The 57,671-nt window shown below is 38.7% G+C and carries 48 protein-coding genes, 1 pseudogene and 1 riboswitch (1 of these 50 running past the window's edge); of the genes and pseudogenes, 40 read left to right on the forward strand and 9 right to left on the reverse strand.

The window, feature by feature from the left end; translation table 11 throughout:
• The first annotated feature begins 547 nt into the window (after positions 1–547).
• The 4 genes from rpiA (at position 548) to JOD18_RS19250 (ending at position 4,461) form a co-directional block, all read left to right on the forward strand.
• A complete protein-coding gene (gene rpiA / locus JOD18_RS19235) occupies positions 548–1,219 on the forward strand; it encodes a ribose-5-phosphate isomerase RpiA (protein WP_204670744.1) in 672 nt (223 codons plus the stop codon).
• A 204-nt stretch (positions 1,220–1,423) separates the two neighbouring features.
• Positions 1,424–2,272, forward strand: a complete 849-nt coding sequence (locus JOD18_RS19240; protein WP_204670745.1) for a patatin-like phospholipase family protein — start codon at positions 1,424–1,426, stop codon at positions 2,270–2,272.
• A gap of 46 nt (positions 2,273–2,318) precedes the next feature.
• The gene (locus tag JOD18_RS19245) at positions 2,319–3,032 is read left to right on the forward strand and encodes an HAD family hydrolase (RefSeq protein WP_204670746.1); all 714 of its coding nucleotides are present in this window, start codon (positions 2,319–2,321) and stop codon (positions 3,030–3,032) included.
• 85 nt (positions 3,033–3,117) lie between these two features.
• On the forward strand, positions 3,118–4,461 hold the full coding sequence (locus tag JOD18_RS19250; RefSeq protein ID WP_204670747.1) for an FAD-dependent oxidoreductase: 1,344 nt from the start codon (positions 3,118–3,120) through the stop codon (positions 4,459–4,461).
• Between the two features lie 13 nt (positions 4,462–4,474).
• Here JOD18_RS19250 and JOD18_RS19255 read toward each other — a convergent pair whose 3' ends face one another.
• Positions 4,475–5,512 (reverse strand): DUF2515 family protein, encoded by a 1,038-nt coding sequence (locus tag JOD18_RS19255; protein ID WP_204670748.1) that lies wholly within the window; start codon positions 5,510–5,512, stop codon positions 4,475–4,477.
• 368 nt (positions 5,513–5,880) lie between these two features.
• Positions 5,881–5,971, forward strand: a riboswitch (SAM riboswitch).
• Between the two features lie 87 nt (positions 5,972–6,058).
• Here JOD18_RS19255 and JOD18_RS19260 point away from each other — a divergent pair.
• Entirely contained in the window at positions 6,059–7,165 is a 1,107-nt protein-coding gene (locus JOD18_RS19260; protein ID WP_204670749.1) for a 5-methyltetrahydropteroyltriglutamate--homocysteine S-methyltransferase, read from the forward strand.
• Between the two features lie 80 nt (positions 7,166–7,245).
• Here JOD18_RS19260 and JOD18_RS19265 read toward each other — a convergent pair whose 3' ends face one another.
• Positions 7,246–8,115: an oxidoreductase gene (locus JOD18_RS19265; RefSeq protein ID WP_204670750.1), complete on the reverse strand. Its 870-nt coding sequence runs from the start codon at positions 8,113–8,115 to the stop codon at positions 7,246–7,248.
• A gap of 158 nt (positions 8,116–8,273) precedes the next feature.
• Here JOD18_RS19265 and JOD18_RS19270 point away from each other — a divergent pair, with 158 nt between their 5' ends.
• The 3 genes from JOD18_RS19270 (at position 8,274) to JOD18_RS19280 (ending at position 11,193) form a co-directional block, all read left to right on the forward strand.
• Positions 8,274–8,834 (forward strand): thioredoxin family protein, encoded by a 561-nt coding sequence (locus JOD18_RS19270; protein ID WP_204670751.1) that lies wholly within the window; start codon positions 8,274–8,276, stop codon positions 8,832–8,834.
• Positions 8,835–9,230: 396 nt separating this feature from the next.
• On the forward strand, positions 9,231–10,448 hold the full coding sequence (locus JOD18_RS19275; RefSeq protein ID WP_204670752.1) for a mechanosensitive ion channel: 1,218 nt from the start codon (positions 9,231–9,233) through the stop codon (positions 10,446–10,448).
• 565 nt (positions 10,449–11,013) lie between these two features.
• Entirely contained in the window at positions 11,014–11,193 is a 180-nt protein-coding gene (locus JOD18_RS19280; protein WP_204670753.1) for a hypothetical protein, read from the forward strand.
• 158 nt (positions 11,194–11,351) lie between these two features.
• Here JOD18_RS19280 and comER read toward each other — a convergent pair whose 3' ends face one another.
• The gene (gene comER / locus JOD18_RS19285) at positions 11,352–12,179 is read right to left on the reverse strand and encodes a late competence protein ComER (RefSeq protein ID WP_239588240.1); all 828 of its coding nucleotides are present in this window, start codon (positions 12,177–12,179) and stop codon (positions 11,352–11,354) included.
• A gap of 74 nt (positions 12,180–12,253) precedes the next feature.
• Between comER and JOD18_RS19290 the strand changes: the two genes are divergently transcribed.
• The 3 genes and pseudogenes from JOD18_RS19290 to JOD18_RS19300 all read left to right on the forward strand — a co-directional run bounded on the left by JOD18_RS19290 (position 12,254) and on the right by JOD18_RS19300 (position 15,979).
• Entirely contained in the window at positions 12,254–12,859 is a 606-nt protein-coding gene (locus JOD18_RS19290) for a helix-hairpin-helix domain-containing protein (RefSeq protein WP_204670754.1), read from the forward strand.
• A gap of 364 nt (positions 12,860–13,223) precedes the next feature.
• Positions 13,224–13,679: pseudogene (locus tag JOD18_RS19295) on the forward strand (ComE operon protein 2); the annotation flags it as partial.
• A 32-nt stretch (positions 13,680–13,711) separates the two neighbouring features.
• Positions 13,712–15,979, forward strand: a complete 2,268-nt coding sequence (locus tag JOD18_RS19300; protein ID WP_204670756.1) for a DNA internalization-related competence protein ComEC/Rec2 — start codon at positions 13,712–13,714, stop codon at positions 15,977–15,979.
• 292 nt (positions 15,980–16,271) lie between these two features.
• Here JOD18_RS19300 and JOD18_RS19305 read toward each other — a convergent pair whose 3' ends face one another.
• On the reverse strand, positions 16,272–16,403 hold the full coding sequence (locus JOD18_RS19305) for a YqzM family protein (protein WP_204670757.1): 132 nt from the start codon (positions 16,401–16,403) through the stop codon (positions 16,272–16,274).
• Between the two features lie 597 nt (positions 16,404–17,000).
• Between JOD18_RS19305 and holA the strand changes: the two genes are divergently transcribed.
• Complete coding sequence (gene holA / locus JOD18_RS19310) at positions 17,001–18,038, forward strand: DNA polymerase III subunit delta (protein WP_204670758.1); 1,038 nt, start codon at positions 17,001–17,003, stop codon at positions 18,036–18,038.
• A gap of 67 nt (positions 18,039–18,105) precedes the next feature.
• On the opposite strand, the gene JOD18_RS25075 is transcribed toward holA, so the two are convergent.
• Positions 18,106–18,411 carry an IS3 family transposase gene (locus tag JOD18_RS25075; protein WP_204670759.1) on the reverse strand — a complete coding sequence of 102 codons (306 nt, stop codon included), beginning with the start codon at positions 18,409–18,411 and terminating at the stop codon, positions 18,106–18,108.
• A 76-nt stretch (positions 18,412–18,487) separates the two neighbouring features.
• Complete coding sequence (gene rpsT / locus JOD18_RS19320; RefSeq protein WP_204670760.1) at positions 18,488–18,754, reverse strand: 30S ribosomal protein S20; 267 nt, start codon at positions 18,752–18,754, stop codon at positions 18,488–18,490.
• A gap of 218 nt (positions 18,755–18,972) precedes the next feature.
• Between rpsT and gpr the strand changes: the two genes are divergently transcribed.
• The 14 genes from gpr (at position 18,973) to wrbA (ending at position 36,328) form a co-directional block, all read left to right on the forward strand.
• Complete coding sequence (gene gpr / locus JOD18_RS19325) at positions 18,973–20,067, forward strand: GPR endopeptidase (protein ID WP_204670761.1); 1,095 nt, start codon at positions 18,973–18,975, stop codon at positions 20,065–20,067.
• 66 nt (positions 20,068–20,133) lie between these two features.
• Positions 20,134–21,312: a stage II sporulation protein P gene (gene spoIIP, locus JOD18_RS19330; protein ID WP_338029575.1), complete on the forward strand. Its 1,179-nt coding sequence runs from the start codon at positions 20,134–20,136 to the stop codon at positions 21,310–21,312.
• Entirely contained in the window at positions 21,312–21,626 is a 315-nt protein-coding gene (locus JOD18_RS19335; protein ID WP_204670762.1) for a hypothetical protein, read from the forward strand. Before spoIIP ends, JOD18_RS19335 begins: the two co-directional genes overlap by 1 nt.
• Positions 21,627–21,970: 344 nt before the next feature.
• Positions 21,971–23,791, forward strand: coding sequence for a translation elongation factor 4 (gene lepA / locus JOD18_RS19340; RefSeq protein ID WP_204670763.1), 1,821 nt, complete (start codon positions 21,971–21,973; stop codon positions 23,789–23,791).
• A 937-nt stretch (positions 23,792–24,728) separates the two neighbouring features.
• Positions 24,729–25,088: a CotD family spore coat protein gene (locus JOD18_RS24680; RefSeq protein WP_204670764.1), complete on the forward strand. Its 360-nt coding sequence runs from the start codon at positions 24,729–24,731 to the stop codon at positions 25,086–25,088.
• A gap of 401 nt (positions 25,089–25,489) precedes the next feature.
• A complete protein-coding gene (locus JOD18_RS19350) occupies positions 25,490–26,341 on the forward strand; it encodes an N-acetylmuramoyl-L-alanine amidase (protein ID WP_204670765.1) in 852 nt (283 codons plus the stop codon).
• A 711-nt stretch (positions 26,342–27,052) separates the two neighbouring features.
• Complete coding sequence (gene hemW, locus JOD18_RS19355; protein WP_204670766.1) at positions 27,053–28,207, forward strand: radical SAM family heme chaperone HemW; 1,155 nt, start codon at positions 27,053–27,055, stop codon at positions 28,205–28,207.
• A gap of 157 nt (positions 28,208–28,364) precedes the next feature.
• A complete protein-coding gene (gene hrcA, locus JOD18_RS19360) occupies positions 28,365–29,387 on the forward strand; it encodes a heat-inducible transcriptional repressor HrcA (protein WP_204670767.1) in 1,023 nt (340 codons plus the stop codon).
• A gap of 308 nt (positions 29,388–29,695) precedes the next feature.
• On the forward strand, positions 29,696–30,301 hold the full coding sequence (grpE, locus tag JOD18_RS19365) for a nucleotide exchange factor GrpE (protein ID WP_204670768.1): 606 nt from the start codon (positions 29,696–29,698) through the stop codon (positions 30,299–30,301).
• A 33-nt stretch (positions 30,302–30,334) separates the two neighbouring features.
• Positions 30,335–32,170, forward strand: a complete 1,836-nt coding sequence (dnaK, locus tag JOD18_RS19370; protein WP_204670769.1) for a molecular chaperone DnaK — start codon at positions 30,335–30,337, stop codon at positions 32,168–32,170.
• Between the two features lie 184 nt (positions 32,171–32,354).
• Complete coding sequence (gene dnaJ / locus JOD18_RS19375) at positions 32,355–33,470, forward strand: molecular chaperone DnaJ (RefSeq protein ID WP_204670770.1); 1,116 nt, start codon at positions 32,355–32,357, stop codon at positions 33,468–33,470.
• Between the two features lie 92 nt (positions 33,471–33,562).
• Complete coding sequence (gene prmA / locus JOD18_RS19380; RefSeq protein ID WP_204670771.1) at positions 33,563–34,513, forward strand: 50S ribosomal protein L11 methyltransferase; 951 nt, start codon at positions 33,563–33,565, stop codon at positions 34,511–34,513.
• A gap of 4 nt (positions 34,514–34,517) precedes the next feature.
• Positions 34,518–35,273 carry a 16S rRNA (uracil(1498)-N(3))-methyltransferase gene (locus JOD18_RS19385; protein ID WP_204670772.1) on the forward strand — a complete coding sequence of 252 codons (756 nt, stop codon included), beginning with the start codon at positions 34,518–34,520 and terminating at the stop codon, positions 35,271–35,273.
• Positions 35,274–35,716: 443 nt separating this feature from the next.
• A complete protein-coding gene (gene wrbA / locus JOD18_RS19390; RefSeq protein ID WP_204670773.1) occupies positions 35,717–36,328 on the forward strand; it encodes an NAD(P)H:quinone oxidoreductase type IV in 612 nt (203 codons plus the stop codon).
• A 225-nt stretch (positions 36,329–36,553) separates the two neighbouring features.
• Here the strand turns inward: wrbA and JOD18_RS19395 are convergent, their stop codons facing one another.
• A complete protein-coding gene (locus JOD18_RS19395; protein WP_204670774.1) occupies positions 36,554–38,080 on the reverse strand; it encodes a hypothetical protein in 1,527 nt (508 codons plus the stop codon).
• A gap of 776 nt (positions 38,081–38,856) precedes the next feature.
• Here JOD18_RS19395 and JOD18_RS19400 point away from each other — a divergent pair.
• The 3 genes from JOD18_RS19400 (at position 38,857) to JOD18_RS19410 (ending at position 42,778) form a co-directional block, all read left to right on the forward strand.
• Positions 38,857–39,015 (forward strand): hypothetical protein, encoded by a 159-nt coding sequence (locus JOD18_RS19400; RefSeq protein WP_204670793.1) that lies wholly within the window; start codon positions 38,857–38,859, stop codon positions 39,013–39,015.
• On the forward strand, positions 38,990–39,277 hold the full coding sequence (locus JOD18_RS19405) for a GDYXXLXY domain-containing protein (protein WP_338029576.1): 288 nt from the start codon (positions 38,990–38,992) through the stop codon (positions 39,275–39,277). Before JOD18_RS19400 ends, JOD18_RS19405 begins: the two co-directional genes overlap by 26 nt.
• Positions 39,278–39,667: 390 nt before the next feature.
• Entirely contained in the window at positions 39,668–42,778 is a 3,111-nt protein-coding gene (locus JOD18_RS19410) for a DEAD/DEAH box helicase (protein WP_204670776.1), read from the forward strand.
• A 589-nt stretch (positions 42,779–43,367) separates the two neighbouring features.
• Here the strand turns inward: JOD18_RS19410 and JOD18_RS19415 are convergent.
• Positions 43,368–44,366 (reverse strand): inorganic phosphate transporter, encoded by a 999-nt coding sequence (locus JOD18_RS19415; RefSeq protein WP_204670777.1) that lies wholly within the window; start codon positions 44,364–44,366, stop codon positions 43,368–43,370.
• A 15-nt stretch (positions 44,367–44,381) separates the two neighbouring features.
• Positions 44,382–44,999 (reverse strand): DUF47 domain-containing protein, encoded by a 618-nt coding sequence (locus JOD18_RS19420; RefSeq protein WP_204670778.1) that lies wholly within the window; start codon positions 44,997–44,999, stop codon positions 44,382–44,384.
• 489 nt (positions 45,000–45,488) lie between these two features.
• On the opposite strand from JOD18_RS19420, the gene JOD18_RS19425 reads away from it, so the two are divergent.
• From JOD18_RS19425 to JOD18_RS19475, 11 genes are all read left to right on the forward strand, one after another.
• Entirely contained in the window at positions 45,489–46,016 is a 528-nt protein-coding gene (locus JOD18_RS19425) for a cupin domain-containing protein (RefSeq protein WP_204670779.1), read from the forward strand.
• 328 nt (positions 46,017–46,344) lie between these two features.
• Positions 46,345–47,643, forward strand: a complete 1,299-nt coding sequence (locus JOD18_RS19430) for a phytoene desaturase family protein (RefSeq protein WP_204670780.1) — start codon at positions 46,345–46,347, stop codon at positions 47,641–47,643.
• A gap of 5 nt (positions 47,644–47,648) precedes the next feature.
• A complete protein-coding gene (locus tag JOD18_RS19435) occupies positions 47,649–48,512 on the forward strand; it encodes an RNA polymerase sigma-70 factor (RefSeq protein WP_204670781.1) in 864 nt (287 codons plus the stop codon).
• Positions 48,513–49,209: 697 nt separating this feature from the next.
• Positions 49,210–50,622 (forward strand): catalase, encoded by a 1,413-nt coding sequence (locus tag JOD18_RS19440; RefSeq protein ID WP_204670782.1) that lies wholly within the window; start codon positions 49,210–49,212, stop codon positions 50,620–50,622.
• A gap of 238 nt (positions 50,623–50,860) precedes the next feature.
• Entirely contained in the window at positions 50,861–51,445 is a 585-nt protein-coding gene (locus JOD18_RS19445) for a DNA-directed RNA polymerase subunit alpha C-terminal domain-containing protein (protein ID WP_204670783.1), read from the forward strand.
• Between the two features lie 525 nt (positions 51,446–51,970).
• On the forward strand, positions 51,971–52,864 hold the full coding sequence (locus JOD18_RS19450) for a Vgb family protein (RefSeq protein WP_204670784.1): 894 nt from the start codon (positions 51,971–51,973) through the stop codon (positions 52,862–52,864).
• Between the two features lie 14 nt (positions 52,865–52,878).
• A complete protein-coding gene (locus tag JOD18_RS19455; protein ID WP_204670785.1) occupies positions 52,879–53,538 on the forward strand; it encodes a Vat family streptogramin A O-acetyltransferase in 660 nt (219 codons plus the stop codon).
• A 1,063-nt stretch (positions 53,539–54,601) separates the two neighbouring features.
• Positions 54,602–55,393, forward strand: coding sequence for a MerR family transcriptional regulator (locus JOD18_RS19460; RefSeq protein ID WP_204670786.1), 792 nt, complete (start codon positions 54,602–54,604; stop codon positions 55,391–55,393).
• Entirely contained in the window at positions 55,386–56,321 is a 936-nt protein-coding gene (locus tag JOD18_RS19465) for an ABC transporter ATP-binding protein (protein WP_204670787.1), read from the forward strand. The genes JOD18_RS19460 and JOD18_RS19465 overlap by 8 nt, the downstream gene beginning before the upstream one ends.
• Positions 56,318–57,088 carry a hypothetical protein gene (locus JOD18_RS19470; protein WP_204670788.1) on the forward strand — a complete coding sequence of 257 codons (771 nt, stop codon included), beginning with the start codon at positions 56,318–56,320 and terminating at the stop codon, positions 57,086–57,088. The genes JOD18_RS19465 and JOD18_RS19470 overlap by 4 nt, the downstream gene beginning before the upstream one ends.
• 79 nt (positions 57,089–57,167) lie before the next feature.
• Positions 57,168–57,671, forward strand: the beginning of a protein-coding gene (locus JOD18_RS19475) for a hypothetical protein (RefSeq protein WP_204670789.1). 576 nt of this gene lie beyond the right edge of the window; the window shows 504 of its 1,080 coding nt (coding positions 1–504); the start codon lies at positions 57,168–57,170; its stop codon lies beyond the right edge, outside the window.

Here is a 57,671-nt window from a genome sequence, read left to right on the forward strand (position 1 = left end):
ACTCTCTATACTACCAAGGGGGATTCTTTTCTGTAAAATTGATTCTACGCTCATTTCCCCTCATATTTCTTCATTACAGGAATGCTTTCTATTGGGACGACTCAGCTAACTAAAAAAGAAAACCGCTTTTTTAGTGGATCTTCAGCTCGTCCTGTTCCCATAAGAGTCTGCGTGGTTGGCCTACGCTAGGAAATAGTTCTACACTTCATGCAATAAATAGCATCATGTAGGTAGGCCACTTTGTATCAACTAACTGGTAACTGAGGATGTTCTAACCAAACACTGTAGGATCAAATCATAGCGAAACGGTCAGTCGCAGCGGTTGCCTTGCTCTCGATATCTGCCATGGTCGTAATAGCTTAACATGAAGTACGGTAGCCTAGTGAAACATGTGCCAAAATATTTCCTTTTGCATAAAGAGGTTGTTCAAAAAGTAAGGAATATCTTTTGTTGGCTGTACTGATGTCAACTTTAAAAGGGTTTACATAAGATACAAAAGGGGAATATGAAGATATACTAGTTTTTGAAGAAGAGAGAGGTGATTTCGGTGTTGGAGAAACAATTAGTAGGACAGAAGGCTGTAGAATATATAGAAGAAGGTATGATCGTCGGTTTGGGAACGGGATCGACTGTAAACATCGTACTTCGTGAATTAGGAAACAAGGTTAAGCAAGGACTCAAGATACACGGGGTAGCCACATCCAAATTTACGGAAGAACGTGCACTGGAACTCCACATTCCTCTTATAGATGTCGCTGATATTGATCATATCGATATAATGATCGATGGAGCGGATGAAGCCAATGATCAATTTAACTTGATTAAAGGAGCAAAAGGAGCTCTGTTACGCGAAAAGATGATTGCTACCAGCTCCACACATTTCGTTGTGGTGATTGGGGAACAAAAGTATGTACACAAGCTTGGCGCTTTTCCTCTGCCTGTTGAAATTGTTCCTTATGCATGGAAAGTTACCATCAGGCAAGTAGAAAGGCTTGGCTGTAGAGTCACCCTCAGAATGTCAGAAAGCGATATCCCTTTTATCACAGATAATGGTAATTATATTATCGATTGTCATTTTAACCATATTGAAGAACCAAGTGTGTTATCGACCCAAATTAATGCTATTCCTGGTGTTGTTGATAATGGTCTGTTTGTCGATATGGCCGATACGATGATTATTGGCAAGGCAGATGGGAAAATAGAAATTAAAGAGAAATAATGAATCACACGAATAAACCAAAAAAAGAAGGGCGGCCAAAGTGTTCCTGGGATGTTTGACAGGACGCGTTGGCGAACAGGTATTAAGATGTAAAAAGTATAAGCAAAATAATAGGTGACCCTTTCCAACATTCCTTATAATAGTGATAGACCTTCATAAGAAAAGGATGGTTATTACTAGAAAAAGGAAATTGGAGAGGGTTTTATGAATAATACTGGATTAGTACTAGAGGGTGGAGGAAGCCGTGGGGTCTATACGGCAGGTGTGTTGCGCTATTTAATGGAACATGAGATGTATTTCCCTTATGTGATCGGGGTTTCAGCCGGTGCATGTCATGGATCTTCCTATATATCCCGGCAAATTGATCGTAATAAAAAAGTAACGATTGATTATGTCGATCATCCTGATTATTTATCTTTACGAAATTGGCTGACTAAACGCCAGTTATTTGGCATGGATTTTATTTTTGATCGTTTGCCAAATGAACTAGTTCCCTTTGATTTTGCTTCTTTTAATAAGGCGCCCGAAGAGTTTGTGGTTGTTGCAACGGACTGCCGAAGTGGGGAACCTATATTCTACGATAAATCACATTACGCAGACGACATGCTGACACTACTGCGCGCCTCCAGCTCACTTCCATTTGTGGCACCTGTCGTTAACTATCAAGACCGAGCGCTAATGGACGGGGGAATAAGCTGCCCAATCCCTGTAAAAAAATCAGTAGAGGACGGAAACAAAAAGAACGTTGTCATATTGACGCGCAATCGAGGCTATTTCAAAAAGCCACAATCTTTTCAAGGTTTATTAGAAAAGAAATATGGTCAATATCCCGGCTTGATACAATCGATTAAGCAACGCCACACGGAATATAATCACACATTGCAATACTTATTGGAGGAAGAAAAGAAAGGCAATGTATTTATTATATCCCCAACGGAGAAGTTAAAAGTCGGCCGGGTAGAAAGAAATAAGACTAAATTAACGAATCTTTATCAGCAAGGTTATCATGATATGCAAGCACAAGCTAGCTCTTTACAGGCCTTCTTAGCATAGAACATTTGGAAGGATATATTAATCAGCAATGGAGTGGAACAATTGTATGAAGACTATTATTTTTGATGTAGATGATACATTATATGATCAAGCCCAATCTTTTCACCGGACGTTTCATCGTCATATTTCTGACAATTATAGTTACGAAGAAATTGATAAGGTCTATCGTGCCAGCAGAAAATATTCAGAACAATTATTTGACCAGAGTGAAGCAGGAGAAATAACTGTATACCAATGGCAGACAGAACGATTTCGCATGGCTTGTCATGATTTTGGCATGGAGATGAGTACACAACAAGCGGAGACATTTGATCGAGGGTATAAAGAAGAACAAAGTAATATTCAGCTGTTTCCTGAAGTTCGGCAATTATTAGATGAGCTGTTCCAACAAGGTAAGCAGCTAGCCATTTTAACCAATGGGGAAGAACAGCGGCAAATGTTGAAGATTAAACAACTCCAGCTTATGAAATGGATACCGGATGATCATATCTTTATTTCGGGTTCTTATGGGGTGGCTAAGCCAAACAAAGCTATTTTTGATATTGTCGCTGAAGGGTTGCAATGCAATCCAGAACAGACGATTTATGTTGGCGATTCGTATGAAAAGGATATGGTTGGTGCCAAACAGCTGAATTGGCACACGGTCTGGATGAACCACCGCCATCATCCGGCAACAAAATCTGTACATGAGAATGTGAATGTAGAAGTGCATCATGCCGATCAATTGTTAGACTATTTTCTTGCAAGGCAGCAAGCTTGATAATCTCAGCAAAAATAAACAATGTCTGCTGATCCTTTATTGGTCGGAAAAAGTTGCTGGATCAAAGGATAAGGAGGAGTGTGTAATGAAATATGTAATCATTGGAGGAGTAGCAGCTGGAATGAGTGCAGCGATGGAGATTGTTAGAACTGATCAAGCGGCTGACATCACGGTTCTCGAACGCGGGGATGTCTATTCCTATGGGCAGTGTGGTTTGCCCTATGTGATCAATGGATTAGTGCCTTCTGCAGCTGATGTGATCGCTCGTTCTGTATCCACATTCCGTGACGAATATGGCATTCAGGCTGAGGTTCATATAGATGTAATCGCGATCGATATCGACAAACAACAGGTAACGGCTAAACGAGTGTTATCTGATGAGTTGGTCATATTTGATTATGATCGCTTACTCGTTGCTACTGGAGCAGATCCGATCATCCCTGACTGGTCAGGTGTCCATCTGGAGGGGATTCACGTGCTAAAAACGATCCCTGATACCACTGGCATTATGGCTGACTTAGCGGAAACCATTCGTCATGTTACCATTATTGGCGGGGGGTATATCGGATTAGAGGCTGCAGACTCTTTTCGTTCTAAAGGCTTGTCTGTAACGATTGTTCAAAGAGGAAAACAGCTGGCAAAGATTTTTGATGCTGAAATGGCAGAGTGGATCACAGCAGAAGCAAATAAAAACGGTATAGAGGTGAGATTAGACGAAGAAGTGGTCCGTTTCACTGGAACACAGCGAGTAAAGGAAGTCGTGACCAATAAAGATACCATTGCAACGGACTTGGTACTCATTAGTGCCGGTATTAAGCCGAATACTGATTTTCTGAAGGACACTTCTATCCAGCGAACCAAGGCAGGAGCAATTATTGTAGATGCAAGTATGCAGACTTCGAGCCAATATATCTATGCAGCTGGCGACTGTGCCACCCACTATCACTTGATCAAGCAAACAAATGATTATGTCCCGCTTGGTACGACAGCCAATAAACAGGGCCGGATTGCAGGTGCCAATATGGCAGGAAACCGGCTGACATTTAAAGGGATAACAGGAACATCTATTATCAAATTCTTTGATTTGACTCTGAGTAGGACAGGTATCAGCGAGAAAGAAGCAAAACAGCTGAATATTCCCTATCAGGCAGAAACAAAAACTGCCAACAATCAAGCAGGCTATTATCCAGGTGGAGAGGAAATGCACATTAAATTACTTTATCATCGATATACGAACCACTTACTTGGTGTACAGATCATTGGTAAAAAAGGTGTCGACAAACGCATAGATGTGTTCGCAACGGCCTTGTATAATCAGATGACAATAGATCAGCTGCAAGATTTAGACTTGGCTTATGCACCGCCTTATAATAGTGTATGGGATCCACTGCAGAAAATATCACGACGATGGAATCGGGATAAAACATAGAGAAATACCCATTTTAGTTCTGGTCAAATAAAGACTGGACAGCCGCAGCTGTGTGTAATTGTTGAAGTGCTTCCACATAATCTTTTGCAATGGCACAGTGGATATTCTTTTTAATGGGACGAAAATATGTAAGCACCTTGTCATCATGAAACCATTCATCAAACAGGGCGGGCTGGTGCTTGATATTCTCCCAAGCCTGAGGCAGAGTCGGGCTGTAGATATAGTTGCCTGTAGAATGATGCGTGAACACATGTGGCCAATAATCGCTTCTGGAGCCGCTGTGCTTTATACTTTCCGCCCATTCTACCATTGCCTGATGATAAACAGGTTGGCTGATGATATGCAGCAGTTTTTTCCCTAATAGAATGCGCTGTTTGAGGGAATGAAAATGTTGAACTGGTAACCCGACTATTTGTGTCCCCTGTCGAGTCAGGTACGGGAGCAGGATATAGTTCCATTGAAACAGTTCTGGAAGGCGCATATCTATTTTCTCTTTTAGTGTCGGTTGATATTGCTTATTTTGAATCACTCTTTTTTCAATATAGTGTTGTTCGTTAATAATTAAGGCTGTATCAATCAAGTAGCTGTTTCTGTTATTAAAAAAGTGATTCCACAAAACTTGCATAAAGATGGAAACATGGAAATAAGGCAGCAAGTGTGTCAGATTGGTTTGCCGTTTCATGCTTTCTTGATAGAGCAAGAGCTGCGGATAGGCATCTTGAAAGATCAACCAGTTATTCCTTTCCAGAAAGGAGAAAAAATAGTGCTGCTGAGCCGGTGTCAACAACTGGGATTGAAGACTGCTCTTCAGGTCGGTCATATTCCAGCCGCCATTTCGCGAGACCATATGAGCTAAGAAAGGCCATTTTAATTCAGGGTATTGTTGATAGAAGTGAAAATAGGCGGCTGTCCTTGTCAAGTTGTTTAAATTAGCTTGTACTGTTTTGCTGTGAATCATTTGAATGATTTGTTGTTCTTCTTTAGAAAGAATTGGAACATTCGGTCTAGTTGTCTCTAAAGCCTGTTTTATCGATTTAACGGGATTAGGCATGGAAAGAAATCGCAGAAAAATGGTTACTCCTCCTTTCAAGTGCTCGGTATGTGTGAATGTTGTTCAGGGAAGAAACTATTTGAGGTTGTTCAAAAAGTCCTATAAAAATGACACAGCGAATATCGGAGTTGGCGGTAGAGGAACTTCTACTAAGATCACCCACATCGTGTGGGTAACACAGAAGTCAACACATCCTATGCAAGTCCGTTACTCAAAGCTACGCCGCCTTGAACTTCTTGATCCTTTTTATCGAACTTTTTGAACACGCACTATTTGGATATACAATAAAAAACATTTTTTGATAAAAGTATTGAAATGTATTTTTATCTATAGTATGATTATTTTCATACAAATTTATTACATAGTATTTCTTATCCAGAGAGGCGGAGGGATTTGGCCTGATGATGTCTCAGCAACCAGTCTATCTATAGACATGGTGCTAATTCCAATAGATAAGAAGATTGTTTTCTTAGTGTGTGTAAAACCTTCTTCTTATTGTGAAGAAGGTTTTTTTACTGGATAAGTAATCGAAAAGGAGAAGATACCATGACAACAAACAGTAAAGCAGCCCCATTTCGAGCCGACCATGTTGGTAGTTTATTAAGAACAGATAAATTATTGCAAGCAAGAAAAGATTTCCAAGCTGGCAATATTTCTTCACAACAGTTAAGAGAGGTAGAAAACCAAGAAATCAGTTATATTGTCGACAAGCAAATTGAGGTAGGGTTAGAATTAGTTTCTGATGGGGAGTTTCGTCGTCGTTTCTGGCACACTGACTTTTTAGAACATTTAAACGGGATCGAAGGGTATGTACCAGAAGTAGGCTACATTTTCCACGGAGAAGAAGAAACAGAGCGGTACAATGTTCGCAATATTGGAAAGGTCTCCTTTAATCCGGATCACCCTTTTCTGCAAGACTTTAAAGAACTTAATGAAATTGTAGCTGGCAGAGCTGTTGCCAAACAAACCATCCCAAGCCCGAACCAATTATTTAATGTCGGGATCCGTGATGAGAGTATTTATCCAGATATTGAAGCATATGCACAAGATATTATTCAAGCTTACCGCGATGCCTTGCAGGCTTTTTATGATTTAGGTTGTCGGTATTTACAGTTTGATGATGTCTATATTGCTGGATTATCTTCACCTGATATTCCATTTAATGATGGTGAACATGACCGTGATTATTTAATCGATTTAGCATTGCGTGTAGTTAATGGTGTATTGGAAGGTAAACCAGAAGATTTAGTGATCACGACTCATTTATGCCGTGGTAACTATCGTTCTAACTGGGCCTTTGAAGGAAGTTATGATTTAATAGCTCCTACGTTATTTGCCAAAGAGAAGGTAAATGGTTTCTTTTTGGAATATGATGATGAGCGTTCAGGAGGATTCAAGCCGCTTAATTATATTCCAAATGGCGGGGCAAAGGTTGTGTTAGGCCTCATTACCTCCAAGAACGGAGAGCTTGAGGATAAAGAAGCTATTAAAACTCGAGTGCAAGAGGCTTCTCAGTATGTTCCTTTGGATCAATTATGTCTTAGTCCGCAGTGTGGCTTTGCTTCTACACACCACGGAAATAATCTGACAGAAGAAGATCAATGGAATAAACTGAAATATATCGTAGAATTAGCCAAAGAAATTTGGAATTAACCTTTGAAAAAGATCCCTTATGGCAGCAGCTGTAAGGGATCTCTTATTTTTAATAATCTAGGTTTACCACTGGCCGTTAGTCAATCTTTTTCATTCTTTATCTCGCTCGCTACCAGTAAACTGTATACAGTATCTAAACAGGGTGTATCTAAGGAATGTGCTTGACTTCTTTGATATAAATAACCTTGTATATAGGTCGTTTCCAAGGGCTGCTGGTTCATGATGTCATAATACATACTGGTTCCCATATAAGGTGGATATCCATCATAAATCTGCATAATCTCTTCGATTATGTCTTCTTCAAAGTCAATTCCTTCGGCTGCTGCAATGGTAATTCCCTCATGAAGCAGTTTCCTGCACAATTGTCGTACTTTTGCTTCTTTGAGGATGATTGCCGTATTTCTGCTTAAGGCAGTTACCGAATTAATGGCTAGATTAACAAGTAATTTATACCATAGATCATATAGATACTGATCATGAAGTTGTAGATCAAGTTTGCTGTCCGCTATCGCTTGTTGCAACATGGTGGTAGCATCGTTTTTAGGAAGAATAAGCGTACGGTCTCGGAAATGAGTGACGACTTGTTCCTTTTTCTGGCCGCTAATATAAACAACGGCTTGGTATGTGTTCGGGAGTGTGAACCTCTCCAGTTGTCCATGACCATTCTGACATAAAATACAGATCGACTTTTTATCTGTGACTTGTGGAAGAAATGGTAGAATCCCTTCTAATTGTGTTCCTTTTACCGCGATAAATAGATAATCAAAAGCAGTTAAGGTTTGTGAAAGTGCCTTGACTGGAAGGATGGTAGAAGCTGATATTCCTGCTCGTTTAATTTGTACCTTTCCTGTCTTTCTTCCTAACAATGTGACATCATAACCGCTGTCTTGTAGCGTCTCGGCGATCACAGCACCTACTGCTCCAGGACCAATAATACCAAATGTATGCATAACTTGCGTTCCGCCTTTCTCCAGTAAATCTATATACGTTATTTTAATATAAGATTCAAAATAAATATAGCCTATATAGGACTGGAAGACTAACATCTGTACTTTTCCATAATTGTATGCTATTTTTTGAACAGATACCAATCAAGAGAGGTGTAGGAATGAAAACAGAACAACAGTATTTTCAAGAGGGAAGAACCATCCAAGATTATATGGAGCAGATGAGTAAATTAAAAGAGGAGAGTTTTTATGTATATGAAAATTTTCAACTTCCAGATGATGGTGAAGCAGAACAATTAAAAGACATGGATATTCATTTGTTAACGATTACGGAAGACTGGTGCGGCGATGCAATGATGATTAATCCGGTTATTCGAAAAATTGCAGAAGCCGCTGGCATTGAATCTCGTGTGGCGTTAAGAGACGAAGATACCGACTTAATTGATCGACATCTTACTAATGGCGGAAGGGCAATTCCTATTGTGTTGATACTTGATGGAGCAGGGCATCTAATAGGAAAATGGGGGCCAAGGGCGCCAGAAGTACAGCAATTAGTGGATCAGCTTAGAGATTCCTTACCAGCAAAAGACGCTCCTGATTTTGCAGAGAAGCAAAGTGAGGCATTCGCGGCATTAACAGAGAAATATCAATATGATAAAACCTTATGGCAGTATGTATATCATAGTTTTATGGAGAAATTAGTGTCACTTACAAAAGAATAGATTGGAAGAGAACTGTCAGGTTTCCGTTAAAAGGAATCTGACAGTTTGTTTTGCAACAGGAATTATATCCAATCTCAACCCTATTTCAAAACTATCCTCTGTAAAAAAATATGGAGAGCAACTTTTCGTAGCGGGAATCTACCTTGGCTAAATGGTAAAGGACTAAATGCTTTTCTTATTTTTTCTCTACCAGATTAGTTTTTGTTGATTGTCTGGAAATAGTCCTAAACACTTCTATCGACAAATATCCCTGTATTTCAACTTTTTATTTGAATATTAGTGATGAAAAAGTACCAAAAAGGGGCAATATTCATGAAATAGGTTTAATGCTGTCTTTTTAAAGGTAATTAACATTATGTATACCACAATATGACTTAATAAAAAAGGAGAGATAGTATGGATCAATTTGAGAATATGATGAATAACTTAATGCAGTCCGTTCCGAACGTCATCATTGCCATTCTGCTATTACTGCTAGCGTGGGCAGCGGCCTGGATTTGTAAATCTATTGTCGAAAAATTGTTTGTAAAAGTGAATGTGCACAAGAGTCTAGCTAAAATAAGAATTGCACGTGATGAAGAACAAGGAAAAAGTATTCTGTCATTTACAGCAAAGATTGTATACTTAATTGTATTTATCTTATTCTTGCCAGCTATTTTAGATGCATTAAACATGAATTCGGTAGCCAGTCCGATAAGTAACATGATGGACAAGTTACTAAACTTTATTCCAAATATCGTAGCGGCAGCAATTATCTTAATCATTGGATATGTGATTGCGAAGATTGTCAAAGAACTGGTTGAAAAATTATCATTGGCACTGAAATTAGACAGATGGTTTAATAAAATCAAGCCAACAGGCAGTCAGAATCAAGCAGAAGGTGTAGCACTTTCTTCTGTAATTGCCAATGTGGTATTTGTGATTATTCTTATTCCTATTATTACGATTGCTTTAGAGGCATTAGGAGTATACTCGATTGCAGCACCAATTACCTCTGTGTTGGATCAAGTGTTACAGATTATTCCTAATATTTTTGTGGCCATTGTCTTGATTATTGCTGGTTATTATTTAGCCAATTTCTTATCTGATTTGCTTACCAACGTGTTGCGGGGAACAGGTATCAATAATGTTTATTCCATGTTAAACCTTACTAAAGAGGACAACACGATTCCGTTTGACCTTGCAAAAGTGCTTGGTATGATTGTGAAAGTGGTAGTTGTACTGTTCTTTACGGTTGAAGCCCTAAATTTATTACAACTGCAAGTATTGAATGGTATTGGAGCAGCTGTGATTACCTATATCCCGTTCTTAGTTAGTGGTTTATTGATTCTAATTGGCGGCTTGTTATTAGGGCATTTCTTATCTACATTGGTACGCAACTATACCAATAGTATTGTATCAGCAACCATCGTAAAATATATTGTCATTGTCTTTGCTGTTTTTATGACATTAGATCAGCTTCAGTTTGCTACTTCTATTGTGAATTGGGCGTTTATCCTTATCTTAGGCGGCTTAATGATTGCTTTTGCTATTTCATTTGGTATCGGCGGCAGGGATTTTGCCAAACATCAATTGAATAAAGTCGAAAATAAAATGAACGATAAACAGCAATAATAAATACAAAAAAACTGTCCCATGCATTGGGGCAGTTTTTTTGTTCCACTATAGGAAAGTATAAAAGTTTATGGATTATGGTATAAGTAAAACAAAGGCTTTCGCCATAAAGACTAGGTGATAAGCCAAGTTTTTCTAATAAGTTCAGAAAGGATATAATTGTTCATGCGTTCATTCTTATTCAAGAATAGCCATGTCCAGCTCCAAGCGCCAAACTTTAGAGATTTTACGTCACGCCCTACGATAAGTCGACATCGACTTCTTCCGTCGTCGTGTTTCCTTTATCTCCGTTGTGACGCTCCAATCTCTACGTTTTTAAAAGGGCGCTTTTCGTTCAAAGGTAAGAAAGTATATCCAATGCCAGCCATTATTAGCTACTTCAGAAATAACCTTCGTAGAAGCCATGCCTGCGGAAAGGGCGACTTCTCGCAGCGGACATCTATCTTGGCTAAAAGGTAAAGGACAAAATGCTCTTCTTGTTTTTTCTAATGTGCATCCATATTTACTTTTCATTTTAGCAGTGGAGTGATACGATAGAACAAAATGAACAGAGGAGTCACTACTGATGGTTAAACGAATGGTGCTGATGGAATTAATTTATGCTGTCATCATAGGCATAATATTCGGTTTTGTCTTGAAAAGCTTCTGGCTGGGTATGTTAGCCGCTTTTATTATAGGTGCATGTATGATAGCCATTATGCTGTTTATCTTAAAGAGGCAGGAACGAAAAGCGAGTAGGGGATGAACTAAGGCCCCTTGATATATTTCACTTCTGAAGGTTTTGTAACATTAGTAGACTTTGATCAAGAGTCAGCTATGTTTTCTTTCATTTTAGAAAAAAGCATAAGATTCAGCAGGATAATTACTGGTTTATGTCGAATATATATTTTATCATCGCTGTAATTATGTTTCAGTATCTTCCTTTGCCAGCATTTCTTTGTCCTCGGAGAATTTATCATGTGTTGCTTCAATCACGTGCTCAAATAAATCATGATAATGCTCTTCAATAGCCGCTATCCCTATCCCGGTAATTCCACCTTTGACACATACCTTGTTGATTAATTCTGTCAGTGTAAAATGCTGCTCCGATAATAGTTTGCCATATCCGGATAACATTTTTTCCATTAAGGCAGTAGCTTGTTCTTCTGTGATAGAAGTAAGTTGGTGAGAAGCATGAATATATTTTTGCGCCAGAAATGAAAAAAAGGCAGGACCACATGACACCAGATCAGAAGCGATTCTAATAATCGATTCATCAATCTCCATTACTTCAGAGAAATTACTCCATATTTGAATCAATTGATCTTGTTTATAAGCATCCACACGTGAGCCGAACGTAACCAAGGTAACGCCAGCTAAAGCATAATTTGTAATACTTGGGACCATCCTCGCTACTTGACAATGGACTAATTTCTCCAGCTCCTCCGTCGATAAGGCACTGGTTATTGAAACCAATAGTTGTTTTTCGGATAAATATGGACTTATCTCTTGCAACACTGCTTTCATCTCCAGCGGTTTTACACATAGATAAATGATATCTGTTTGTTCCACAAGGTCGTATATACTTTTTGTTACTTGTATGTCCGGATATTGATGTTGAATGGCATAGGCCTTTTCCATATTCCGATTGGTAATATAACAGTCTGTTTCCTTGATAGTTTCCGATTCAATAAAGGCCCTCACCAAGATACTACCCATATTTCCAGTTCCTATAATGCCCCATTTCATCATTACTCGCCTCCTGGATGGTTACTAAGACTATCCTATGACACACTGTTCTATTCTATGATAAAGGAATGATTAACATGTCTTGGTTAATAAAGAATTGGTATATCGCTGTGATTGCAGTAATTGTCGGTTTGTGGCTAATCATTAATCCCTCTGACACCAAGGGAGAGGTCGATGTTATCCAAGAAGAACAAGCAGCTGATGAATTTATAACAGAGGAAGAAACAATTCACGAAACAACCGCAGAGATCAAGGTAGATATTAAGGGAGAGGTTCAGAAGCCAGGTGTTTATACCGTCCATTCAGAAAGTCGGTTATTAGATGTGGTTACTCTTGCAGAGGGTTTTACCGAAGAAGCGGATCAGCGGTCCATCAATTTAGCAGAACGGGTATATGACGAAATGGTGATCTATGTACCTAATCAAACAGAGGTGGAACACGAGCCTACAGTAATCCCTGCTACATCTGACAGTATACAAACAGATCAACAGCAAGTAAGAATTAATATTGCGACGGCAGAAGAAATTCAAACTATCCCTGGAATTGGACAAGTCAAAGCCCAGGCCATTATTGAGTATCGTGAAACATATGGGTTATTTACAACGATTGAAGATTTAACAAATGTTTCAGGTATTGGTGATAAAACATTAGACAATATAAGAAATTATATTATGGTTCCATAAAGTCCGTGTTCAATCTTAACAGACACCACTATCCCCTCTGTATAAGATGTTAACTTTTTATATGAATCAGAACACAAAGTAGAGGAACTATGTAACAGGCTGAATTCTCCAAATGGATGCTATTAAGTTGTAGAGACATAAAAAATTTCGTAGCTGGACATTTCATCTTATTGACGGTTTGGGATAATACCGATACACTTTTATTTAGAGTGCTTGTTCAAGAGTTCAATAAACATAACGAATGTTTTTACTCTAGACGGAATTCATCATTCCAAGTTTATGCGAATGGACAAAAGAGAGAAAACGGCGCTTTTTTATTTTGAACTTGCCTCTAAAGGGAAAGATCGAGGGAGTGTATTAGCGAATGGAAAGAATTTCATGGCACCAGTATTTTATGGCTCAAAGTCACTTATTGGCATTAAGAAGTACCTGTCAACGGTTGATGGTAGGTGCAACGATTGTCAGAGATAAACGCATCATTGCAGGAGGGTATAATGGCAGTGTATCTGGGAGTGTTCATTGTATCGATGAAGGCTGCTATGTGATAGATGGACATTGTGTTCGTACGATTCATGCAGAGATGAATGCTATTTTGCAATGTGCCAAATTTGGTGCGTCTACAGAAGGGGCAGAGATATATGTCACACATTTTCCTTGCCTCAACTGCTGTAAAGCAATTATTCAAAGTGGCATTAAGACGGTGTACTACGCAGAAGATTATAAGAACCATCCTTATGCCTTGGAACTATTTGAAGAGGCTGGACTTCATGTTGAAAAGGTAGCATTAGACCAGTCTTATATTTCACTAAAACCGAAGGATGCATAGGTAAACAGAAGAAGGGAGGTATATAATTGTCGCAGCGTTTGCATTGGATGGTAGTTGTGTATCTCCTTTGTTTTTTCGGTCAACATATAGATTTTCGTCTATTTGTATTGTTGGGGGCTGGATTGTTTATTTATTTAATTAGAATCCTTCGATTATCTAAGCTATATGTGCTGTTACTTTTGTTGCTAAGTCTCTGGTTTTACATTCATATCCCTGCGATTGAAATAAAACCACCGCCCAACCATTTGGGTGAGACACAAATCGAGGGCAAGATTACCTCCTATGTAGAACGAAAAGAGCAATATATCCGTTTCATACTTTTAACCAATCAGCAAAAGATACAAGTCACCTATTTTCCCCCAGAAGCCACTTCGTACGTTTCCCAACAAATGTTTAAAACAGGAGCCGTCTGTTCCTTAAAAGGAAGTTATCAAGAGATTCCCTCAGCTAGGAATCCAGGGCAGTTTAATTATCAGGCGTTTCTTGCTTCCCAGAACATTCACTATCAATTCCTGCTTGAGTCAACAACTGAAAGCAGTTGTGAGGGACAAAATTCCCTGCAGAAATTATACAACTTGCGTGATCAAATACTGAAACATGCCGAACAACAATTGAGTCCGTTAACTTATGCTTGGTTTGCAGCCATGTTATTTGGTGATCGTTCCTTCATGGATGAAGAGACACTTTCCTTATTTCAAGACTGGCATTTAACTCATTTAATCGCTATCTCAGGATTACATGTCGGTTTAATTGTCAGCATTATCTATGTTCTTTTGTTATATCTATGTCGAATAACAGTGGAGAAATCACAGCTGCTGGTAATGGGGATCTTGGTCATCTACCCGATTCTTTCTGGCGGAGCACCTTCTGTGTGGCGCGCTTCGCTAATGATGATTGTTCTCTTAGTATTGCATAAATTATCTGTTCGACTGGCTGTATCGGATGTAATAAGTGTTGTCTTTATTGTGCTGCTTTTCTTTGATCCTTATTTGATTTATTCCTTAGCTTTTCAATTTAGTTTTATCATTACCTATGCGATTATCCTGTCCAGGAAAATCGTCATCGCACAACCAAGTTATCTATGGAATATGTTTCAAATTTCTTTCCTCAGTATGATGGTGATATTGCCCATCCAATTACTCCATTTTTATCAATTTCAGCCTTTGTCAGTGTTGGCTAATTTGGCTGTTATCCCTTATTTCACTCTGTTTGTCTTACCATTATTATTTCTTTTGCTGCTTTGTTTTCCATTACCATCATTACTTTCCTTATTGGACCAAATCTTTGATCAGCTGCATAGCTTATTTCTGGAATTGTTGTCTAAGGTTGATGAGATGTTCAGCCTGATCTGGCTGATTGGTGAGTTTCCCGTCTTGTTAGTTGGTATATACTATCTGTTATTGTATTTCTTTATGACAGGCTGGGAGACCCATAATATACGTCAAGCCTTTAGTACAGGGGTATTAATCGTTTTTCTTTTACTGGCAGTGAGTCTAAAGCCATATCTGGATCCACATGGTTATGTAACGATTTTAGATATAGGTCAAGGAGATGCAATCGTCATAGAGCTGCCCTTTCGGAAAGCAGTCATCATGATAGATGCAGCAGGTACGATGGAAAAGGACTTCACCACTCCTTCCGCCAAAAATTTTGAACAAATTATAGATCCTTTCTTCAAGGCAAGGGCCATTAACCGAATAGAGGCTATTTTTTTATCCCATGCAGACCATGATCATATTGGCAGTGTGCCATTTATATTAGAAAATTATCAAGTGGATTATCTGTTCACATCCTTTTTTGAGGAAGAGATCATCGAACATTATCAACAAATAAATCCAGTTACTGATTATCTCAATCTTCATAAAGAAGATACAGTTGTTATTCAGGATCAACGCTTTGAAGTGCTGCATCCTTATCAATCAAATCCAGACAAAAATGAAAATTCGATGGTACTGCACACTATATTAGGTAAGCAAACATGGTTGTTTACTGGTGATATTGGTGTCGAGACGGAGAAAAAATTACTACAGATGTATCCCTCATTGCAAGCTGATATATTGAAATTGGGCCATCATGGCAGTGATACATCTAGTTCAGAGCCCTTTTTGCGAAGCTTAGAGGTGCAGGCCGGGATTATTTCAGCTGGAGTAAACAATCGCTATGGACACCCTCATGACAGTGTAGTGGAGCGATTAGATGGTTTAAATATGGAGGTCTATCGAACAGATGAGTCTGGAGCTATTACTTTTCAATTTGGTCAAGAGAATGGAACCTTTTTTACGTTTCTGCCATAAGATAAAGTAGCTAACAGATAAGGAAAGACATTCATCTGCAGGAGATTCATAGTAGTAAAAAGATTAAATACGGTTTATAACGCTGTAAACGAACGGTAAGCCCACTTTATGCAGATGAGGATCAAATAAAGGATCTGAGGGTATAAAAACTCTTCTGGTGGCAGTCTTCACTGTATATATTCACTATATGTGACATTGCCGATCATGGAATGATCTCTTTCTCTAACCTATAAAAAAACACACAAATGTTCTTTATAGAACGTTTGTGTGTCTTTAAGCAGATCATGAACGATTAATTAATCGCATCAAAAATAACACCAATAAAGAAAATGATCATGAAGAATAGAAAGGAGAAGATAAATCCAAAGCCTGCATCAAATAGGTCATGACGCTTCGATTGTACATCCTTTTCGAATTCATTCATCACTAACGCCTCCTTCAGCAAAAAGTGTTTAAATCTTTCATTCATATAACAGGATTCCCTTACTTAGCAAGAGTTAACACCTATATATTTAGGGGAAATCGACCAATCTATATAAGAGGTGATTCAAATAGACACCAAATGATAAGTGTGACTCTCTGTGTTGGCTTATTGCTTTCTTGCTCACGTATCTAAAAGGCATACGTCCTGCTACTCGCAATTTCGCCGCCTCGACCTTCTTGCATCTCCTTTTTCAACTTTTTGAATATGCACTATTAAGGAGAAAATGCCGTAACTTGAGTAGATGCCTAGGACTAATCAAGTTGCGTTCATATAGATTGTAGAGGGATGGGAGCTTGCTGCCACCCTCTATTTTGATTTTTCAGAAGCGTTATGGAATAATCAAACATGTATGTATAGTGTATCCAGCATTTCTAGGTATATTCCAGATTGTTTCGCTTCTTTTCAATAATTCAATCTTATTATACAATAAAACATATTTGATTTTTTTTCAACTCTTACTTACGTTATAAGTGAAAGATTTTTTATTAGCAAAACAATCCAATTGGCAAAAAGTTTTACATAGATGGAGATGAAAATATGGATTATTTGACATGTGTACAAGCAATCAAAAAAAAGAATTTTGAAGCTGTTTATTATTTGCACGGAACAGAGGAATATATGATGGAAGCCATTAAGCAGGCTTTGATTGAGTATGGTATGCCTGAAGAAGAACAGGATACGAATTTGTCGATTTATGATTTGGAAGAGACAAGCATTCAGGAAGTTATTACAGACGCAGAGACATTTCCTTTTCTCGGAGATCGAAAAATTGTTTTGGCAGCAAATGCCGACTTTTTAAGGGCACGACCTCAGCATACTGATGTAAACCATCAGCCTGATGTATTTCTTCGTTATCTGGAAAACCCAGCGCCTTATTCGATATTGGTTATCACGGCGCCATATGAAAAAGTAGATGAGCGCAAAAAAGTTGTGAAACAGCTGAAAAAAGTGGCTAAGGCAATAGAATGTAAACCTCTGCAAGAATGGAATGTACAAGATGCCATTACTACGATTGCACAGCAGCATAATGTTCAAATCGATAAAGAGGTTATCACTTATTTTATTAATGAAATAGGCACCAATTTAATGCTAATTCACTCTGAAATGGCGAAATTGGCACTTTATGTAGGTGAAGGTAATCAAATCCGCATGAAAGATGCAGAAACCTTATTATCCAGCTCAGAAAACAGTTCGGCTTTGAAATTAATGGATGCCATTATCGAGAAAAACCTAACAAAGGCTATCAATATTAGCAAAGATTTGCAAAAGATGAACGAAGATCCTATCGCACTGATTGCTTTAGTCGCCTCTCAGTATCGTACACTGCTTCAGGTTAAATTATTAAAACAGCGTGGCTTCACCCAGCAGCAAATGGCCTCACAACTCAAGATTCATACTTATGTTGCCAAATTATCCATACAACGCCAGAGTAAATACACATTAAATCAGTTGAAGCAGGCGATTGGTTTATTGACAGAAACAGATGCACAGATAAAGACAGGGGCAATGGATAAGTCACTGGCATTTGATTTATTGTTATATCAACTGATTAATCAGCGTGAGCATGTGTCCTAACAGACACTATAATAAAAACCACAACAGTATGATGAAGTGACCCCATAAAGTTGGACAGATAATTTTACTAAGCAGCTACTAAGGTCTGAATTCGGTATTGTACCGGGCTCAGGCCTTTTAGTTTTGCCTTGATTCGTTTGTTATAGTATTCTATATATTTTTCTAGCTCTTGTTTAAAATGCTCTATACTTTCGAATTCGTTTAAATGAAGAAATTCTGAAGCTTTTTCCCCGTGATATTCATATTGTTTAATCCAATTTAAGAGGACGGAATGGTCAACTCCCATGGATTTAGCTATTGACTTTACGCCTTCTGTACCACTTTGAAAGCGAATGACTGCTTGTATTTTTTCAACACTGGTGAATTTAGCCATTAAAAAACTGCACCTCCAATTATTAGATTTGTGTCTAACAATTGGGGTGCAGTTCAATGATCTGTTGTGGTTTTTATTAAGCACTAAGGTTATTCACCTTTTTAGCTAAACGTGATTTTTGACGGTTACCTGTGTTTTTATGAACAAGTCCTTTTTGTACTGCTTTGTCAATTTTTTGGGTAGCTGTCTGAAGTGCTTGTGCAGCACCTTCTGCATCTTTTTGAGCGACTAACGCTTCAACTTTCTTCACATATGAACGCATATCTGATTTTACAGATTGATTTTGTTGACGGCGATCTTCGTTTGTGCGAACGCGTTTAATTGCTGATTTAATATTAGCCAATGTATTCACCTCCATCTTACTTCATACGCCTACAATATATCAGGTCAAATGACATTTTACCAAAGCTTTCATGACTTTTCAATATAAATTATCGTTTCTGGTCAAAAACATTTCAAGTATCATTCCGTCCTACTTGGCAAAACTAGAAAAAAGCTTTAATTATTTTCCCATATAGAAAAGTAATCATTACTAAATAAACGATGGTTAAAGGAGGATATATGGTGTCGCAAGATAAATATCAAGTCAGAACCGATTTAGCTGTAGAAGCTAAGGATATGTATGTGGAACAAGAAAAAACAGATCGTGATGTAATAGAAGGAGTAAAGACACGAGACAGTCAAGTAGGTAATATCAAGATAACAGAAGTGGAAGTAGATGAACAAGGATCTGAGCAGATTGGTAAAAGCCCGGGCTCTTATCGAACAATTTATTCTGAGGCAATTAAACGTCAAGATACTGCCTTACAAGAGGAAACCGCTCAAGTAATAGCCAAGCAATTACTTGAATTAATGGAAAAAAATCAGATCGATACGGAAGCTTCTGGATTAATCGTGGGATTAGGAAACCGGCAGGTGACTCCTGATGCCTTGGGTCCTCTGGCGGTGGAACAGGTCTTGGTAACCAGTCATTTATTTCAGCATGAACCGCAATATGTGCAAGATGGTTACCGTAAAGTAGCCATTATGTCACCTGGTGTATTAGGTGTCACCGGTATTGAAACAAGTGATGTTATTGAAGGAGTGATCGCAAAATATAAGCCAGACTTTGTTGTAGCCATTGATGCTTTGGCTTCGAGATCGATCGAACGTGTGAATGCAACGATTCAATTATCTGATACAGGTATCCATCCTGGTTCAGGTGTCGGCAATAAACGAAAAGAACTCACTAAACAAAGCTTGGGCATTCCTGTTTTTGCAATTGGGGTTCCGACGGTTGTGGACGCAGTGACAATCACTAGTGATGCGATTGACTATGTCTTGAAACATATCATGAAGGAATGGAAGGAAAAGGATAAACCATCCAAATCTTTGGCCCCACCAGGCCTCACATTCGGTAATCAGTCATTAGCTGACGAAGATTTGCCATCTACGGAAGAAAGAGAAAAGATTTTTGGTATGATTGGTGTCCTTAATGAACAAGAGAAACGTGCCTTAATGCAAGAGGTGCTTACACCTTTAGGACATAACTTGATGGTAACTCCTAAAGAAATTGATGGCTATATGAAAGACATGGCCCATTTAATTGCCGCAGCTATCAATGCGGCCATGCATAAAAATGTGACAATTGAAAATTTTGCCGCTTTTACAAGGTAATCAGTTCTACTTGCTATCTTCTCTACATAGTATCTAGTAAATGTAGTAGAGGAGGTAGAAAGAACTGTGAACAATATCCGTAAACCTGCTAAATCAACACGTTTCTTTTCCAGACATAAAAAATTGGCATGGATTTCTACTTTTATCACTTTGTTTTTTTCCATGTTTATCATTATTGGAATGCTGACCAGTGTTGATCCAGGTTATCGTGTTACTTCCAATACCGTAAAGAAGTGGACTAGTAATATTTCAGAGGTACATTACCTTTCCTTAATGATGATGGAAAATCGTCTTTTCTCTCGTGTATTGCCTGAAGATAACCCGCCTATTGATTTATGGAAGGTTGCCTTTGAATTAAGTACAAATGTGAGAATGCATGATGTAAGGAGTTTACTGGGAAGGGAATTGCCTGGGTTTGAGATGTATGACCGGCAAATATTGATTGCTGGGGAAGGAACGGACTATACCAATTTAACGATGGAATCAACTCCGCCACTGGACATTGTATTAGAAGAGAGAGAAGCCACTCCTCCAGAAGACAAGCAAGAAGAAGAACCAGAAAAGTCAGTAACCGAGACAGATGTGGTCTATCTTTATAATACCCATAATCGTGAATCCTTCTTACCTCATCTGCCTGAGACCGATGATCCTAATGGTGCGTTTCACCATGAAGTGAATATTACAAGGGTTAGTGAACAAATGGCTAAAGACCTTGCCAAGCATGGGATTGGCGCAAAGGTTGATCAAACTGATATTGGGGAAATTTTGAATGAACGAGACTGGGATTACTCAGCAGATTCTTACCGAGCTTCCAAAGAGGTAGTGGAAGCAGCCTTAACAGAGAATAAGGAACTTAATTATGTGTTTGATATTCATCGTGACAGTGTTGGCGGAGATATTACGACAATTGATATTGATGATAAAACATATGCGAAAATTATGTTTGTTATTGGTGGCGATAATCCCGAATTTGAAAAGAATTATGCATTAGCCAAGAAACTTCATGAGCTAATGGATGAAAAATATCCCGGGTTAAGCCGGGGGGTTGAAAAATACGGCGGTGCCGGCAGAAATGGAGTATATAACCAAGATCTATCAGAAAATGCACTTACGCTTGAATTCGGGGGCGTTGATAATTCATTCGAAGAGCTTTATAACACCTCAGAAGTTTTTGCAGAAATATTCAGCGAATACTATTGGGACGCAGAGAAAGTCTCTGGTTCGGAAGAGGGAGAGGATGAATAATGAAGTACTTCTTATGTTTATTATTGATTTGTCTTGTATTCTCATTCGGTATCTACCTCGGTTCCATGGAGCGAACCGCAGTGCCGGTAGAACAGGTAACAATTCAAGAGTCAGCAACTGGGACGGTCGAAGCACCGCAGTGGACGGACCGAGAGGCTATTATGGAGGAATTAGAGCTGGAAGAGCCACGGGAAATCAATGAGGTAGAAGCGACCTTTTTACACAAAGCGGCTGACGGTGGTGCTATCGTGGTAAAAAAAATATCTGATCAAATTATGAACGCAACTTATGCGGTGGTTGATGCTATCTTTTAAATGTTATTGATTCCAGGGGTCAATTAGAGATTGCCGATTCCGTTATTGGTGAGGAACTATTCTTACTGATAGCGGCTTTTTTTATAATCGAAGGCGGTCTTTATACGAAAACTCCGGCTTACACTCAATTCATTTTTGCGAAGAACGGCTAAAGTTTTCATAGGCGGCGGTATCTTTCAGGACATATTGGTTGTGAATACGCACAGATGTACATGGGCAATAAATTATGAGGAGGCGGACAGAGGACAGCAAGATAAACACAATCAGTTAGTCGATATCTATTGAATATAGAAGGCTTGACTGCTATAATCAATGCTAGGATTGTGGACGAATATAGGAGTTGAATGACATTGACGAACAATAGAAAACAGAGTAAAGTCCGTAACTTTTCCATCATTGCCCATATAGATCATGGTAAATCTACACTTGCTGACCGTATCTTAGAGAAAACAAAGGCACTTACTTCACGTGAAATGAAAGAACAGTTTCTGGATGCCATGGATTTAGAACGCGAACGAGGCATTACGATAAAATTAAACGCTGTACAATTAAAATATACACGTGAGAATGGGGAAGAATACATTTTTCACTTGATTGATACCCCGGGTCATGTTGACTTTACCTATGAGGTATCCCGAAGTTTGGCAGCCTGTGAAGGAGCTATTCTCGTAGTGGATGCTGCTCAGGGGATTGAGGCTCAGACATTAGCCAATGTATATCTGGCTCTAGATAATGACTTGGAAATTATTCCAGTTATTAATAAGATTGACTTACCTAGTGCAGACCCAGAGAGAGTCAAACAAGAAATTACGGATATTATTGGTATTGACGGAGATGACGCTATTCTAGCCAGCGCCAAATCTGGTATCGGTATTGAAGAAATTTTGGAACAAATTGTGGAGAGGATACCAGCGCCTGAAGGAGAGCCAGAAGCCCCGTTAAAGGCACTTGTATTTGATTCATTATATGATCCTTATCGTGGTGTTGTAGCCTATATCTGTGTGAAAGAAGGCTCCGTTAAAGTTGGCGACAAAATTAAAATGATGGCCACAGGCAAAGAGTTTGAAGTGAACGAAGTCGGTGTATTTAATCCAAAGCCTGTTCAATTAAAAGAACTTTCTGTGGGAGATGTCGGTTATTTAACAGCTTCCATCAAGAATGTGGGCGATACACGGGTAGGTGATACGATCACGTTAGCAAATAACCCTGCTGATCAGCCGTTACCAGGTTATCGCAAGTTAAATCCGATGGTATTCTGTGGACTGTATCCTGTTGATGCCGATAAGTATAATGATCTGCGGGAGGCATTAGAGCGTTTGGAATTGAATGATTCCTCGCTTCAATATGAAGCTGAGACCTCTCAGGCGTTAGGTTTTGGTTTTCGCTGCGGTTTCTTAGGGCTATTGCATATGGAGATTATTCAGGAACGTATCGAGCGGGAATTTAACATTGATTTAATTACAACAGCGCCAAGTGTTATTTATAAGGTAATCAAAACAGATGGAGCAGAACTCGATATTGATAACCCATCTTTTATGCCAGATAATCAATCAGTGCAAGAAGTACAAGAGCCGTATGTGAAGGCGACAATTATGGTGCCTAATGATTTTGTAGGTGCAGTAATGGAGATTTGTCAAAAGAAACGCGGCAATTTTATCGATATGGAATATCTTGATGATAATCGAGTAAATGTTATCTATGAAATCCCATTATCTGAGATTGTCTATGATTTCTTTGATCAATTAAAATCCCAAACAAAAGGGTATGCCTCACTTGATTATGATTTGATCGGCTATCGGGCCTCTAGCTTAGTCAAAATGGATATCCTGCTTAATGGAGAAACGATTGATGCCTTATCTTTTATTGTGCATAAGGATTTCGCCTTTGAGCGCGGCAAGAGTATTGCGGACAGATTAAAACAGCTGATCCCTAGGCAGCAGTTTGAAGTGCCCATCCAAGCTGCGATTGGCAACAAAATTGTCGCCCGTACCAATATCAAGGCAATGCGTAAAAATGTTTTAAGTAAATGTTATGGCGGAGATATTTCTCGTAAACGGAAGTTGTTAGAGAAACAAAAAGAAGGTAAGAAAAGAATGAAGATGGTTGGATCTGTTGAAGTACCACAAGAAGCATTTATGGCGGTTCTGAAGATGGATGAAGAATAATTATGATTAAAAACATGTGTTTCTTGACAAGGACGAGACTGTAGCAATTATCAATTTGTTTGGTTCGAGTTTTGGGAGTATATTGAACCGTCTTTGATGAATATAGGAAAAGAATCAGAAGGGGCTGTTGCAAAATGTACAGGTTGCATTTTGTGGCAGTTTTTTGTATGTGGGATGATTCCTTGGGGCTTGAAAAGATAAGATACCCCAGCATCTTAGCAGAAGACAACTCCTTAAAGCTTAAACAGCTATGATAATCCTGATATCTTAGTGAAAGCCAACTCTCTAGCGCTTAAACAGCTAAGTAGACCCCAACATCTTAGCGAAAGCTAACTCCCTAAAGCTTGAAAAGATAAGATGATAATCTCAGATTTGATCGAAAGCCCACACCTTAGGATTTGAAAAGGTTGAGCAGCTATAGGTGACAACAGCGCCCCTTTTCAACCATATGAAAAGAATAAGTCATGCACTTAAGAAGAGAGACTGTCACACCATGTAGTTCCCATTGTGCAACAGCCTCTTCCGATTTCTTCTAAACAAGATCAGCAAGTATATAATTTTTCATGCGTTCATTCTTATTCAAGAATAGCCATGCCCTCATGTCCAGCTCTAAGCACCAAACTTTCACGACATGCCCTACGATAAGTCCACATCGACTCCTTCCGTCGTCGTATTTCCTTTCTCTCCGTTGTAACGCTTCAATTTCTACGTTTTTAAAAGGACGCTTTGATTTTTCGTTCCAAATTATCACGTACTTTAGTGAAATAAGTCAAGTGTACCAACATTATAGTCAATTCTTTTGTCCATTTAAAAAATGATACGATGAAAATTTCAATAATCTGTGGAGAAATAGGTCTTTACCTTAATCAATTTGATTCAGGGATACATAGGTTATACAGAACAGATTAATTCATGAAGAAGGGAGATTCGTATCATTATGGGATCACAAAAATGGAATCATCAGCAATGGGGAGCAAATTCTCACCATAATAAGCATTGCCAAACGTCACCAGAATATTGTGCACCAAATGTATCACCAACACAGCAAGGTCCTACTCAAGTATCGCCAACTAAACAATATGTGAAAACAAATATATCGAATACTGAGGTTGCTCATATTCACCCAAGCCATACAACAAACGTTAATAAGCATATGACAACACATAAACATTATTTTCCGCATACCGAATCTGTCGTAAATGATGTTCAAGAGCAGCATGTCATGTGTGGTAAGCCGCATCATCCGTGTCCTCCATGCCCTCCATGCCCTCCACATGGTATGCACCGCCGGTTCTAATGCGGGTAATGTATGGTTGCTGCAAGGACGGAAGTGCGTCAAGGTAAAAAATGCAGTAAAGCGAAAACACATTTCGTGATTTTCTTCATTTGCAGTTATCAGGTATATACAGTAAGCGGCATATAGTCCGCTCCCCCTTTCTATAGACTTAGAAAGGGGATTTTTTTCTGTAATAGAACCGCTGGATCATTTTGAAATTATAATATGGCGATGCGCTTGTTTTTTATGGACTTAACGCTGTACATATAACAAACACATAGATTTTGCTATCCTTGTGTAAACCTGCTCGCGATTATTTATCTTACATTTCTAGTTAGTAAGCCATTTTTCGCTGGATAGTGTAGCTAGTCCATGCCATTTGATCAACTGTTAATATACATAAAGGGTAGGGAGGGATAAAGATGATTATGAAACCTAAAATAGTTGATCCGCAATTATCATTTACAGGGTCACTGACAGTCATCCGTCCATCAGAGGTGAAAAAACTGGTACAACATCATATGGCACAACCAACATGGGATGTTTATGATGTACATCAGTATCATACCAATGGCAATGGCTGGTATGGAATTGGCTACAATTGGTGGATAGCGTTTGATGGGACTATTTATGAAGGGCGAGGCTGGCATGTAGGCGCTCATTGCCGCGGTTATAATGAAACTACACTTGGAATTGGATATCAAGGCGATTTTACCAAACAACAAATGACAAACGCCCAGTTAAAGGCGGGGATAGCGTTAAATAATTGGTTGATTAGTCAATTACCAGGCGTTTCTGTACGGGACATCGTAGGCCATAAAGACTTAGTTCGCACTATTTGTCCTGGAGATCATTTCCGAATGAAGGAATTAAAAGACAGTATCAGTGCACCGACTGCCGTTTCCAAGCAGCCAGCCGACATACCTTCTGTTACGCCAGCAACTACCACTAGTATTGTAGATTATTTGAAATCGATTAATGTTGATGCCAGTTTTCGTCATCGCAAGCAGTTAGCACAATATCACGGAGTGCGTAATTATCGGGGTACCGCTGCACAAAATATTGAATTATTAAACAAAATAAGAAATGGCCGAACAGCTGTTTATCATAAAGGAGATATGCAGACGCCTTCGGTAGTGGATTATTTGAAATCGATCAACCAAGATTCTAGTTTTCCACATCGGCAACAATTAGCAAAAGCATTTGGCATTACTAATTACCAAGGGACAGCAGCGCAAAATCAACAATTATTAAAACAATTAAGGGGAAGATAACACATCTTATACAGATAGAAGTGAATCGTTCTTCTATGTAATACATCATCCAATACAGGGAGAACTCAGATATTAGACAAGTTTTTCCTGAATTACTTTGAAAAATAAGAAAAAATATCTACATGTATAATAAAATCTAGAAAGTATCTCGACTTGTGTTTGAAAAATATACGTTTATCCTTTATAATTTTAGGTAATAAGTATCAAAAAGAGGTTATTGCTATGCAAAATGAAAAAATCACCAAAGAAGATATTGACCGCTTATTAGAAGAGTTTGATGTATTACTAAATAAAGAGGAAGAAGAGAAAACACCTGTTACAGAGGATTAGAACGGGTGTTTTTTTGTATGGTCAGCAAGTATATAATTTTTCATGAGCTCATTCTTATTCAAGAATAGCCATGTCAGCTCGGTGCGCCAACCTTTAGAGATGTCACGCCACGCCCTACGATAAGTAAACATCGACTCCTTCCGCCGCCGTGTTTTCTTTATCTCCGTTGTGACACTCCAATCTCTAGTTTTTAAAAGGGCGTTTTGTGCTTTTCGTTTGATCGACAAGGAACTATCGTCCCCTCTCTGCTTCGGGTTGGTTAGATTGATTATTCTTGATCGATATTATAGAATAGAAGACACTATACAAGCAGCACACCAACCTAAGCTGTTTCCCCTTGTCCATCGGCAAGGGTTTTCTATTGAAAGAAGGAGGGTAAGAATGGTTTCTTCAGCGTATATACACATCCCTTTCTGTGAAAAAATCTGTCATTATTGCGATTTCACGAAGTTTTTTTATGATGAACAGATGGCAGATGACTATTTAATTGCATTGGAAAATGAAATAAAGACCTATATACAGCGGCCAAAACAACCGATGAAGACAATCTTTGTCGGCGGAGGTACGCCAACGGCTCTGAATAATAAACAATTAACCCAATTAGTGACGATGATTGATACGTTTTTTGACGTAGCAGCGGTTGAAGAGTACACATTTGAAGCCAATCCAGGTGATTTAACCTTGGAGAAAATTAAGATTCTACAGGCATATGGTGTCAATCGGATTTCCATGGGGGTTCAAGATTTTGATGATAAGATGCTAGAAAAATTAGGAAGGCTGCACCGTTCCAAAGATGTGTATCAAAATGTGAACGACTTAATTAATGCTGGAATTTCTAATATAAGTATTGATTTAATGTACAGTTTGCCTAGTCAAACCCTTCAGCATTTTGAACAATCACTGGAGGAGGCTTTACAATTTGATCTGCCTCATTACTCAGCCTACTCTTTACAAATAGAACCGAAGACAATTTTCTACCAGCGATATTTGCAAGGCAAACTCAGTAAGCCGCCAGAAGAGATAGAGGCAGATATGTATCAATTACTGCGAGACAGGATGCGTGAAAAAGGCATTCAACAATATGAAATTAGTAACTTCTCACGGCCGGGTTTTGAGAGTAAACATAATTTAGTATATTGGAATAATCAGTATTATTATGGTTTTGGAGCAGGCTCACACGGATATTTACCGGGTGAACGAATTATCAATCTCCGGCCTTTTCCTAAATATGTGGAACAGGCCAAGCAAACAGGTAAACCAGTGCTTCATGTGGAACCAATTGGACGTAAGGAACAAATAGAGGAAGAGATGTTTCTGGGCTTACGCAAAAGTCAAGGTGTCCCTCTGGTAGATTTTAAGCGGAAGTATGATTTATCGATTCAAGAGATATATGGTAAGGAGCTAGACCAGTTAGTGGAACGAGGATGGCTCCATCTAGATGATCAATTCATTCGCTTGACAGAGGAAGGGAAACCATTTGGAAATGAAGTATTTCAATCCTTTCTAATAGATGATGAAACAAAATTAGAAAGGTAGTGTGCTGCTACTTTTTAGCAGGTTTATTTCTTCATAGACAGACAAGTGAAAAAATTAAAATCAGAGTGTATCTTATTTGACAATTATTTAAGGATTTGATAATTTATAATTAGATTTAGCACTCAAGGTTACAGAGTGCTAACAGAGGTGATCATCGATGCTTACAGAGAGACAAATTCAAGTGTTAAAGGTTATTATTGATGAATTCATCCAGAGTGCACAGCCGATTGGATCAAGAGCTATTGCTAAGAAAGATGGCATAACTGCCAGTCCGGCTACGATTAGAAATGAAATGGCTGATTTAGAAGAATTGGGGTTCTTAGTGAAGACGCACACTTCCTCAGGCCGTGTTCCATCTGAGAAAGGCTATCGCTTTTATGTCGATCATTTACTTATCCCGTTTCAACTATCCAGTCAAGATATGGGTGTAATTCAGCATACGTTTGCTCGTGAAATGTTGGAATTTGAGAAGGTAGTACAGCAATCTGCTAAGGTTCTTTCTGATCTAACGAGTTACACTTCGATTGTTTTAGGTCCGCAGGTGTTTGAGACAACATTAAAGAAGATACAAATTGTTGGTTTGTCTGATCATTCAGCGGTAGCGATTCTTGTAACTAGTTCAGGACATGTAGAGCATAGGTATTTCAATGTACCGAAAATGTTGAAGTCATCCGACTTAGAGAAATTGGTCAACATTCTAAACGATCGCCTTGTAGGTGTTCCAATTATTCAGTTGGAGCAAAAGTTATCTGGCGAAATCGCTGGTATTTTACAGGAACACATGTCTAATTTAGATAAGACGTATGCCTTTCTGCAGCAAGCGTTATTAGAGGAACAGCCAGCTAAGTTGTATATGGATGGTAAGACAAATATGATGCGCCAGCCAGAATTTAATGATATTCAAAAGATACAATCCTTATTTTCAATTATGGAACAAGAGGATGAAATTGCGAAGCTGTTAAAGACATCTGATAAAGGGATCAAGGTTTTTATTGGCCATGAGAACCAGATCAGAGAAATGCAGGATTGCAGTTTAATAACAGCAAGTTACTCTCTTGGTGATAAGCAATTAGGAACGATTGCATTACTTGGTCCGACCCGAATGGAATATTCGAAGGTGATTTCTGTGTTAAATGCATTGTCAGTTCAGCTTAGCAGAACCTTTGATTCATGGTATTAACGCCGATCATAGTGATTTTGTATGCGATGTTAATCCAGAAACATCCTTATTAGTTTGAAGACAAATACAATCGGTTCGTTTCATTGTTGGAAACAGGGTGGCTCCTCGTTGTGCATAGTGATAAATCGAGATGATTTTATCATTTTCACAATAGCTTAGCCACTTTGTTTTTGAGTTCGGACTAGATTTGCTTCATTAATACACAATAAGGCTTGCTTAATTTGGTGAAATATGTTTAGCTATACAATGGTTTATATCATGAAAAGTTAGTAAACAAAAAGCTTCATTTGATTTAGGAGGTGATTCGTGTGACAGAGAACAAAACACAAGAAGAACAAGAATTCAAACAAGACGAAACAACTGCAGAACCAGAATTAGACCAGGAACAAGAAACAGTTACCGATGAGCAAGGGAATGAACCAGAACAGGAAACACAGGAACAAGAGATAGTGGAGGATCCCTTCAGCAGCGAAGAGTACGAACAATTGCAGCAAGAAAAAAATGAATTGCACAATCGTTTATTACGTTTGCAAGCGGAATACGATAACTTCCGAAAAAGAACACAAAAAGAAAAACAAGCTACTTTAAAATATAGTTCACAGGCAGTTGTCACAGAACTATTGCCTGTATTAGACAATTTTGAGCGTGCCCTGCAAGTAAAGATTGAAGATCCTGCGGCTAAAGGTGTTGTAGAGGGCTTGGAAATGGTTTATCGTCAACTGAAAACAGTGCTTGAAAATGAAGAAGTGACAGAAATTGATACTTCTGGTGAATTCGATCCTAACCTTCATCAGGCAGTAATGCAAGTGAATGAAGAAGGATATGAATCCAACCAAATTGTAGAAACAATGCAAAAGGGTTATCTGCTAAAAGATCGCGTGATTAGACCAGCAATGGTGAAAGTAAATCAATAAGCATGACGGACATTTTGAAGGAGGAAATCGAAATTGGGAAAAATTATAGGTATTGACTTAGGTACAACTAATTCATGTGTAGCAGTAATGGAGGGTGGCGAACCGCAGGTTATTCCAAATCCTGAAGGTAACCGAACGACACCGTCTGTTGTTTCATTTAAGAATGGTGAACGCCAAGTTGGGGAAGTTGCAAAGCGCCAAGCTATTACCAACCCCAACACTATCCAATCTATCAAACGTCATATGGGAACAGATTACAAAGTAGAAATCGAAGGGAAAGAACATACACCTCAAGAAGTGTCTGCTATTATCTTGCAGCATTTGAAATCTTATGCAGAAGACTATTTAGGAGATACGGTAGATAAGGCCGTTATTACAGTTCCAGCTTACTTTAATGATGCAGAGCGTCAGGCTACTAAGGATGCAGGTAAAATCGCTGGTCTTGAGGTAGAACGTATTATCAATGAACCTACTGCGGCGGCATTAGCATACGGTATTGACAAAGCAGATAATGATCAAACAATTCTTGTATATGACCTTGGTGGAGGAACTTTTGACGTATCGATCTTAGATATTGGTGATGGAACGTTTGAAGTAGTTGCCTCAGCAGGTGATAACCGCCTCGGCGGGGACGACTTTGACCAAGTGTTAATTGATTATATGGTAGATGAATTTAAAAAAGAGAATGGAATTGATCTTGGGCAAGACAAGATGGCCTTACAACGTTTGAAAGATGCAGCAGAAAAGGCGAAAAAAGACTTGTCAGGTGTATCCCAAACACAAATTTCTTTACCGTTTATTACAGCAGGAGAAGCTGGTCCATTACACTTGGAATTGAGTGTGACTCGTGCTAAATTTGATGAGCTTTCAGCAAATTTAGTGGAACGTACAATGGGACCTACTCGTCAAGCCTTAAAAGATGCAGACCTTTCTCCAAGTGATATTGATAAGGTTATCCTTGTGGGTGGATCTACACGTATCCCAGCAGTACAAGAAATGATCAAAAAAGAAATTGGGCAAGAACCATCTAAAGGTGTCAACCCGGATGAGGTAGTTGCTCTAGGTGCTGCGATTCAAGGGGGGGTATTACAAGGTGATGTAAAAGATGTTCTATTACTTGACGTAACACCACTTTCTTTAGGTATCGAAACAATGGGCGGTGTAACGACAAAATTAATTGAGCGTAATACCACTATTCCGACAAGTCATTCACAAGTATTCTCAACTGCTGCTGATAATCAAACAGCTGTTGATATTCATGTACTTCAAGGAGAACGTGAAATGGCAGCAGACAACAAAACACTAGGTCGTTTCCAGTTAACCGATATTCCACCAGCGCCACGGGGCGTACCACAAATTGAAGTTTCTTTCGATATTGATGCCAATGGTATTGTAAGTGTACGTGCTAAAGATTTAGGTACGAATAAAGAACAATCGATCACTATTAAATCATCTTCTGGTCTTTCCGATGAAGAAGTAGAGCAAATGGTAAAAGACGCAGAAGAGAATGCGGAAGCAGATAAGAAGCGTCGTGAAGAAATTGATCTTCGCAATGAAGCAGATCAGTTAGTCTTCCAAACCGATAAGACGCTAAAAGACCTTGGCGATAATGTAACAGAGGAAGAAAAACAAAAGGCAGAAGCAGCAAAAGACGAGCTGAAAAAAGCTCTTGAAAATGGTGACATTGAAGAAATTAAGACGAAGAAAGAAGCCTTAGAGCAAGAAGTGCAAGCTTTAACGGTTAAGATGTATGAACAAGCTCAGCAGCAACAGCAAGCTAATGCAGATGCTGACGGTGCCCAAGGTCAGCAAGGAAATGACGATGTAGTGGACGCTGACTATGAAGAAGTAGACGACGACAAAAAATAATCAATACGTAGAGAAGAAAGGTAAAAAGTCAAAGTCAGCAAATGGCTTTGACTTTTTACATAGTTGCGATGGAGCGGTATAATGAAAATTACTGCTTATTTGAGAGTGATTAGTGTTGCCTATCAGGATTATTCAATGTTATGATTATGTTTATGCAACCAAAGAGCGGGAGTGTGATTAGTCAGTGAGTAAACGAGATTACTATGAAGTGTTGGGTGTATCCAAAGACGCCTCTAAAGAGGAAATAAAGAAAGCTTATCGTAAGCTTGCCAGAAAGTATCACCCAGATGTGAACAAAGAGGAAGGTACGGACCAAAAGTTTAAGGAAGTAAAAGAGGCTTATGAGGTATTAAGCCATGAGCAAAAACGGGCACAATATGACCAATTTGGCCATGCCGACCCACAGAGTCAAGGCGGATTCGGTGGTGGAGGAGATTTTGGCGGCTTTGGTGATATATTTGATATGTTTTTTGGCGGCGGTGGGAGACGAGACCCTAATGCCCCAAGACAAGGGAATGACCTACAATATACTATGACATTGGAGTTTGAAGAGGTCATTTTTGGCAAGGAGACAGATATTCAGATTCCGAAAGAGGAAGAATGTGCGACTTGTCACGGTTCAGGAGCAAAGCCTGGGACACAGCCTGAGACCTGTAGCCATTGTCATGGCAGCGGTCAATTGAATGTAGAACAGAATACACCATTTGGTAAAGTGGTCAATCGCCGAGTATGTCATTATTGCCAAGGTACCGGTAAGATGATTAAAGATAAATGTACGACTTGTCATGGAACTGGAAAAGTGAAGAAGTCGAAGAAAATCCATATCAGTATCCCGGCAGGTATCGATGAAGGACAGCAGATCCGCGTAGCCGGACAAGGAGAGCCTGGTGTCAACGGAGGACCTCCTGGTGATTTATATGTCATTATTCAAGTGAAACCTCATGAGTTTTATCAAAGAGAAGGAGATAATATCTTCTGCGAAATGCCGATTACATTTGCACAGGCTGCACTAGGTGATGAAATAGAGGTTCCAACGGTACATGGCAAAGTTAAGTTGAAAATCCCAGCTGGTACACAAACTGGCAAGACATTCCGTCTGAAAGGCAAAGGTGTCCCTAACGTAAGAGGGTATGGACAAGGGGATCAGCACGTTAAAATCCGTGTAATTACACCATCAAACTTAAGTGAACGTCAAAAAGAACTATTAAGAGAATTTAACGAAATCAGCGGCAACCAGCCAACCGATGAACATGAAGATAGCTTTTTTCAACGTGTAAAACGTGCATTTAAAGGGGAATAAGCATCCTGTTTCAGCAATTTCAGAAAAAATAACATGGCATTTTTTCTGAAATGCTTTAGTGGGAAATATATGAAAGAAGTGAGTTGATCTGTTTGAAGTGGACAGAGCTGTGTATCTATACAACAAATGAAGCAATCGAACCTATTTCAAATATTATTCATGAAGCAGGGGCTAGTGGCTTAGTAATTGAAGATCGTCAAGATTTAGAACGGGATTGGGACAACGAATTTGGGGAAATTTATGATCTTAATCCGGATGATTATCCAGAAGAGGGTGTGCGGCTTAAGGCATATCTTCCTGTCAACAGCTTCTTGGGTGAAACAGTTTCTGAAATTAAACAGGCTATTAATAATCTGCTTCTTTATGATATTGATATTGGATTAAACAGAATTACCATGAGTGAAGTAAATGAAGAAGATTGGGCAACGGCATGGAAGAAGTACTATAAGCCGGCTAAGATTTCTGAACAATTTACGATCACACCTACATGGGAAGATTATCAGCCTGTCTCTACAGATGAGCTTATTATCGAATTGGATCCTGGCATGGCTTTTGGCACGGGTACACATCCTACTACTGTCTTAAGTATTCAAGCATTAGAGCGGTATGTACAGCCGAATGACCTCGTTATTGATGTTGGTTGTGGCTCGGGAGTACTAAGTATTGCTGCTGCTTTGCTGGATGCAGATCATATCTATGCTTATGATTTGGATGATGTGGCGGTTCAAAGTACCAAATTAAATGTAAAAGTGAATAAAGTGCAAGATATAGTGACCGTAAAGCAAAATAATCTGTTGGAACATGTAACGGTGGAAGCGGATGTCATCGTGGCTAATATATTGGCAGAAATTATCTTGCGTTTTGAAAAAGAGGCCTTTGCCAGACTAAAGCCTGGCGGGTTGTTTATCACTTCAGGAATTATTCAAAAGAAAAAGCAAGATGTAAGAGATGGTTTAGAACAGGCGGGCTTTGAGGTCATTGAAATCAATCAAATGGAAGATTGGATTTCCATGATTGCCAAAAAGCCAGAAGAAAGTAGGTAGTCTGGTGCAGCGTTATTTTGTGAAAGCAGACAATTGGCAGCAGCAAATGGTGATCATTACTGGCCAGGATTATCATCATATGGTACATGTAATGCGTTTAAATCCTGGTGACAGATTTATTGCCAATCAGCCCAACGGTCAAGCGGCATTGTGCGAGATTATCGCTATTCAAGCTGATTCGATTGAGGCCGAGGTGCAGCAATGGCTGCAAGAAGAGGTAGAACTACCCGTTTCGGTGACGATAGCACAAGGAATACCAAAGGGAGATAAATGGGAGACTATTCTGCAAAAAGGGACAGAGCTGGGTGCAGCGACATTTATTCCTTTCCAAGCTCATCGCTCTGTGGCAAAATGGGACGAGAAGAAAGTAGCTAAGAAGCTGCCAAGATGGAATAAAATTGTCAAAGAGGCAAGTGAACAATCCCATCGTACCGTTATTCCCGAAGTAACAACAGTAAAATCATTTAAAAAACTGCTTGAAATGAACAAATCGTATGATTGGCTGTTTTTCGCCTATGAGGAAGCAGCCCGAGAGGTGGAATCAAGGCCTCTAAGCTACTATTTTTCACAAATCAAACCAGGTCAGTCTGTTTTAATTTGTATAGGTCCTGAAGGTGGTTTTACAGAGGAAGAAGCGCGAGCGTATCAAGCTAGCGGCTTTCAAGCGATTCGGCTAGGTCCAAGAATTTTGCGGACAGAAACCGCACCGTTGTATGTTCTGGCAGGTTTATCTTATCAATTAGAAGAGCTGAATAATTGACATATTCCATAAGAGGTCAAAGGGGCTGTTGCAAAATGTACTTGTTGCATTTTGTAACAGCTTTTTTATTGGTTGGAAAATTATAGAATTCCTACGTGTGGATACCTATTTGTCTAAGGCCAGCCACGGTCATCCGATCACTCATCAACTAGCGCAACTTCCCTCATCTCGGTACGATAAAGAAGACTTGCCGAGCAGCTAAAAGCTGGTATTGCCATTTTAGGATGAAGAAGTAGCCCCACCATATTTCAAGAAAATCCAGCTCATATAGTATAAAAAAGATAGATTGAGGCATAAGAAGAACAGTATGACATGGAAGGGGTGGTATGCAATGAAAAGGGTGCGGTGGTGTTTGCAGGAATGATATAAAAACCGTGTTGCAGAGGTGGAACTAATGGGATTTTTTAAATAAATCACTAGGAAAAATAAAGGAGATGGAAAAGATGTCAAATGTTAAACTAGCTGTCATTTTCTATAGTATGGGTGGTACAAACTATCAAATGGCCAAATGGGCTGCAGAAGCCGCAACAGCCAGTGGTGCCGAAGCGAAAGTATTAAAAGTACAAGAATTAGCTCCTGAATCTGTTATTGAAGGAAATCCAGCATGGATGGCAACCGTAGAAGCGACTAGGGATGTTGCAGTAGCAACATCAGATGATATTGAATGGGCAGATGCGATCTTATTTACTGTTCCAACACGTTTTGGGAATATGCCTTCACAAATGAAACAGTTCCTTGACATACAAGGCGGATTATGGGCCAGTGGTAAAACAGTTAACAAAGTTGTCAGTGCGATGTCATCTGCGCAAAACCCGCATGGAGGACAAGAAGCAACTATTTTATCATTGTATACAAGTATGATGCATTGGGGAGCAATTATCGTTCCTCCTGGATATTCCGATCAAACTGTATTTGAAGCCGGCGGAAATCCATATGGAACAAGTGTTACAGTGGATCAGAATGGGAAAATGGTTGAAGATGTAGAGAACACGGTGAAATATCAGGTGAAGCGTACGATTGCAGTTGCTGAATGGGTAAAACAAGCAAACCAATAATTACTTCAGCTTTATGTGTGATAAACTATTATTAAATATATAAAACTCCTCCATATGCTATGATTCAAATAGATTGGAGGAGTTTTTACATACCTTTACTGCGAACTGGATATGTATGCAGCATATCATCTATACACTTGTGTAACAGGCTGATATCGATAGCGAAATGATACTTACACTAGGCAGCGAAAGCCAAAACATGCTTGTAGTGGACAACAGTCAGGTTTAACTGCGGGTGTGAAGCGCACCAGTTATATAGCTGTAGTGCTTCTCCAATGCTTCTAGTTTTGCAGGATTGCTGGAGCGCAGCGCTTCATGAACTTCCTCAGCAGGAGGCAGGGTTCCTGCAGTGAAAACACGGGCAATCGTTTCATGAAATGTTGTACTTGATATGACACTGAACAAACTTCCGAATACGACAATAAAGCCTGTAAACAACAGTACCATGACTTGCTCAACTGGTAAACTTGAAGTTCTCTCCCATAATAGATCAACGCTTTTTAAGGCAATTCCGAGAACTGCGGGAAACATAAACATATAAGCAGTCCATCCTACAGTGTCCACTGCCCAGGTGGTACGGATCAGCCATTGTGAACGATTTAACAAACTTATCCCACATATTGCATTAAGACTGAAAGAGCCCGAAATAATAAGGAAACAGAGTAGCAGCCACCATGGTTTGGAACCGAAGACCATTGTCCACATGATCAAACTCACTGCGCTTCCTGCCGTAAATAAGACGGCAAAGAATAACTGGATCACTATTTTAACGGTTGTTCTTGTTTTGTTATGTTTCTCCGACTGAGCCCATTTCGGTGCAAGAGGACCAAGATCAGGGCCATCTCCGCCCGAAGCAGGTCGCCGCAAATGTTCAATGTCAGAGGCAAAAGTCTGGCCGACGATTTTACGTTCCAACAAAATATGTTTTGGGTCATTCGATTGTTTGGGATCGAACCAGATTTCAAATTCATTGCCAATAACCGGTGCCCACCTTGGATAATCGACGTAATGAAATGTCATCGTACATGTCTCACCGGCTGCCTGATATTCGACGCAAAGAGTAAATATCGGCTGTTGATCAAGCCAACTATCCTCAAATATGATGTTCGTCACTTTACCGATAACGTGTTCCCCATGTGCTAGCAGATGACTTGTGATTTGCTCCTGATTTATTTCTTTGCGCCAGCCTGCCATCGACTTCCTTGCTGTATGAACGCCTGCCCAAGCGAGCAATCCAGCCATTAGTGCTGAACCAGCGGTGAACAGAGATAACAGCATATTTTGAGAATGGAGATCAGGAAATATATCAGTCTGAATAAATGCTACCCCTGTACCAGTAATGATACCTAGAGAAGCCCCGCTGCACGCTACGGCTGTCGTGATATGTGCTAATGATTTCGGTGGTTTCGAGTGGCGCCCTGACACTGTATTTGCTCCAGCACGACCATAACCGAAAGCATGTATTAGAGGGGTTTTTACTGAATTATCTGATGTCTTTAGTAAGAATAACGTAACCGCTATCATTAAAGGTATAGCCCATTTTACTTCGGGAAGCATTTGCATTATCCATGAGGGAAGCAGCGCCAGTACCCACATTGTACAAATCCATGCGATAACGCCAATAGCTGCAAACCAGCGAAGCAGTAAAGCAATTATTCTATAGATAACGATAGAGCGATATTTGCGACGGATTTGCGGAGCCCAAGGTAATGGATACGATTTGCCTGTTGCCTGTGCCAACGGGAATGCCATGTTAACCCTCCTTTTTTGTTTTTTATCAAGATGCTAACCCATAGGTATGCACCCACTGAAGGAAATCTCACTATATTGGGGAAGAGGATTTGATATTACAGATAGCTGATGATATGTTGGGCAAACTAAAGAATGTACTACTTTTCCAGTCACAGAAGCAGTGCAGGCTCTTTATTCAGATATAAGTATAATAATCGAAAAATTTCAATTTTACCATACTATTTTCATGCAATTTGAAAAAATACAGATTTGTGTCGGCAGCTTACTTTGACATGCGGCCGTATTTACATCGTGCTTTTTTGTGTTTTATCGTGAAGTTAGGTATTATAGGACATTTGTAATCAATATATACTATCGTCCGTTTTTATTTTGTGAAAGAGGTGTATATATGCCGGCCTGCATCATACCGTTTATATGATGTAGACGATCTCATACTATATACTGCAGGTGCATTGCTTTATTTCCCTCTAGAAAGAGTCTTCTGCCAATAAGTATTGTGTTATTCCTCGATGAACTTAAATAGGGCGCTAAAAAACTATCACAAATGGAAATTCTATGAATTGCTGTAAGTTTCAGAATAATAGAGCTTTCACGTATGTGTTACAATATAATAAAAAAGAGCACAAACACCGATAATTCCAAGCCTGAAATTCAAGTATTAAAACATGTGGTATATGATGTATCTTCTTCATTTTACGTCTCAATAAGATAGGCTTTTCTTAAAAAAATTGTGGCAATGAATGGTGGGAGTGTACGAACTAAAAAGAGGAATAAATATGGATGTAAAAGGAGTCCGGACCGGTTATTTATTAGGAATCAGCTTGCTTCTTTCTAGTATTTTCTATTTTTTTGCTTCAAGCAAGGGTTTGACCGTATTCCAAACGGAAATGGGTATTGATTTTGCTTGTTGTGTTATTACAAGTTGGATTTGTTAGCTATCAATCCATTACAAATGAAACATTGTTAAAAGAGGGGACCTTAATAAAAGTAAAACTTGTGCCTGTTGACCCGCGCTCCTTATTGCAAGGAGATTATGTCATTTTAAGGTATGACATTTCCACCATATCTGACCTGGATAATCCCTCCGTTTGGAATGAGAAGGTATACAGTTACAAAACGAAGCAGAATTTGCCTATTTACGTGTTGGGAAAAACGGAAATGCCCTGCTGCAAAATGTGGAATGAAAACCTTCTTTAAAAAGTGCTATTCGATGGTTTGGTGTGAAAAGCCATAAGAGAATTTTTCTGAAAAATAAAAATAGTTGTTAACATATCAGTGAGTTTTATTTGGATTAGCTTGTGCATATATATCCGAAGGAAGTGGGAGTATTAATCACTCAGTTAGGAGCGTTTCAATGACAGGGATAATGATGCTATGATAAAATACATGAATATTTAGCAATCTTGACATAAAATAATGTCCGGAATAGATGATAAGTATTGTGCATCGGTGTATCTAGGTGCTGTATAATCTCTACATCATTTCATCTATTTCTTTCGTAATAGACAGCAGATAGTTTAACAAAACTTATCAGGTTAGAACCAGTCATAAAAGTGTGAGAAATTATAAAAAAGGTCGTGCAGCAAAATGGTATCGATAACCAAACAGGAAATCAAGGATCGGTGCGGAGAATTATCTTATAAATACGGAGAACGTCTGTGGAAAAAGGGAAATGTGCAATTAGCATTTCTAGATCAGCAAATTACAGGAACGGTAAGGACAACAGATGATTTCCATTTAACGATCACCTATCAACAAAATAAAATAACAAATACTACATGTAGCTGTCCAACTCTAGGTTCATATAGCCTGGATTGCCAGCATATTGCCGCCGCACTAATTGGTATCCATGAAACAGAAAAGTCAGAAACGAGTGCCGTCTCCCTTACAGAAAAAGAATTTCGGCATCGCGGCTATTTTGAAACAAGACAGCCGCTCTCCATTGATTTCTATTTACGCTTACCCGAAAATACGAGACAGTCGGCATTGCAAATTGCCATTCGAATCAATGGAATTCTAGTAAAAGATATTGCTTCTTTCTTAGAAGCGTTAAGAAATAGAACAGACTTGCGGTTAGCGGGGAATAAGTCATTCAGTGCCGATTTTTTTTACTTTGAAGATGCAGGTTATCAGATATTAGAACGACTGATTAACATCTACGAAGATCAGCAAATGCTCGGAAGCGATTTTTCAAATAATACTAGCTGGATCACAATCCCAACTACAGCTTGGAATCAAATCGAACAACTATGTACCTCAGCTGCGCTTATTTCTCTTTATCGTAATGCAGACAAGTATCATAACAAACGGTTGTACTTTTTTGATGCAATGCCGCCCTTTTCTTTTCGTATTTGTCAAACAAAGGAACATTATTCGATTGAATTTAAGGAAAGTAGCGATACGGTATTTTTACTTGCCTATCAACTGGTGTATCAGAAAGGTTCTCTCTATTTGTTAACCGAGGAAGAGAAACAGCTTGTCACTGTATGTGACCAATTATGGAAAAACCAAAAGCAGACTACAGTTGTCAGGAAAGAGCAAATTTTATCCATTACTGCACGCCTAGAACGAATCGGGGAAGTGGAGGACACAGCAGGAATATTGAGAAATTCAACTGCCTCATTAAAGACAAGTGTCTATATTGATCGGGTTCATAATCGTTTGCTTGCTGGATTGGAGTTTCAATATGGGGATAAGAAGATAACTCCTTTTGAAAAGACAACCTTAGTTCTTCGGGATAGGGAGAAAGAAACAGAAATCATTACTTTTCTTGAAAAATATGGTTTTTCTAATATTGATGACAGTTTTATTTTGCAGAATGAACAATTGGAATATGATTTTTTATACCGTCACTTACCGGAATTATATAAGCTGGCAAAAGTGTATGTGACGAATGCTGTACGAAACCAGATCAGCAAGAAACAATTTCAGCCAATTGTCCGTGTCAAGCATAAACGAGATCGTACGAATTGGCTGGCCTTTTCCTTTGAGATAAAAGGTTTTTGGAAGCAGGAAGTTCGCCAAATTCTAGAGGCTATAGAAGAAAAGCGCCCTTACTATCTTTTGAAAGACGGCTCCTTTCTTACTTTGGAGACAGAAGAAATCAAGGAACTCGAAAAATTCCTGTCGGCAGTGTCCTTGACGCCAACGGAAATATTACATGAGGTGGAGCTCTCATTAAAAGAAGGACTATCTTTTGCCCATCGGATGGAAGAGAATGGTTACCTGGCAGAGCCTCAAGTATTCAAAGCGATGCTGGCGGAGATTCAAGCACCCAGACAGGAAGCTTATCCAATTGCAGAGGAAATCCTACCTCTGTTAAAGGCATACCAACAGGATGGAGTTCGTTGGATGCTTGCAGTAGCAAGTGCTGGATTAGGAGGTGTTTTGGCAGATGAAATGGGGTTGGGAAAGACGGTTCAAGCAATTGCGTTTTGTGTGACACAGCTGCAGAAACGCCCAAAGAACAAGCGGCCTATTCTGATTGTTTGCCCAACCTCACTTTGTTATCAGTGGAAACAGGAATGGGAAATATTTGCTCCGCATGTTTCGGTTGTCATTTTAGATGGGGCAGTAAAAGAACGAAAGCAAAAGAAAAAAACAGCAGAACATGTGGATGTTTGGATTATATCGTACGGTATTTTAAAAAATGAAATAGATTGGATCAAAAAAGGGAATAGGATGTTTGAAACGATTATTTTTGATGAGGCACAGACTTTTAAAAACCCAGCTACACAGGTTTTTCGTATAGTGAAAAAGTTACAGGCGGTCCATTGTTTTGCGTTAACAGGTACACCTTTAGAGAACAAAATAGAGGATCTGTGGTCTATTTTCCAGGTTGTTTTTCCAGAACTGCTGGGCGGATTAAAGGATTTTAGTCAACTGCGTATGGATCAAGTATTGCGCAGAATCCATCCGTTTATGCTTCGCAGAGAAAAAAAGGATGTATTGCAGCAGCTTCCTTCCAAAAAAGAATATATTGAACGTGTTGCCTTAACAGAGCAAGAGAAGAAACTTTATATTGCTTATTTAGCCAAATTGAGACATCCATCATATAAACATTTGGATCAAGAAACCATCCGTAAAAATCGAATTAGAATTTTAGCAGGTATTACAAGACTGAGACAAATCTGCTGCCATCCAGCTTTGTTTGTACGGGACTACCCTGCGAATTCTGCAAAGCTTCGTCGTCTAACAGAATTGGTGAAAGATGCGAAGCGCGCTGGAAAACGGCTATTGATTTTTTCACAATTTACAAAAATGCTTGTCATGATTGGACAAGTACTGAGGAATGAAGATATACATTATTTTTATATGGATGGACAAACGCCTTCAGAAGAACGATTGCAAATTTGCAGAGCCTTTAATCAGGGAGAGAATGACATTTGCTTAATTTCCTTGAAAGCGGGTGGTACAGGACTGAATTTAGTCGGGGCAGATACAGTTATTTTATATGATACATGGTGGAATCCGGCAGTAGAAGATCAGGCTATCGACCGAGCCCACCGGATTGGGCAAATGGATCATGTAACAGTGATTCGCTTGCTGACAGAAGGTACGGTAGAAGAAAAAATGTATGATTTGCAGCAGAAGAAAAGAAAACTGATGGAACAAATGGTACAAACCAAGGGGCTGTGGATGGATCAGCTGACAGATGAGGATATCGAAATTTTATTGCAAGATACACCTCTTTTATAAGTCATTTCTTTTAACAAAAACCACTCTCATGAGTGGTTTTGATATGTACTTAACATTCACTTCTGAATTTTGGCCTATTAAAAAAAGTTGAAGGATATGGAAAAGAGAATTATCATTCTACTTTGCAGTAAGGAGAGATGGATTAAAAAGATGTTTATGGGTGTTTTGTTAGTGTTCATAGTATTAATGGGTTCTTATTTTGATAACAATATAACTTATATAAATAAGCCATTAAAAAAGTCTACAATGCAGGATTTACTGAAAAACAAATAAAATGAAAGGATGGTACGGTATTAAACGATGATGAAAACCCAAGTAATGAAAAACGCTACTTCTGTTAGTCAGCAGACAACCGTGACGCCTTCGCCAAATCGGTATCCGCTCGTAAGAATTCTATAATTTCCTAATCAATAAAAGCTGTCGCAGAATGCAACATGTACATTGTGCAACAGCCCAGCCCCTCTATTATATAGAATTTGTAGATTTTTAAAACAAAGTCACTAGTAGCTTTTCTGCAGAGAAAGTATGAAGTTCATCTCCATATCATATTCTTAATGGTTTGTAACAGCTACAATAGACAAAATGATTGTTAGATGAACAAATCCAAAATATAATAAATAATCCCACCAAGCGCAGCAGTTATCGGTAAGGTGATCACCCAGGTAACAACCATCCGTTTTGCTACACCCCAGTTAACGCCTTTCGCTCGATGAGAGGCTCCAACCCCGAGGATACCGGACGAAATAACATGGGTTGTACTCACCGGTAAATGAATGAGTGTTGCCCCAAAGATAACAGTAGCACCAGTAAGGTCAGCTGCAACGCCATTTACTGGGCGTATTTTCATAATTTTCCCACCGACTGTTTTAATGATTCGCCATCCACCGACAGACGTTCCAAGTGCCATTGCTGCCGCACAAGAAAACTGCACCCAAAATGGAATATCTGTCGTTGCATGCATACCACCGACAATCAATGCCATCGTAATGATTCCCATTGATTTTTGAGCGTCATTGGTACCATGGGCGAAGGATTGTCCTGCTGCAGTTAACACTTGTACGAGTCGAAAACGTTTATTGGTCTTTGCCAAATTGCTGTTTTTAAAAATAACTTTAATAACTCCGTACAAAATAAAGCCGATGATAAAGGCAATAAACGGAGAAAAGATTAACCCTTCCAAAATAGAGAGAAAGCCTTGAAAATGAATGGCACCGAATCCTGCTGAAACAATAACTGCACCAGTAATAGCGCCAATAATTGCGTGAGATGAACTACTTGGGATTCCTGCATACCATGTAACTAAATTCCAGATAATCGCCGCGAGTAAAGCAGCGAGAATGACCGTCAAACCATTATCTAATTCAAACGGATCCGTAATACCGCTAGTAATCGTTTGGGCGACACCAGTAAAGGTCAATGCTCCAATAAAATTCATGATGGCCGCTAACATAATTGCTCTTCTAGGTGTTAGGGCTTTAGTTGATACCGATGTTGCAATCGCGTTTGCTGTATCGTGAAATCCGTTTATAAAATCGAAAACTAGAGCAAAAATTACAATTAATACAATTATTATAGAGAGAAATTCCATTTTTTAATCACTCATTTACGCATTTTTCATAATAATACTTTGTAGGGTGCTGGCTACGTTTTGACAGCAGTCTGCTATTTCTTCCAATGTTTCATAAACTTCTTTGTATTGGATCACTTTAATGGGATCCCTTTCTGTTTGGAATAAATTCCTTAAGGATTCACGATATAAATCATCACACTTACTTTCGTATTCTTTAATTTGGATGGCGTGCTTTTCTACATCTTTTAGTTGATAATTTGCGATTAATTCCATTGATGTTAAAATCTCTTTTGAGCATTTCAGTATATAATTCGTAAATCGATCCATATACTCATTAGAAGACACTATCTGATAAATATCCATTTTGGCAGAGAATTCTTCCATTTCATCCATAATATCATCCAAATTCATCACGAGCTGCAGAATATCCTCCCGTTCAATAGGGGTGATGAAAGCCTGGTTTAAATCTTTAATGATATCATGAACCTTATCATCAGCAAGCGATTCATGCTGCTTAATGGTATTCGAAAACTGCCTCAATGTCAGCGGATCTTTCACCTTAAAATGAACAAAATAGTCTGTTGTTTTATATAAATGCTTTGCAAAATCTACTAGATAAAGGGAAAATTTATCTGGTTTTTTCTTGAACATATTTTTAACCTCCATTAAAAAAGGAAACTCAGCCTTGATTATTATATATTTATTATTAGCGATTTAATGATTCGTTGTTTTTTGTCGATTTTGTCGCGACAATTTCCATTATACTCCTCCATTTGATATTTTGCATTTTTTAATGAAGAATACCCAAACATTACGCTTGTTTTTTGGTCGAATTCAATATAGTTACCGTTTTACTTCGATTTCCGTAATGTCTGATTTATTGAACCGCCACAAATAAGTGTTATACTAAACAGAAATATACTTCCTATTCATAAAAATAAAGTTGAATCCAGACTAATTCCCTTAACACTATGGTGCAGCTGAGGCAACTTAGGCTGCTATATTCAGTGATGGCTTTTGAATAAATACGATTTTTTCGGTCTTCGCTTGCCATTGTCACAAATTGAACGCTCTCTTCGTCTTGTTTAGTGAAACAAATAAAAGGTATCAGTACACCATTACAATTAGGAGGTAATACAGATGTTAGCTGCATCGAAAGAGATACTAACTCATTCAGATGGGACAGTTATTAGCTTGCTTGATCAGGGTACGGATCATTATGGAGATTACTTAATTGTAGAACATTTGGTAACAAAATCAGGTCCTTTGAATGGTCCTCATTGGCATCCAATGCTGAAAGAATCATTTACAGTGAAGCAAGGTAAGATGCGCTTCATAGTAGATGGCGAAGAGCACGTTCTTGGGTCTGGTCAGCATATTGAAATTTATCCCAAGCAGGTACATCAATTCTGGAATGAGAGTAAAGATCGGTTAATAGCCATTCATGAAATTCGACCGCCAGGTAATCATTGGAATATGTTCAAGCTTATTCATAAATTAGAAGTACAAAACAGTTTGAATTCCAAAGGTATACCTCGAAACCCTTTATGGTTGGGAATGGCGTGGGAGTGTATAGATGGATATTTAGCCGGACCACCAATTTTTTTGCAGAAAATGGTGTTAGGGGGATTAGCCCGTCTGGCGCATGCAATCGGATATCGAATATAAGCCTAATAGAGGTTGTTCAAAAAGTCAATGACACAGCGAATGTCGGAGTTGGCGGTAGGGGAGCTTCTACTAAGATCAGCCACACCGTGTGGGTAACGCAGAAACCGTGCCTGCGAAAATCGACTTTTCGTAGCGGGCATCTACCTTGGCTGAAAAGATAAAGGGCTTGTTGTTTTTTTAGTAGTAAGAGGAAAATAACATAATTTTTGTGCACTATTATAATATCTGTTCACTGTGAAATATAAATACCATGTTATTTCTTTTTACTGTCACAAAATCCTTTCTTCAAACGTTTTGATTACAGAACGATATTTAGGAGGGATTTTACATGTATAAATATGATGTAGTAATCGTTGGTTCAGGATTGGCTGGGTTAACCGCAGCAAATTTTTTGGCAAAGGAAGGAAAAAGAGTTGCTGTTTTGGAAAGATCCAACCGCCTTGGCGGAAGGGCGATGACAAATGTTAAAAATGGGGTTCTTATGAACTTGGGACCGCATGCACTGTATTTGTCAGGGGCTGCTGCAAACATTTTCACCGAACTAGGAATATCTCTTTCAGGTCGGAATGCCTCAAAAAACGTTCGTATTCATGGCATTTTAAATCATGCTGTTCATGTTATACCAACTGACTTTTCGTCAATTATGTCATCCACACTTTTGTCATGGAAAGCTAAATTTATATTCGGTAAGCTAATGTTAAAGATAATGAAATTAAATACCGATTCCATTCCAGAAATTAGTCTGATGGAGTGGGCAGATGCTGAAATATCCGATCCGATGGCGAGACATATATTTTATTCGATTTGTCGTTTAACTTCTTATACGAATGCCGCGTCTTTACAGTTGGCAAAGCCAGTGTTGAAGCAGGTGCAGCGCTCATTAGAGACGGGTGTCTTATATGTTGACGGAGGCTGGGAAACGATAGTTCAAAAACTTAAGAATCAGGCAGAAGCATGCGGTGCGGAAATATTAACAAATAAAAATGTGACAGGTATTGAACATCATGAGCACTATCAAATCATACAATGCTCAGATGGTACAGTCATTCATGTGCCTGATTGTGTCGTTACGGCTCCTCCGAAAGAGGCAATGAATATGATAAATGGAGCAGAACAGACATCGCTGGGTCTTTGGAAGGAACAAGCCATTCCTTTGACGGCATGCTGTTTGGATATCGGGATGAAAAAATTACCAAACCCACAACATCAATTTGTGATTGGACTCGACCAAACTCTGTTTTTCACGAACCAATCGAGGGCTGCAAAGCTAAGTGAGGATGGGACGCTAGTTGTAAGTTTAGCAAAATACCATCATCCAAAAGAAGAAATTAACACAAAAACAGATAAACAACAATTAGAATCAGTAATGGATTTGCTTCATCCAGGGTGGCGGGAAGAAGTAGTAGTGCAACAGTTTTTACCACAATTAACAGTATCGCATGATTTTCCACATGTAAGACGTAAAGAAAACCCAGGTCCCAACATACCAGAAATGAAAGGAATCTTTATAGCAGGAGACTGGGCAGGTCATGAAGAAGTATTGGCTGATGCGGCCGTTGCGAGTGGAAAACGTGCAGCACGAGAAATTTTAAAAACAAATAAACTGATTTTAGGAAAGGAAGGTTAATTGCTTTGGAAACTGAACAGTTATACCAGACATATAAACCTTTGTTATTTTCGATTGCCTACCGAATGACGGGAAGTGTGGCAGATGCAGAAGATCTTGTTCAAGAGGCATTCCTAACATATAACCGTGTTAGCTATGAAAAAGTGATTGAAAACGAAAAATCGTATTTATGTAAGATCGTGATGAACCGTTCGATAGACAAATTGCGATCAGCTGCGAATAAGCGGGAAGTTTATATTGGGGAATGGCTGCCAGAACCATTGATAGAGGAGGGAAATGATCCTGTTCATACTTATTTGATGAAGGAATCTATCTCGACTGCTTATCTTTTGCTTTTGCAGCAGTTATCTGAAGATGAACGGGCTGTCTTTCTATTACGAGAAGTGTTCCAGTATAGCTATGAAGAAATTGCAGCTACCATTGAAAAATCATCAGCCAATTGCAGGCAGATTTTTCACAGAGCCAAAAAAAGTATGGAGAATCGTCCGAATGCTTCTACACTGGATTTTCAATCGATGAAAAGCAGTGTAGAACAATTTACCATGGCACTTCAAAAAGGGCATATTTCTGAAATGCTGGAGTTATTGAAGACAGATGCTGTACTAATTTCTGATGGAGGCGGCAAAGTAAAAGCAGCGCTAAATCCAATCTATACATCGGAGCGAATTGTCCTTTTGTTTACCAGTATAATGAAAAAGCTTCCTGAAAACGCAAAAATAGAATTTGAAGTTGTAAATGGATATCCGGGCGTTATCGTATCAATTAATGACAATATCGTGTATGTCAGCTCTATGGAGTTCCAAGATAATAAAATTTGGCGTATTTATATAATGGCAAATCCAGAAAAACTTAGCCACTTGCAACAATAAAAAGGTGTGTTGATTGCAGAACATAATCAGAAAATATCCAACCTATTTTACAAAAAAATCCGTTACCATTTTAAGAGCCTGTTTTGATTTATATTTTTCAAAACAGGCTCAGATCTTGCTGAATCAGGCTTATTGCATTCCATTTCGATCAAACGTTATTTTGATACCTATTCTCTGCCGCAGTGACGACAGTGTCTGCGCCGTCGATAATAGTACGCGATAGCACAGCTAATCCCAATGCCACTCCCCAAGGAATCCAAGTAAGCATTGGTCCAATCGTGCCCCAGATTTGTTCTAATAAAATATTATTGTCCGAAACAAATCCAAACTGATAGCAGCTTGTAGATTTAGTCTTAAGAGATGCAGATTTGCCATCATCTCTTGGGTGCGCCAAGTGTTCCGAATTCGTTCTCGATCAAAATCATAAGTGAAGGGTCGTCACTTATCTGCAAAGAGTTTTCGCCATCAGTAATAGCGACATCTTTTGATATTCTAACTTTCGAGCAAATTTCTCTCCATTTGCTCTGTTTTTTATTGCTTTTTTCGACGCTCACGATTGTAATTCATATTTTCAGCCTTCCCTATTTCTCACTTTTTGTGTTTTAATCCGCTCGATTATTCTTTGATAGTGAAGCATATTGAAAGTGGCCTATTCATAACAATATAAAGTAGATAAACTTTTCACAAGGAGGAAACAATGAGCGATAACAAGCAAAATCCTCAACAAGGAAAACCTATTTCCGTTCGTAAAACAGAGACAATAACAGAAAACAAGCATGCGGATCGTCAATATAAGCAATCGGATAATCCTCCCCCATTATATTCACAAACAGTTGGCAAAAATGGTCCAATATTAGAGCAAGATAATATTCTTCATGAAAAACTGGAAACATTCATTCACGAGAAAATTGTGGAACGACCTTTACATGTGAAAGGATTTGGTGCTTTCGGCTACTTTGAAACGTTAAATAGCATGAGCAAATACACAAAACTTCCTTTTCTTCAGCGTGCTGGTCAAACAGTCCCTGTCGCGGTTCGTTTTTCGCTGGGGGCGAGCAATAAAGGTACTCCGGATACATCACGAAACATACGTGGGTTCTCAACGAAGTTCTACACAGACGACGGAATCTTTGACCTTATTTGCAACCATATTCCCGTCTTTTTGTTGCGTGATCCTATGCGTTTTCCAGAAAGTGTGGAAGCATTATCGCCATCACCACGGAACAACTTAATGGACCCAGAACGGCTTTGGAGCTTTGTCGCCAGCACGCCGGAATCCACCAACTTTATCGTTCGACTCTTTTCTGACCAAGGCACAGTGAAAAGTTTGCGGCGAATCCCCGGTTACAGCGTCAGTACGTATGTGTGGCGAAATGCGGAAGGGAAACGCCATTACATTAAATACTGTTGGATTCCATTTGATGGTGAAGAATATATTACAAGCCAAGAGGCAGAAAAACTCGCAGCGATCAACCCCGATTACGCTGGTGAAGATCTCTACCAAACGATCGCAAGCGGGAAAGTAGTAGAGTACGGTCTGTACGTACAAATGATGGATCTGAAGGATAGAGAACAGCTTCCATTTGATCCACTTGATGACACAAAAGTTTGGGATGAAATGAAATTTCCTTTCCATCCTGTCGGGAAGATGGTGCTCAATCGTAATCCGGAAAACTATATGGAGCAAGTGGAAAAAATTGCATTCTCACCATCGAACTTATTAGATGGTGCGGAATTATCCGAAGATAGGATATTACAAGGTCGGGCAAATATATACTGGGATTCTCAGCGTTATCGTATCGGTCCACTATTCCGCAACGTGCCGGTGAATGCACAAAAGCATTGGCAGCCAGGCGTTTTGCAAACAAGTGGGGAAGAAAGATATGTAGAAGGTAAGTTTTTGCGTTCGACGATAGCAAGGCAAGATGATTTTTCACAAGCGGGGGATTTCTATCAATCATTATCGCAAGTAGAAAAATCTCACCTTGTTTCAAATCTCGTTACTGCCTTGACAGGAATACGACGAACCATACAAGTCAAGGTGATCGAGTATCTTTCTCTTGCTTCCCGTGAACTTGGTGAACGTATATCGGCAGGTTTGCGAGAATAAAAGATGATAGAACAATATTGCTAATATGACTAAATGACGTCTCAGGTGAGTGCTGATCACTTGGGGCGTTTTTCGATTTAAAGTGTTATCCAGCAAACCATCCTCTTATATTCCATTAGAAATTTATCCCTTTCCAATAGAAGAAAAGTTTGGGTATAATAAATAAAAAATATTCCCTATGACAATTATCTATCCAATAAAAACATATATTTACATTTTAAAAGGAGTTGAATTGTCTATGAGTAGTCCACTTCCTAAAATCGGCAAGCCGGCGACAAATGCGCTTCAGCATATAAACATCACAACGCTTGAAGAAGTTGCTAAGCTTGATGAAAAGACTCTGCTTAAGATTCACGGTGTCGGGCCAAAAGCAGTCAAAATATTAAAGGATACACTAGCAGAGAAAGGCTTAAGCTTTGCTGATGATAATCCACTTTCATTTAATACAGATTTTGCAGTAATTGGTGATTTAAAATGTGACAATGCACCGAAAAGAAGAATGATTCGTGATTTTATCATAGGACGCGCAGCCAGAAAGGAAGAAATATTAACAGATGTCTTAACAGAGGACGTAATATGGCGCGTGATTAATAAGGATGAAACACATGGGTTTCGGAACTTTTGTCAAAAAATAGCCAAAGCCGATTACCATCTCAGCAGCATCGAAATCGCTATCAATCTTACCCATGGTAAAGAAGGTGCAGTGCATACGATAGTGACGTTAAATGATGGCAGACAAATTTATAGTGCAGACTTTTTTGAGTTTGTCAGCAATAAGAAAGATGCGAAGATTAAAAGGATTACCACTTATATAATGGACTAACAGATATTTTCTAATCTGCTGTAAGGTGTGTAAATCTTAAGGTTCACACAAATGAATCAAATGCCTAGGACAACTAGCATTTTCATGGACGGTGGTATCTGTCAGACCATATTGTTTTTAATTAAATAATAGCTTGATTTTTCCGAATCATTATGTTTAAAATTAGAGTAGATAAAACGTGAAAGGGTGAATAGAGTACATGATTTATTAATCCTATTTATAAGAAAAACATTCGTTATAAGTTACGAAACGTTTTCTGGATAGGATTGATCTGTGCTTTTTTACTCCAATAGTGCAAAATAGAAAAGACATTTGTGCATCCTTTTCCTATTCAGAAACTAGATATTTATAACATGACATTTTCTGAATAGGATGAGTAATGTACGTCATCATCATCAAAAAGTATTTTTTGGTATGTATGTTTACCTCCTGTTCAGAGATGGATAGGAGTTTTTTTATGTTTATCACAGTAAAAAAATCAGTTTAGGATTAGAAATCAATGAGCCAAATAGAGGAGGAACTAGTATGAAAAAGCATATAACAGAATTTGCAATTGCCAAAGCCAACTCGGGTCCTTATGGTATTGCTGCAGCAAATGATGGAAATGTATGGTTTACGCAGTATAAAGCAAACCAAATCAGTTGCATAAATAAGAGTGGGGAGATAAGAGAGTATACGGTGCCTACTCCTAATGCTAAGGTGATGTGCTTAACGGTTACTTCCAGCGGTGACATATGGTTTACAGAAAATGCAGCGAATAAAATAGGCAGGCTGACAACCGCTGGTGATTTTACAGAATATGCACTGCCACATCCTGATTCGGAACCATATGGAATAACAGAGGGGCCAGAAGGCGATATATGGTTTACGCAAATGAAAGGAGCCCGTATAGGAAAGATAACGACTAGTGGTGCTATTTTTGAATATGACCTGCCAAATAAGGAAGCTTACCCTGCTTTTATCACTAAGGGTTCAGATAACGCTCTTTGGTTCACAGAGAATCAAAATAATGCTATTGGAAAGATGACGAATACAGGGGAGTTAACGGAATATCCCATACCAACACCTGCATCAGGTCCAGTAGGTATCGTTAATGGTCCTGATGGTGCAATCTGGTTTGTTGAAATTATAGGGAATAAAATAGGACGAATCACGGTTGATGGAAATATCTTAGAGTATGATATTCCAACTTTACATGCACGTCCGCATGCGATTGCTGCAGGAAAAAATAATGATATTTGGTTTACGGAATGGGGAGCAAATAAGGTTGGTTTAATTTCAGCTATGGATGGAAAAATACTTGAGTATAACATCCCGACATCATCTGCCGAACCACACGGCATCACATGTGATGAAGATGGAGAGATTTGGTTTGCATTAGAGTGTAATAAAATAGGCTATATTAGTAAACATTCATGAAAGGAAGTAGGTATATGTCTGGAACAATAACAGGGCCGGATCCAAATGAAATGTATCCAATTGATGGAAATGAAAATGTTCAATTTATCAAACCATCACTAACAAAGATGAATATTGAAGCTGGTGAGTACACGTATTATGACAGCAAGAATGGAGAGCTTTTTGAGGATCAAGTGTTGTATCATTATGAAATACTAGGGGATCGCTTAATTATCGGGAAATTTTGTTCGATAGGGCCTGGGGCTACTTTTATTATGAATGGAGCAAATCATCGCATGGATGGTTCTACGTATCCTTTTAATATCTTTGGGAATGGCTGGGAAAAACATACACCTACACTGGATTTACTTCCTTTAAAAGGAGATACGATGATTGGCAATGATGTCTGGATTGGTATGGACGCTGTCATTATGCCTGGTGTAACGATTGGTGATGGAGCGATTATTGGAACCAAATCGGTAATTACAAAAGACGTGGAGCCTTATACCATTATGGGAGGAAATCCTGCTAAGCAAATCAAAAAGAGATTCCCGGAGTCAAAAATAAAAGAATTATTAGAAATAGAATGGTGGGATTTTGAACATCACGTTATTAACGATAATATCGAGGCTATTCTCAGTTTAGATATGGAGGTGCTTAAGAAGCTTTCGAAAAATAAACACAAGAGGATTTAGTCCTGATAGCCAGATGTTAGGGAGGCTGTAGCAGTAACCGAATGCAAAAGATTTTATCCTTGTTTATAGCGGCTGTTGCACAATGGGAACAACATGGTGCGACAGTCTGTTTCTTTGCGCCATACAAAGGATCTTGTCTGTACATTCATACCAAAACGTCGGATACATTCTGTTTCCCGTCTACAGGTATTTACCATGGAATCAAATGCTGAACTTTTTAATGTAATGGTTCTTATTTCCTGTTTTTATTTTGTAGGATTATACTAAATATGATAAGTTTAAGGGGATTATAAGAAGAAGGATGAAATAAATGATAAGGTACATAAGAGTTACCGACAATGATGTAGCATGGTGCATTGGCAGTCTGCAAAGGAGGCATTCTTTGAATTGAAGGACAGAGATACGATATGTTGGCGAATAGAATATCTGAACAGGAAGGTATAAAAGCTGAGTATGTTGTTTTTGAAGATACTAATTTATTGGTGGTGGACACGAATGAAGCAACAGACTATATTGTGCTTGTTGAAAGGGACTGTTGCACCATGGGAATTACATGATGCGGCAGTCCCTTTTTAAGCTTTAAGGAGCCAGTTTTTCATCGGACGTCGGGTTTAACTTATCGGTTTAAGCTTTAAGGGGCAGTCATTTTGCTAAGATACCGGTATCTACTTAGCTGTTGAAGCCGGTTTAGAAAACTGAAAAAAGGCTGTCTTATGTAAATGCTCTTTCCCGTCACTAGCAACAATCAAAAGGAACCATCCATTATACAAAAAGCTGTTACAACATACAGCATGTACATTGTGCAACAGTCCCTTTTACTTATCTAGTTGAAAATAATCAGCTTCAAGATGGAAGATTTAATATGTACAAGGGCTCCATAGTATATAAAATCAAACACTCTATCAGTAAAAAGTTGAAAAGGAAACTCCATGAAAGCTTATAAAGAATGAATAACAAATCAAGCTCAATGGAAAAGAGAATTTATTTTTTCTAAGAATTTTATCTTATCTACTTGAATGTGACGTAACGTAATGTGATTTAATTATAAGTAGGAGGTGTTATCGTGGAAAAGCCAAGCAAATTTTCAATTGGAGAGATTTCCAAACTAACTGGTGTCACCGTCCGGACATTACAATATTACGATAATATTCATTTAGTACCATTAGAAAAAAGCAAAGAAAATGGAAGGAGATATTACAAGGAATCGGACCTAACCAGGCTGCAGCAGGTTTTATTCTACAAATCTTTAGGTTTAAAAATTAAAGATATTACCAAGCTGCTAGAAGAAACCACAACTGCAGAGCAGCTTATGAACGTATTAGAAAAACAACGGGAAGTATTCTACTATAAGCTGCATGATATCAAAAGCAATATTGCTATGATTGAGGCTAGTCTAGCAGGAATGAGAGATAACCAAGCACTCCCTATAGGAAATCTGGTGCAATTAATTATCTCATTAAACAAAGACACGATTTATCAATATAAAGATGTTCCATTCAATAAAAATATAACCGATACTTTTTTGAATTATTACGAGGACAGTGAAGCCATTTTTGAAATATATTGGGATTGGAAAGCTCTGATATTAGAAGCTGTCGCTCACATACTAAATGATGTTCAACCGGAAAGTAAACAAGGACAGGATTTTGCCAAAAGGTGGATAGAGATGGTTGTCACTATTTCAAAAGAAAGTCAGGATTTACTCGAAGCCTATAAAGCTTCCTCTAAACAACGGGAACAATGGCCAGAGGAAGATCGGCGGCTGATGGAGTTTACCGATGCTTTTATCGATAAGGCAGTAGACAAATATTTATCCTCAGGCAAGTCTGATATATGGAGGGACAAAAATGATTGAAATGAAAAATTTAACGAAAACCTTTAAGGATAAAATCTCGGTCCATCAATTATCGCTGGTTATTCACCCCGGTGCTGTGACAGGCTTTTTAGGTCCAAACGGTGCTGGAAAGTCTACAACGATGAAAATGATCCTGGGGTTAATGAAACCGAGCGAGGGCAGTGTAACGATTGATGGACATCCTTATAAAGATTTGGAACGTCCTATTTCCAAAATAGGCGCTTTAATTAATGGAAATGCGATAAACCCAAAATTAACTGCGAAACAGCATTTAGAAATAATCGCTGCAGCAAGCGGCATTTCCGAAAAGCAAATAGAATCAATGCTAATGGAAACAGGGTTGCAAAATGTAAAACATAAGCCCATTGGCACATTTTCCTTAGGAATGAAGCAGCGTTTAGGGATAGCAACTGCCCTTTTGGGAGATCCAGAAACAGTTATCTTGGATGAACCTTTTAATGGTTTGGATATAGATGGCATCCATTGGTTACGTGAGCTAACAAAGAAGCTGGCGCAGGATGGGAAAGCAGTATTAGTGTCCAGTCATCTTATGAGTGAAATGCAAATGATAGCTGATCGAATGATTATCCTTGCTCAAGGAAAATTAATTGCAGATATGACTATCGATGAATTAGCACAAAACAGTCTAGGCTCCTTTGTAAAAGTAAGAAGTGAAGATAATAACCAATTACAATTTTTATTAACAGAAAAAGGTGCAGAGGTGAAACGAGTGAAAAACAAAGAACTGCATGTTTATCAATTAGATATGGAACAAATAGGATTGACAGCAAAGGAAGGTCGGCTAGCTTTATATGAATTAACGAAAGTGCAGCCTTCCTTAGAAGAATTATTTGTAGAATTAACAGAAGGAAAAGTAGACTATATATCTACAGATAACCTAGTGACAGAAGGCGGGGAAACACCATGAGAAATATTATGGAGGCTGAATTTAAAAAGATTTTCTTTCTTCGTTTTTCAAAAGTCTATTTGTTGTTTACCATTGGCATCAGTTTATTAATAGGGTTTATCTTTACGGTGACAACCAATGTGACACAGGGAGTTGCCATTACAGATTTATCCGTCATGGAGGTTGTATCAGCAAATATGTTAGGAGTGGATTTAGCCAGTATTCTGTTGATCATTTTTACAGCACTAACTATATCTAGAGAATTCACTGCAGAAACCATCTACACTTCTTTAGCAGCCGTGCCGAATCGAAAAAGGCTTTTTCTAGGGAAATATATAACCTTTCTTCTCTTATCAATAGTAGTGAGTATCCTGATGGTAGCGCTAATTTATCTGACCAGCCAAATCATTCTTATGGCAAATAACATGTCACTTGCTAGTTTAGCAGAGGCAGACATCAGACAATTTGTTTTTGGAGTTCTGCTGATGCCGGTATTTTATTGCCTGCTCAGTGTTGCAGCAACGATTCTTTTTAAGAGCAGCGGCGGGGGTATTACTTTTCCTATTGTAATTTTAGCGATCCCGGCACTTCTTAACATGTTTCCAGATACAATCCAAAAAGTATTGCTCCCTCTTTTACCTCAGTCGGCAATCCATAGCTTATCTGGTACAGTTGGGGCGGAATCGTTTGAAACATCAGGTGTTTTTATCAGCATCAGCATATTGCTTCTCTGGTTGGTGATAACCTCTGTTATAGCTATCTTATCATTTCAAAAAAGGGATTTTTAAGCATTTTGCTAATAATTAAGAGGCAATTTCTGCTACACTTTATATTAGGATTAAAATTTATTCTATATGGAGAAGAACAATGAATATAAAGAAGATTTATCTATTTTTAATACAATTTCTGCTTGTATTCTTTTTAATATTTTTGCTGTCAGTAAAGGATCTAAGCTTATATGCGGTCATATATGCTGTTACAGCAGTGCTTTTAATTGGACATGTATGGTTATCACAACATAAAAAAACTACCAAAATCATTTTTACGATTATTTATTTACTAATCATGACTGCCCAACAGGTGTTTAATACATTATTTGTTTTTTCCGGTACGGATACTGGTATGTTATTTCTCATGAAGAAATTTATTGCTGTTATCTTTATGGCAGTCCCATTTTTCATATTATATTTAAACTATCTGTATTCGATACAGCATGTATTTTCTCGTTCGGTAAAAGATGCCACTACCATAAGCTTTAATATGTTAAAAGAAATACAGAAAAATACTGTTAGCATGGGAAAGACAATCAAAAAAGGCAGGAATTCATTATCCCGAGAGAATCTGAATGAAATAATGGATGATATTCCTAGG

It is taken from the genome of Gracilibacillus alcaliphilus, assembly GCF_016909015.1.
GTDB lineage: Bacteria > Bacillota > Bacilli > Bacillales > Amphibacillaceae > Gracilibacillus > Gracilibacillus alcaliphilus.

Coding starts and splice junctions, on each gene's coding strand:
- JOD18_RS19415 (WP_204670777.1), bottom strand. CDS start 44,366: ATGGAATTTCTCTCTATAATAATTGTATTAATTGTAATTTTTGCTCTA.
- JOD18_RS19250 (WP_204670747.1), top strand. CDS start 3,118: ATGAAATATGTAATCATTGGAGGAGTAGCAGCTGGAATGAGTGCAGCG.
- comER (WP_239588240.1), bottom strand. CDS start 12,179: ATGATGAAATGGGGCATTATAGGAACTGGAAATATGGGTAGTATCTTG.
- JOD18_RS19410 (WP_204670776.1), top strand. CDS start 39,668: ATGGTATCGATAACCAAACAGGAAATCAAGGATCGGTGCGGAGAATTA.
- wrbA (WP_204670773.1), top strand. CDS start 35,717: ATGTCAAATGTTAAACTAGCTGTCATTTTCTATAGTATGGGTGGTACA.
- lepA (WP_204670763.1), top strand. CDS start 21,971: ATGACATTGACGAACAATAGAAAACAGAGTAAAGTCCGTAACTTTTCC.
- JOD18_RS19470 (WP_204670788.1), top strand. CDS start 56,318: ATGAGAAATATTATGGAGGCTGAATTTAAAAAGATTTTCTTTCTTCGT.
- hrcA (WP_204670767.1), top strand. CDS start 28,365: ATGCTTACAGAGAGACAAATTCAAGTGTTAAAGGTTATTATTGATGAA.
- JOD18_RS25075 (WP_204670759.1), bottom strand. CDS start 18,411: ATGGCTAAATTCACCAGTGTTGAAAAAATACAAGCAGTCATTCGCTTT.
- gpr (WP_204670761.1), top strand. CDS start 18,973: ATGGTGTCGCAAGATAAATATCAAGTCAGAACCGATTTAGCTGTAGAA.
- JOD18_RS19305 (WP_204670757.1), bottom strand. CDS start 16,403: ATGAATGAATTCGAAAAGGATGTACAATCGAAGCGTCATGACCTATTT.
- JOD18_RS19395 (WP_204670774.1), bottom strand. CDS start 38,080: ATGGCATTCCCGTTGGCACAGGCAACAGGCAAATCGTATCCATTACCT.
- JOD18_RS19260 (WP_204670749.1), top strand. CDS start 6,059: ATGACAACAAACAGTAAAGCAGCCCCATTTCGAGCCGACCATGTTGGT.
- JOD18_RS19275 (WP_204670752.1), top strand. CDS start 9,231: ATGGATCAATTTGAGAATATGATGAATAACTTAATGCAGTCCGTTCCG.
- JOD18_RS19280 (WP_204670753.1), top strand. CDS start 11,014: ATGGTTAAACGAATGGTGCTGATGGAATTAATTTATGCTGTCATCATA.
- JOD18_RS19465 (WP_204670787.1), top strand. CDS start 55,386: ATGATTGAAATGAAAAATTTAACGAAAACCTTTAAGGATAAAATCTCG.
- JOD18_RS19440 (WP_204670782.1), top strand. CDS start 49,210: ATGAGCGATAACAAGCAAAATCCTCAACAAGGAAAACCTATTTCCGTT.
- JOD18_RS19255 (WP_204670748.1), bottom strand. CDS start 5,512: ATGCCTAATCCCGTTAAATCGATAAAACAGGCTTTAGAGACAACTAGA.
- JOD18_RS19265 (WP_204670750.1), bottom strand. CDS start 8,115: ATGCATACATTTGGTATTATTGGTCCTGGAGCAGTAGGTGCTGTGATC.
- JOD18_RS19420 (WP_204670778.1), bottom strand. CDS start 44,999: ATGTTCAAGAAAAAACCAGATAAATTTTCCCTTTATCTAGTAGATTTT.
- holA (WP_204670758.1), top strand. CDS start 17,001: ATGGATTATTTGACATGTGTACAAGCAATCAAAAAAAAGAATTTTGAA.
- JOD18_RS19245 (WP_204670746.1), top strand. CDS start 2,319: ATGAAGACTATTATTTTTGATGTAGATGATACATTATATGATCAAGCC.
- JOD18_RS19455 (WP_204670785.1), top strand. CDS start 52,879: ATGTCTGGAACAATAACAGGGCCGGATCCAAATGAAATGTATCCAATT.
- hemW (WP_204670766.1), top strand. CDS start 27,053: ATGGTTTCTTCAGCGTATATACACATCCCTTTCTGTGAAAAAATCTGT.
- JOD18_RS19425 (WP_204670779.1), top strand. CDS start 45,489: ATGTTAGCTGCATCGAAAGAGATACTAACTCATTCAGATGGGACAGTT.
- JOD18_RS19400 (WP_204670793.1), top strand. CDS start 38,857: ATGGATGTAAAAGGAGTCCGGACCGGTTATTTATTAGGAATCAGCTTG.
- JOD18_RS19350 (WP_204670765.1), top strand. CDS start 25,490: ATGATTATGAAACCTAAAATAGTTGATCCGCAATTATCATTTACAGGG.
- JOD18_RS19240 (WP_204670745.1), top strand. CDS start 1,424: ATGAATAATACTGGATTAGTACTAGAGGGTGGAGGAAGCCGTGGGGTC.
- JOD18_RS19445 (WP_204670783.1), top strand. CDS start 50,861: ATGAGTAGTCCACTTCCTAAAATCGGCAAGCCGGCGACAAATGCGCTT.
- JOD18_RS19290 (WP_204670754.1), top strand. CDS start 12,254: ATGTCTTGGTTAATAAAGAATTGGTATATCGCTGTGATTGCAGTAATT.
- JOD18_RS19270 (WP_204670751.1), top strand. CDS start 8,274: ATGAAAACAGAACAACAGTATTTTCAAGAGGGAAGAACCATCCAAGAT.
- JOD18_RS19450 (WP_204670784.1), top strand. CDS start 51,971: ATGAAAAAGCATATAACAGAATTTGCAATTGCCAAAGCCAACTCGGGT.
- JOD18_RS19430 (WP_204670780.1), top strand. CDS start 46,345: ATGTATAAATATGATGTAGTAATCGTTGGTTCAGGATTGGCTGGGTTA.
- JOD18_RS24680 (WP_204670764.1), top strand. CDS start 24,729: ATGGGATCACAAAAATGGAATCATCAGCAATGGGGAGCAAATTCTCAC.
- JOD18_RS19335 (WP_204670762.1), top strand. CDS start 21,312: ATGAAGTACTTCTTATGTTTATTATTGATTTGTCTTGTATTCTCATTC.